The 56344-nt window shown below is 63.3% G+C and carries 53 protein-coding genes (2 of these 53 cut by a window edge); 39 read left to right on the forward strand and 14 right to left on the reverse strand.

Features of this window, described 5'->3' with window-relative positions; translation table 11 throughout:
• Positions 1–292, forward strand: the 3' portion of a protein-coding gene (locus QUV18_RS18555) for a LysR family transcriptional regulator (RefSeq protein ID WP_300895586.1). The gene continues 605 nt to the left of window position 1, outside the view; only the last 292 of its 897 coding nucleotides appear in the window; its start codon lies beyond the left edge, outside the window; it ends in the stop codon at positions 290–292.
• 224 nt (positions 293–516) lie between these two features.
• Here QUV18_RS18555 and QUV18_RS18560 read toward each other — a convergent pair whose 3' ends face one another.
• The gene (locus QUV18_RS18560) at positions 517–1287 is read right to left on the reverse strand and encodes an IclR family transcriptional regulator (protein WP_300895587.1); all 771 of its coding nucleotides are present in this window, start codon (positions 1285–1287) and stop codon (positions 517–519) included.
• Positions 1288–1514: 227 nt separating this feature from the next.
• Between QUV18_RS18560 and QUV18_RS18565 the strand changes: the two genes are divergently transcribed.
• The 15 genes from QUV18_RS18565 to QUV18_RS18635 all read left to right on the forward strand — a co-directional run bounded on the left by QUV18_RS18565 (position 1515) and on the right by QUV18_RS18635 (position 16778).
• A complete protein-coding gene (locus QUV18_RS18565) occupies positions 1515–2279 on the forward strand; it encodes an ABC transporter ATP-binding protein (RefSeq protein ID WP_300895588.1) in 765 nt (254 codons plus the stop codon).
• The gene (locus QUV18_RS18570; protein WP_300895589.1) at positions 2272–2976 is read left to right on the forward strand and encodes an ABC transporter ATP-binding protein; all 705 of its coding nucleotides are present in this window, start codon (positions 2272–2274) and stop codon (positions 2974–2976) included. The genes QUV18_RS18565 and QUV18_RS18570 overlap by 8 nt, the downstream gene beginning before the upstream one ends.
• A 30-nt stretch (positions 2977–3006) precedes the next feature.
• Positions 3007–3891, forward strand: coding sequence for a branched-chain amino acid ABC transporter permease (locus QUV18_RS18575; protein ID WP_300895590.1), 885 nt, complete (start codon positions 3007–3009; stop codon positions 3889–3891).
• A complete protein-coding gene (locus QUV18_RS18580) occupies positions 3892–4872 on the forward strand; it encodes a branched-chain amino acid ABC transporter permease (RefSeq protein WP_300895591.1) in 981 nt (326 codons plus the stop codon).
• Positions 4869–6086, forward strand: a complete 1218-nt coding sequence (locus QUV18_RS18585) for an ABC transporter substrate-binding protein (protein ID WP_300895592.1) — start codon at positions 4869–4871, stop codon at positions 6084–6086. The genes QUV18_RS18580 and QUV18_RS18585 overlap by 4 nt, the downstream gene beginning before the upstream one ends.
• 14 nt (positions 6087–6100) lie before the next feature.
• Entirely contained in the window at positions 6101–6967 is an 867-nt protein-coding gene (locus QUV18_RS18590; RefSeq protein WP_300895593.1) for an alpha/beta hydrolase, read from the forward strand.
• An 11-nt stretch (positions 6968–6978) separates the two neighbouring features.
• Positions 6979–7341: a nuclear transport factor 2 family protein gene (locus QUV18_RS18595; protein WP_300895594.1), complete on the forward strand. Its 363-nt coding sequence runs from the start codon at positions 6979–6981 to the stop codon at positions 7339–7341.
• 251 nt (positions 7342–7592) lie between these two features.
• A complete protein-coding gene (locus QUV18_RS18600) occupies positions 7593–9080 on the forward strand; it encodes an aldehyde dehydrogenase (protein ID WP_300895595.1) in 1488 nt (495 codons plus the stop codon).
• A gap of 71 nt (positions 9081–9151) precedes the next feature.
• Positions 9152–10783 carry an NAD(P)/FAD-dependent oxidoreductase gene (locus QUV18_RS18605; protein ID WP_300895596.1) on the forward strand — a complete coding sequence of 544 codons (1632 nt, stop codon included), beginning with the start codon at positions 9152–9154 and terminating at the stop codon, positions 10781–10783.
• Between the two features lie 2 nt (positions 10784–10785).
• The gene (locus QUV18_RS18610) at positions 10786–11646 is read left to right on the forward strand and encodes an amidohydrolase family protein (RefSeq protein ID WP_300895597.1); all 861 of its coding nucleotides are present in this window, start codon (positions 10786–10788) and stop codon (positions 11644–11646) included.
• A gap of 312 nt (positions 11647–11958) precedes the next feature.
• Entirely contained in the window at positions 11959–12948 is a 990-nt protein-coding gene (locus QUV18_RS18615) for an ABC transporter substrate-binding protein (RefSeq protein ID WP_300895598.1), read from the forward strand.
• A 119-nt stretch (positions 12949–13067) separates the two neighbouring features.
• The gene (locus QUV18_RS18620) at positions 13068–13898 is read left to right on the forward strand and encodes a proline/glycine betaine ABC transporter permease (protein ID WP_300895599.1); all 831 of its coding nucleotides are present in this window, start codon (positions 13068–13070) and stop codon (positions 13896–13898) included.
• 3 nt (positions 13899–13901) lie between these two features.
• Positions 13902–14753 carry a betaine/proline/choline family ABC transporter ATP-binding protein gene (locus QUV18_RS18625; protein ID WP_300895600.1) on the forward strand — a complete coding sequence of 284 codons (852 nt, stop codon included), beginning with the start codon at positions 13902–13904 and terminating at the stop codon, positions 14751–14753.
• Positions 14754–14873: 120 nt separating this feature from the next.
• Positions 14874–15635 carry an SDR family NAD(P)-dependent oxidoreductase gene (locus QUV18_RS18630; RefSeq protein WP_300895601.1) on the forward strand — a complete coding sequence of 254 codons (762 nt, stop codon included), beginning with the start codon at positions 14874–14876 and terminating at the stop codon, positions 15633–15635.
• A gap of 21 nt (positions 15636–15656) precedes the next feature.
• Positions 15657–16778, forward strand: a complete 1122-nt coding sequence (locus QUV18_RS18635; protein WP_300895602.1) for a CoA transferase — start codon at positions 15657–15659, stop codon at positions 16776–16778.
• A gap of 55 nt (positions 16779–16833) precedes the next feature.
• Here the strand turns inward: QUV18_RS18635 and QUV18_RS18640 are convergent, their stop codons facing one another.
• Positions 16834–17610 (reverse strand): enoyl-CoA hydratase/isomerase family protein, encoded by a 777-nt coding sequence (locus QUV18_RS18640; protein ID WP_300895603.1) that lies wholly within the window; start codon positions 17608–17610, stop codon positions 16834–16836.
• Between the two features lie 43 nt (positions 17611–17653).
• Positions 17654–18460 (reverse strand): enoyl-CoA hydratase/isomerase family protein, encoded by an 807-nt coding sequence (locus QUV18_RS18645; protein WP_300895604.1) that lies wholly within the window; start codon positions 18458–18460, stop codon positions 17654–17656.
• 206 nt (positions 18461–18666) lie between these two features.
• Here QUV18_RS18645 and QUV18_RS18650 point away from each other — a divergent pair, with 206 nt between their 5' ends.
• Positions 18667–19143, forward strand: a complete 477-nt coding sequence (locus QUV18_RS18650; RefSeq protein ID WP_300895605.1) for a thioesterase family protein — start codon at positions 18667–18669, stop codon at positions 19141–19143.
• Positions 19144–19191: 48 nt separating this feature from the next.
• On the opposite strand, the gene QUV18_RS18655 is transcribed toward QUV18_RS18650, so the two are convergent.
• The 3 genes from QUV18_RS18655 to QUV18_RS18665 all read right to left on the reverse strand — a co-directional run bounded on the left by QUV18_RS18655 (position 19192) and on the right by QUV18_RS18665 (position 23373).
• Positions 19192–19929: an SDR family oxidoreductase gene (locus QUV18_RS18655; RefSeq protein ID WP_300895606.1), complete on the reverse strand. Its 738-nt coding sequence runs from the start codon at positions 19927–19929 to the stop codon at positions 19192–19194.
• A gap of 36 nt (positions 19930–19965) precedes the next feature.
• Positions 19966–21540, reverse strand: a complete 1575-nt coding sequence (locus QUV18_RS18660) for an AMP-binding protein (RefSeq protein WP_300895607.1) — start codon at positions 21538–21540, stop codon at positions 19966–19968.
• 192 nt (positions 21541–21732) lie between these two features.
• Positions 21733–23373, reverse strand: a complete 1641-nt coding sequence (locus QUV18_RS18665; RefSeq protein WP_300895608.1) for a class I adenylate-forming enzyme family protein — start codon at positions 23371–23373, stop codon at positions 21733–21735.
• Between the two features lie 660 nt (positions 23374–24033).
• Between QUV18_RS18665 and QUV18_RS18670 the strand changes: the two genes are divergently transcribed.
• Complete coding sequence (locus QUV18_RS18670) at positions 24034–24957, forward strand: LysR family transcriptional regulator (protein WP_300895609.1); 924 nt, start codon at positions 24034–24036, stop codon at positions 24955–24957.
• 131 nt (positions 24958–25088) lie between these two features.
• Here QUV18_RS18670 and QUV18_RS18675 read toward each other — a convergent pair whose 3' ends face one another.
• From QUV18_RS18675 to QUV18_RS18685, 3 genes are read right to left on the reverse strand one after another with little or no spacing between them, the layout of a single operon-like run.
• Entirely contained in the window at positions 25089–26312 is a 1224-nt protein-coding gene (locus tag QUV18_RS18675; RefSeq protein ID WP_300895610.1) for an ABC transporter substrate-binding protein, read from the reverse strand.
• A complete protein-coding gene (locus QUV18_RS18680) occupies positions 26302–27849 on the reverse strand; it encodes an ATP-binding protein (protein ID WP_300895611.1) in 1548 nt (515 codons plus the stop codon). Before QUV18_RS18680 ends, QUV18_RS18675 begins: the two co-directional genes overlap by 11 nt.
• Positions 27850–27866: 17 nt before the next feature.
• Positions 27867–28544 (reverse strand): response regulator transcription factor, encoded by a 678-nt coding sequence (locus QUV18_RS18685; RefSeq protein WP_300895612.1) that lies wholly within the window; start codon positions 28542–28544, stop codon positions 27867–27869.
• Between the two features lie 309 nt (positions 28545–28853).
• On the opposite strand from QUV18_RS18685, the gene QUV18_RS18690 reads away from it, so the two are divergent.
• From QUV18_RS18690 to QUV18_RS18720, 7 genes are read left to right on the forward strand one after another with little or no spacing between them, the layout of a single operon-like run.
• A complete protein-coding gene (locus QUV18_RS18690) occupies positions 28854–30179 on the forward strand; it encodes an ABC transporter substrate-binding protein (protein ID WP_300895613.1) in 1326 nt (441 codons plus the stop codon).
• A 24-nt stretch (positions 30180–30203) separates the two neighbouring features.
• Positions 30204–30932, forward strand: a complete 729-nt coding sequence (locus QUV18_RS18695; protein WP_300895614.1) for an ATP-binding cassette domain-containing protein — start codon at positions 30204–30206, stop codon at positions 30930–30932.
• Between the two features lie 21 nt (positions 30933–30953).
• Positions 30954–31658: an ATP-binding cassette domain-containing protein gene (locus tag QUV18_RS18700; RefSeq protein ID WP_300895615.1), complete on the forward strand. Its 705-nt coding sequence runs from the start codon at positions 30954–30956 to the stop codon at positions 31656–31658.
• Positions 31659–31668: 10 nt separating this feature from the next.
• Positions 31669–32550: a branched-chain amino acid ABC transporter permease gene (locus QUV18_RS18705; protein WP_300895616.1), complete on the forward strand. Its 882-nt coding sequence runs from the start codon at positions 31669–31671 to the stop codon at positions 32548–32550.
• Positions 32547–34205, forward strand: coding sequence for a branched-chain amino acid ABC transporter permease (locus QUV18_RS18710; protein ID WP_300895617.1), 1659 nt, complete (start codon positions 32547–32549; stop codon positions 34203–34205). Before QUV18_RS18705 ends, QUV18_RS18710 begins: the two co-directional genes overlap by 4 nt.
• 25 nt (positions 34206–34230) lie before the next feature.
• Positions 34231–34608: a hypothetical protein gene (locus QUV18_RS18715; RefSeq protein WP_300895618.1), complete on the forward strand. Its 378-nt coding sequence runs from the start codon at positions 34231–34233 to the stop codon at positions 34606–34608.
• 1 nt (position 34609) lies between these two features.
• The gene (locus tag QUV18_RS18720) at positions 34610–36931 is read left to right on the forward strand and encodes a N,N-dimethylformamidase beta subunit family domain-containing protein (RefSeq protein WP_300895619.1); all 2322 of its coding nucleotides are present in this window, start codon (positions 34610–34612) and stop codon (positions 36929–36931) included.
• Between the two features lie 168 nt (positions 36932–37099).
• Here the strand turns inward: QUV18_RS18720 and QUV18_RS18725 are convergent, their stop codons facing one another.
• Positions 37100–38029: a LysR substrate-binding domain-containing protein gene (locus QUV18_RS18725; protein WP_300895620.1), complete on the reverse strand. Its 930-nt coding sequence runs from the start codon at positions 38027–38029 to the stop codon at positions 37100–37102.
• 99 nt (positions 38030–38128) lie between these two features.
• Here QUV18_RS18725 and QUV18_RS18730 point away from each other — a divergent pair, with 99 nt between their 5' ends.
• From QUV18_RS18730 to QUV18_RS18775, 10 genes are all read left to right on the forward strand, one after another.
• Entirely contained in the window at positions 38129–39070 is a 942-nt protein-coding gene (locus QUV18_RS18730) for an SMP-30/gluconolactonase/LRE family protein (RefSeq protein WP_300895621.1), read from the forward strand.
• Between the two features lie 63 nt (positions 39071–39133).
• On the forward strand, positions 39134–40168 hold the full coding sequence (locus tag QUV18_RS18735; protein WP_300895622.1) for a TRAP transporter substrate-binding protein: 1035 nt from the start codon (positions 39134–39136) through the stop codon (positions 40166–40168).
• A gap of 106 nt (positions 40169–40274) precedes the next feature.
• Positions 40275–40805, forward strand: coding sequence for a TRAP transporter small permease (locus QUV18_RS18740; RefSeq protein WP_300895623.1), 531 nt, complete (start codon positions 40275–40277; stop codon positions 40803–40805).
• The gene (locus QUV18_RS18745) at positions 40802–42067 is read left to right on the forward strand and encodes a TRAP transporter large permease (protein WP_300895624.1); all 1266 of its coding nucleotides are present in this window, start codon (positions 40802–40804) and stop codon (positions 42065–42067) included. Before QUV18_RS18740 ends, QUV18_RS18745 begins: the two co-directional genes overlap by 4 nt.
• A 47-nt stretch (positions 42068–42114) precedes the next feature.
• Positions 42115–43806, forward strand: coding sequence for a thiamine pyrophosphate-binding protein (locus QUV18_RS18750; protein ID WP_300895625.1), 1692 nt, complete (start codon positions 42115–42117; stop codon positions 43804–43806).
• A gap of 16 nt (positions 43807–43822) precedes the next feature.
• Positions 43823–44590 (forward strand): SDR family NAD(P)-dependent oxidoreductase, encoded by a 768-nt coding sequence (locus QUV18_RS18755; protein WP_300895626.1) that lies wholly within the window; start codon positions 43823–43825, stop codon positions 44588–44590.
• Positions 44587–45474, forward strand: coding sequence for an NAD(P)-dependent oxidoreductase (locus tag QUV18_RS18760; protein ID WP_300895627.1), 888 nt, complete (start codon positions 44587–44589; stop codon positions 45472–45474). The genes QUV18_RS18755 and QUV18_RS18760 overlap by 4 nt, the downstream gene beginning before the upstream one ends.
• A 139-nt stretch (positions 45475–45613) precedes the next feature.
• The gene (locus QUV18_RS18765; RefSeq protein WP_300895628.1) at positions 45614–46570 is read left to right on the forward strand and encodes a tripartite tricarboxylate transporter substrate binding protein; all 957 of its coding nucleotides are present in this window, start codon (positions 45614–45616) and stop codon (positions 46568–46570) included.
• 50 nt (positions 46571–46620) lie between these two features.
• A complete protein-coding gene (locus tag QUV18_RS18770) occupies positions 46621–47115 on the forward strand; it encodes a tripartite tricarboxylate transporter TctB family protein (protein WP_300895629.1) in 495 nt (164 codons plus the stop codon).
• Positions 47116–47160: 45 nt separating this feature from the next.
• A complete protein-coding gene (locus QUV18_RS18775; RefSeq protein ID WP_300895630.1) occupies positions 47161–48636 on the forward strand; it encodes a tripartite tricarboxylate transporter permease in 1476 nt (491 codons plus the stop codon).
• A gap of 32 nt (positions 48637–48668) precedes the next feature.
• On the opposite strand, the gene QUV18_RS18780 is transcribed toward QUV18_RS18775, so the two are convergent.
• The 4 genes from QUV18_RS18780 to QUV18_RS18795 are packed head-to-tail and all read right to left on the reverse strand — an operon-like array spanning position 48669 to position 51663.
• Complete coding sequence (locus QUV18_RS18780) at positions 48669–49457, reverse strand: alpha/beta hydrolase (RefSeq protein WP_300895631.1); 789 nt, start codon at positions 49455–49457, stop codon at positions 48669–48671.
• Positions 49454–49645, reverse strand: a complete 192-nt coding sequence (locus QUV18_RS18785) for a 2-hydroxymuconate tautomerase (RefSeq protein ID WP_300895632.1) — start codon at positions 49643–49645, stop codon at positions 49454–49456. The genes QUV18_RS18780 and QUV18_RS18785 overlap by 4 nt, the downstream gene beginning before the upstream one ends.
• Before the next feature lie 24 nt (positions 49646–49669).
• Positions 49670–50815, reverse strand: a complete 1146-nt coding sequence (locus QUV18_RS18790; RefSeq protein WP_300895633.1) for an FAD-dependent monooxygenase — start codon at positions 50813–50815, stop codon at positions 49670–49672.
• Between the two features lie 56 nt (positions 50816–50871).
• Positions 50872–51663 carry an alpha/beta hydrolase gene (locus tag QUV18_RS18795; RefSeq protein WP_300895634.1) on the reverse strand — a complete coding sequence of 264 codons (792 nt, stop codon included), beginning with the start codon at positions 51661–51663 and terminating at the stop codon, positions 50872–50874.
• Between the two features lie 382 nt (positions 51664–52045).
• Here QUV18_RS18795 and QUV18_RS18800 point away from each other — a divergent pair, with 382 nt between their 5' ends.
• The 4 genes from QUV18_RS18800 to QUV18_RS18815 all read left to right on the forward strand — a co-directional run.
• Positions 52046–53293: a betaine/proline/choline family ABC transporter ATP-binding protein gene (locus QUV18_RS18800; RefSeq protein ID WP_300895635.1), complete on the forward strand. Its 1248-nt coding sequence runs from the start codon at positions 52046–52048 to the stop codon at positions 53291–53293.
• Complete coding sequence (locus QUV18_RS18805) at positions 53290–54204, forward strand: proline/glycine betaine ABC transporter permease (protein WP_300895636.1); 915 nt, start codon at positions 53290–53292, stop codon at positions 54202–54204. The genes QUV18_RS18800 and QUV18_RS18805 overlap by 4 nt, the downstream gene beginning before the upstream one ends.
• A gap of 51 nt (positions 54205–54255) precedes the next feature.
• A complete protein-coding gene (proX, locus tag QUV18_RS18810) occupies positions 54256–55299 on the forward strand; it encodes a glycine betaine/L-proline ABC transporter substrate-binding protein ProX (protein ID WP_300895637.1) in 1044 nt (347 codons plus the stop codon).
• A 131-nt stretch (positions 55300–55430) separates the two neighbouring features.
• Positions 55431–56344: the 5' portion of a LysR family transcriptional regulator gene (locus QUV18_RS18815; protein WP_300895638.1), read on the forward strand. 52 nt of this gene lie beyond the right edge of the window; the window shows 914 of its 966 coding nt (coding positions 1–914); it begins with the start codon at positions 55431–55433; its stop codon lies beyond the right edge, outside the window.

A 56344-nucleotide genomic window follows, 5' to 3' on the forward strand; every position in this document is an offset into this window, starting at 1 on the left:
ATTCCGGCGCGGCGAAGAGGAGATCCGGGTCCGTGTGAGCGGCGACAGGCAGGTGAACGACGGCGAGGCGCTTCGTCAATGGGCGATCGCGGGGGCGGGCGTGGTCCAGAAATCCAGCTTCGATATCGCCGGGGATATCCGCAACGGCCTGTTGGAAACCGCGCTCGAGGATTTCACGACCGCGGCGACCAACCTTTACGCCGTCGCGCCATCGCGTCAGCACAGTTCGACACGGGCCACGGCCTTCGTCGATTTCCTGCTTGAGCGGATGAGCCAGGCGGACAGAAGCTAGTTTCCTCCGGCCTCAACCTGTCAAAAGCTCGGGGTCCGGGTTGGCGGCGCGGCATCCACTCAACCGCGATTGCCGACCCGCACCGCGGCCATCCTCTTGCCCAAGGTTCTCGATATCGCGCGGAAAGGCGGGGAACCTGACGCGCATCGCCACCGCGAGACGAGCGGCGCAGTCAAGTCTTCCGTGGTCAGGCAGGGCAGGGGGCGGTTGGCCCGGCCGCCCGCTCACCGCTGTGACACTGCCGTGGCGCGGGCCATGGCGGCTGCCCCGGATTGAAAGCGCTCGACCGCGCCCTGGTCCATCATCTCGAGAATGCGTGCCTTGGGCCCCACCGTTGCCAGCGCGAAGCGCACCGTGTCGTCCTTGAAAAGGACAGGAACCGCGAAAGCGGCCAGTCCCTCTTCCACTTCGTCGATACAGGTCGCGAAGCCCTGGCGGCGCACGCTCTCGAATTCCTCGCGCACCTGTTCGGCGTCCGTGTGCGTGAATCGGGTCAGCGCGGGAAGGTCGCCTTGCAGAATGCCGTCTATGACCTCGGGCGGCTGGTGCGCCATGATGGCCTTGGCCGACGCGTTGGCATGGGCCATCATCGAACGGCCGGGCAGGACGTAGCCTCGCCACGGGCTGCCCGGTGATTCCATGAGAACCGAACGCACGGTTTCGCCGTCCAGGTACGCCACGTAACAGGTCTCGTCGAATTCGCGGCACAGCGTCCGAAGCATCTCGCCGGCGACCGTCTCGATCAACTCGGTTCCGGCCATCAGGACCGCAAGACGCCGCGCCCGGCTGCCCAGCGTGTACCGGGTGCTTCCGTCCGCGCGATCGACCAGCCCGGCCCCCTGCATCACCGCCAGCTGCCGGTGCAGGCTTGCTTTCGGCAGCCCGGCAAGAACGGCCAGGTCCTGAAGCGCAAGACCATCCGACCGCCCGGCCAGCAGCTCGAGCAGCATGAAGTACCGGTCGACCGGCGGGGTTCTGGCCTTGTCCTGGGGCATCTTCGTTCTCCGATATCCGACCGGTAACCACCCGATCCAGTCCATTCGTTCACACTGCACAAAACCCGTGCAGTTTGCAGGGCCTTTAAGAATTTTCGGCCCCGCCGCCGGTTTCAGCTTGACGACGCCCCTTCATGGCAAATTATAAAGGTTCAGTAAAGTTGAAAAAGTTCCGGAAAACGGAACATTTCGAAAAATGGGAAATTCCCGAAAAGGAGCGTCTTTCCTTGACGTCGTCACAGACAGCCTTCCTGCAAGCACGCGGCCTGACCCGCGAATTTCGCGGCTTCTACGCCGTGAAGGATCTCGATCTCGATATCCGGGCGGGCCAGGTCCATGCGCTGATCGGACCGAACGGCGCCGGCAAGACGACGGTCTTCAACCTGCTCACACGTGTCCTGGACTGCACTGAGGGCCAGATCCGCTTCGACGGGGAAGACATCACCCGGATGGCGACCCATCGTGTCGCAAGGCTGGGCCTTGTCCGCTCCTTCCAGATCTCCTCGGTCTTTCCCGCGCTCAGCGTTCTGGAAAACATCCGCGTCGCGCTGCAGCGGCCCAACGGGCTGGGCATGACGTGGTGGCGGTCCCGGTCGGCCCTCGACCGGCTCGACGAACGGGCCCATGCACTGTTGCTCGACGTGCAGCTTGGCGACTTCGCCCACAGCCGCGCCGGTGACCTGCCCTATGGCCGCAAGCGCGCACTGGAGATCGCGACGACCCTCGCGCTCGAACCCCGCATGCTGCTGCTCGACGAGCCGATGGCGGGCATGGGCACCGAGGATGTCGTCCACGTCACGGAACTGGTCCGCAGGGTCGCCAGAAGCCGGACCGTGCTGATGGTCGAACACAACCTCAAGGCCGTGGCCGAACTCAGTGACCGGATCACCGTTCTGGCCCGCGGCGAGAAACTGGCAGAGGGCACATATGACGAGATCCGCGCAGATGCCGAAGTCCGCCGTGCCTACCTGGGGGGAACGGCCCATGCCTGATCCCGTCCTCTCCGTCACCGACCTGCACGCCTGGTATGGCGAAAGCCACGTCCTGCACGGCGTCACCCTCGACCTGAAGGAGGGCGAAACGCTGGCCATCCTCGGCCGCAACGGGGCGGGCAAGACCTCGACCCTGCGCGCCATCATGGGCGTCATCCCCCGGCGCAGCGGATCGGTAAAGATCCACGGCAGGGAAACCATCCGCCAGAAATCCCACGCCATCGCCCGCCTCGGGCTCGCCTACGTCCCCGAGGAACGCGGCATCTTCGCCTCGCTGACAGCACAGGAAAACCTGCTCCTGCCCCCGGTCATCTCTCCTGGCGGGCTTGCCATCGAGGAAATCTACGAGCTTTTCCCGAACCTCGCGGAACGGCGCAACAGCCCCGGAACACGCCTGTCCGGCGGCGAACAGCAGATGCTGGCCATCGCCCGGGTGCTCCGGGCCGGCGGGCGCACGATCTTCCTGGACGAGCCGACCGAGGGGCTGGCCCCGGTCATCGTCGAGCGCATCGCCGAGGTCGTGGCGATGCTCAAGACCCGTGGCTACTCGATGCTCCTGGTCGAACAGAACCTCGCCTTCGCCCAGGCGGTCGCCGACCGCACCTGCGTCATGGAGCACGGGCACATCATCGAAACCTTCACCGCGGCCGATGCGGACAGCCACGCCGCCAGCCTGCAAAACCACCTCGGCGTCTGATCGCCGCCTCACCAGGGAAAGACCAGAGCCATGGAAATTTTCGGCTTCCCGCCACAGCTGATACTGGGCCAGGTCCTGATCGGGCTGATCAACGGCTCCTTCTACGCCCTGCTCAGCCTCGGCCTCGCCATTATCTTCGGCCTTCTGCGCGTGATCAACTTCGCGCATGGCGCGCTCTACATGATGGGGGCCTTCGCGGCCTGGATGACGCAGGCCTGGCTCGGGCTGAACTTCTGGGCCGCGCTGGTGATCGCCCCGCTGGCCGTCGGGCTGTTCGGTCTCGTGGTGGAACGCGCGTTCCTGCGCAGCATCTACCACCTCGATCACCTGTACGGCCTGCTTCTGACCTTCGGCATCGCGCTGTTGATCGAAGGCATGTACCGCTACTGGTTCGGCGCGGCGGGCAAACCCTTCACCACGCCCGACGTCTTTCGCGGGATATGGGATCTCGGCTTCGTGATCGTGCCCAAGTACCGCGGCTTCGTGGTGCTGGCCTCGCTCGTGACCTGCCTTGCGGTGTGGCTCCTGATCGAACGCACCCGGCTGGGCTCCTATCTCCGGGCGGCGACGGAGAATCCCGACCTCGTCAGTTGCTTCGGCATCAACGTGTCGCTGCTGACCGCCTCCGCCTACGTGCTCGGCGCGGCGCTGGCGGGCCTCTCCGGCGTGCTTGCCGCCCCCATCTACCAGGTCACGCCGCTCATGGGGACCAACCTCATCATCGTGGTCTTCGCCGTGGTCGTCACCGGCGGCATGGGCTCGTTGTCCGGTGCGATCATCACCGGCTACGGCATGGGCGTGATCGAGGGGCTGACCAAGGTCTTCTACCCCGCCGCCTCCTCGGTCGTGATCTTCGTGGTGATGGCCCTGATGCTGCTCCTGCGGCCCGCCGGACTCTTCGGCAAGGAGGCCTGAATGCTGCGCTCCCACGTCCTTCCGGTACTGGCGCTCCTGGTCCTGCTCTGCATCGCGCCACTGGTCTTCTATCCCATCTTCCTGATCAAGCTTCTGTGCTTTGCCCTCTTCGCCGCGGCCTTCCACCTGCTGCTGGGCTATGTGGGCCTCTTGTCCTTCGGCCATGCCGCCTTTTTCGGCACGGGCGCCTACATGTGTGCCCAGGCCCTCGCACGCTGGAACCTTGCGCCGGAACTGGCGCTGCTCTTCGCCGTCGCGGTGTCGGCCGCCCTCGGTGCCGTCATCGGCTTCCTCGCCGTCCGGCGGCAGGGGATCTACTTCGCGATGATCACCCTGGCGCTTGGCCAGATGGTCTATTTCATCTACCTGCAGGCCCCCTTCACCGGGGGCGAGGATGGCATCCGCGGCATAACACCCGGCCACTTCCTCGGTGTCGTGGACCTGTCCAACCCGCTGGCCCTCTACTTCACCGTACTGGCCGTGACCACGCTGGCCTTCGCGCTGGTCTGGCGGATCGTGCAGTCGCCCTTCGGGATGATCCTCGAAGCCATCCGCGAGAACGAACCGCGCGCCATCTCGCTGGGCTACAACCCGACGCTCTACAAGCTGGCCGCGTTCACCTTCTCCGCCGCGCTGGCAGGGCTCGCCGGCGGGCTCAAGGCGATGTCCTTCCAGATCGCGACCCTGGTCGACGTGACCTGGCAGATGTCGGGCGAGGTCGTTCTCATGACGCTGGTCGGCGGCATTGGCACCTTCCTCGGCCCCGTCGTGGGCGCATTCATCATCGGCGGGCTGGAACAGTACCTCGCCCAGTCGGCGCTGCCCGCCCCGGTGATCCTCGGCGCGGCCTTCATCCTTTGCGTCATGCTGTTCCGGAAGGGCGTGGCCGGAACAGCGAAGTCCCTGTTGCAGAACCGGGCACCGAAGCGTTCCACGCCGGACAATCCAGAAACCCAAGCAACCAACAGGATAGTAAAATGAAATTCAAGCCAATCATGACTGCGGCGCTCGTCGCAGGCACCGCGCTCTCCGCGCTTCCCGCAGCCGCGGGCCCCGACGCGATCAAGGTCGGCCTGCTCATGGACATGACCGGCAACTATTCCGACGTCGCCGGGCGCGGTTCGGTCACCGCCGCCGAGATGGCGGTCGAGGATTTCGGCGGCACGGTCCTCGGCAAGCCGATCGAGGTGGTCCATGCCGACATGCAGAACAAGGTCGACATCGCCACGTCCATCGCGCGCGAATGGTTCGACGTGGATGCGGTCGATGCAATCGTCGACAGCAACATGTCCTCCGCGGGCCTCGCCGTCAGCGAGATCGCGGTCGAAAAGGACCGGCTCATGATCATGAACATCTCGGGTTCGCCGCGCTTCACGAATGAAAGCTGCAACCCCAACACGATCCACTATGTCTACGACACCTACGCGCTGGCCACCTCGACCGGCAAGGCCGTGGTCCGCGGCGGCGGCGACAAGTGGTTCTTCGTCACCGTGGACTACACGTTCGGACACGACTTCCAGGCCCAGGCCGAAGACGCGGTCGCCAGCGAAGGCGGCGAGACGGTCGGCTCGGTCCTGGTGCCGCTGAACGCAAGCGACTATTCCTCGGCCCTGATCCAGGCGCAATCCTCCGACGCCAACGTCATCGCCTTCGCGACGGCCGGCGCGGACACGTCGAACGCCATCAAGCAGGCGGCGGAGTTCGGCATCGGGCAGGGCGACGACCGCCAGCTCGCCGGCCTGCTGGTCTATATCAACGAGGTCGACGCGCTGGGCCTGGAAACCGCCCAGGGCATGCTTCTGACCTCGGCCTTCTACTGGGATCTCGACGAAGAGACCCGCGCCTTCTCGGAACGCTACATGGAAAAGATGGGCAAGATGCCCAACATGTCCCAGGCCGGCGTCTACAGCTCCACGATGCATTACCTGAAAGCGGTCGAAGCGGCGGGCACCGAGAACTACGCCGAGGTGATGGCCAAGATGAAGGAGATGCCGATCAACGACTTCTTCGTGAAGGACGGCTACATCCGCGAAGACGGCCGGATGATGCGCGACATGTACCTGTTCCGCGTGAAATCGCCGGAAGAAAGCACCGGCGCGTGGGATTACTACGAAAAGGTCGCCACGATCGAGGCCGAAGATGCCTTCACGCCGGTATCGGAAAGCCGCTGCTACCTGTTGAAAGAAGAGAGCTGAGCGGAAGGTCCGGGATGAACGTCGAGAAAACACGCTTCTCCCGGGACGACATGGAGATGCAGTACAACCTGCGTCTCCTTCGTCCCGACTACATGACAGCCGTGGTGCCCGAATGGGAAAGGCGCAGCGAACGAACCCGCGCCACGCGGAACTGTACGCTCGATGTCCGCTACGGTGACGGGCCCGACGAAAGGATGGACATCTTTCCCGCCAGCGACCCGGACGCGCCGGTGCTGGTGTATTTCCACGGCGGCTACTGGCAGCGCGGAAACCGCTCGATCTACAGCTTCCTCAGCGAAGCCTTCGTCGACAGCGGGATCACCGTGGTTCTGCCGGGATACACGCTCTGCCCCGACACGAACATCAGCGGCATCGTCGGACAGGCCCGCCAGGCCGTGGCCCGAACCATCCTGGACACCGACCTGGTCCCGGGCAACCGCAGGCGGCTGGTGGTGGGCGGCCACTCCGCGGGCGGCCAGATCACGGGCATGATCATGGCGACGGATTTCTCTGCCGTCGACGTGGTCTTGCCGGTGGCGCCGGTCCGGCGCGGCCTGCCCATGTCGGCCCTGTTCGACCTCAGGCCGCTCATGCCGACAACCCTGAACGATGCCCTGCGCATCGACGATGCCGAGGCCGCGGCGATGAGCCCGATAGATCATGCCCCGGTCAGCGACGCCCCGCAGCTGGTGATCATCGGCGATGCCGAAACGGAGGAGTTTCATCGCCAGGCCAACAATTACAAGGCGCTCTACGAGACGGCCGAACGCCCGATCGACCGGTTCAACAGTGCCGGCGACGATCACTTCGACCTGCTCAACAGCCTTGCCGATCCGACAAGCGCACTTTTCACGCGCTGTCGCGACTTCATTCTCAGTTGAAAGGAATTCCCATGTCCGAAGACGACTTCACCGAAGACATGCTGAACGACATGCTGTCGGCGTTCAACGAGCACGACCTGGATCGTGTCATGTCCTACTTCGCCGAGGACGCGGTGATGATCGCGCCCGCCGGCAACAACCAGGCCGGCACCCCGATCAAGGGGCGCGAGGCCATCGCCTCGGCCTTTTCGAACCGGTTCTCGCAGCAGCCGGACGTCGCGTGGAACGAGGCCGTCAGCTTTCTGTCCGGCAACCGGGCCTATACCTCGTGGCGCGTCCAGACCCCTTCGGCGGGGATCGACATCAAGGGATGCGACGTCTGGACGTTCAGAAACGGAAAGGTTGTCGAGAAGGACGTCTACTACAAGGGATAAGAAGGTCCTTTCGGACTTTCCTCCCTTATGACCCCGCGAATCCGGAAAAAGATCGAGGGCACGGGAAAGGCTCCCGTGCCCTTCGACCGTTTTGTGGGCCGGGGACGCTGCGGTGCCCTGGTACTCCAAAGGCCCGCAGGGCATCATAACTTTTGGGGCGTTTTGAACCAACTCAATTGAATGTTTCTTATACCTTCCCCGCTGCTAGCATTCCTCCGAACCTCAAGATCGAAAGTTTGGAGAAGCCCGTAATGCTGAACGAAGCCGTGACGTCGCAAATTGACAGGCTGCAGAAATCCCTGCCGGACAAGGCGTTCATCGGTGGCGCATGGGTTTCGGCGCGGTCGGGCAAGACCCTGCCTTGTATCTTCCCCGGCACCGGCGAAACGATCGGCACCGTCGCCGATTGCGACGCCGCGGATGTCGATGACGCGGTCAGGAGCGCCCGCGCCGCCTTCGAGGCCGGCACATGGTCGCGCATGGCCCCGCAGGACCGGCGCCGCATCATGCTCCGGTTCTCCGAGCTGATCCTCGAAAACCGCGATGACCTCGCCCTGCTGGAAACCCTGAACGTGGGCAAACCGCTGGTGAACGCCACCAATGGCGACATTCCCTCCGCCGCCGGTTGCGTCGCCTGGTTCGGCGAGGCGATCGACAAGATCTACGGCGAGGTCGGCCCCACCGACGACTCGATGCTCGCCATCGCCGTGCGCGAACCCGTCGGCGTCGTGGGTGCCGTGGTGCCGTGGAACTTTCCGCTCTCCATGGCCGCGTGGAAATTCGCCCCGGCGCTCGCCGCCGGCAACTCGGTCATCCTCAAACCGGCCGAACAGTCCCCCTACACCGCATTGCGCATCGCCGAACTGGCCGTCGAAGCGGGCATTCCAGAAGGCGTCTTCAACGTCCTCTCCGGCTATGGCGAAACGGCAGGGCAGGCCCTCGGCCGGCACATGGATGTCGATTGCCTCGCCTTCACGGGCTCGACCGCCGTGGGCCGGATGTTCCAGGTCTATGCCGGCGAAAGCAACGGCAAGCGCGTCAGCCTCGAACTGGGCGGCAAGTCGCCCCAGGTGGTCCTCGCCGATGCCGATCTCGATGCAGCGGCCGCGGGCGTCGCGGCGGGCATCTTCTCCAACGCGGGCCAGGTCTGCAACGCGGGCTCCCGCGTCGTGGTCCAGGACGGCATCAAGGACAAGCTTCTCGAAAAGGTGGTCGAGAAAGCCCGCGAGATCATCGTGGGCGACCCGTTCGACGCCGCCACCAAGATGGGCCCGCTGGTCAGTGCCGAACAGTACGAGCGCGTCCTGAGCTACATGGAAACGGGCCTCGAACAGGGCGCGACCATCGCCACCGGCGGCGGGAAACTCAACGAGGAAACCGGCGGCTACTACGTGGCGCCCACGATCTTCGACAACGTCAACAACGACATGCGCATCGCCCGGGAAGAGATCTTCGGGCCGGTCCTCTCTGTGATCTCGGTCAAGGATGCCGAAGAGGCCGTGAAGGTCGCCAACGACACAGATTTCGGCCTCGCCGCCTCCGTCTGGACGAACGACATCCGCCAGGCTCAGCGCGTCTCCAAGGCGCTGCGCGCCGGCGTCGTCTGGGTGAACTGCTTCGACAAGGGCAACATGTCGATGCCCTTCGGCGGGTTCAAGCATTCCGGCCACGGGCGCGACAAGTCGCTGCACGCGATCGACAAGTACACCGATTGGAAAGCCACGTGGTTCGCCTCCTGATTGCCGCATCAATGGTCGTACGGCAGCGGCAACCCCGGTCCCGGCCGAAGCTCCCATGAGAAAAGCCCCAGATGCATGATGCCATAATCGTTGGTGCCGGACATAACGGCCTGGTCTGTGCCACCTACCTCGCCAAGGCGGGGCTGAAGGTGCTGGTGCTCGAACGCCGCGAGATCCTCGGCGGCGCCTGCGTCACGGAAGAGCTCTGGCCCGGCTACAAGGTCTCGACCGGCGCCTACAACATGTCGCTGCTCCAGCCCAGGATCATGGCCGACCTTGACCTGCTCTCGCACGGGCTCGAAGTGATCGAACTGACACCCACCTTCGCCCCCTTCGAGGATGGCCGCTCCATCGTCTTCTGGGGCGATACCGACCGGCTCTGCGCCGAGCTCGCCACCCTCTCCGAGAAGGACGCGCGCGCATACCCGGAATACCTCGAGGAAATTCGCAGGGTCGCCGAGCCGGTCAAATCCCTGCTCTGGGAAACCCCCGTCGACCCGACAGACCTCAGCCTGTCCGGCCTCCGCCGCACGGCGGGCTTCCTGCTCCGCTACCGCCGCCACCTGGCCGATCTCTACGGGCTCTACGACATCCTCACGATGAGCGCCTACGACTACCTGTCGAAATGGTTCGAAAGCGACGAGGTGATCGCGGCGCTGGGCTATTACGTGGCCGGCAGCGGCACCAACCGCACCATGACCATGCCGGGCACGGCCTTCACCCTCCTGCGCCCGGCGCTGCGCGACCATTCCACGCCCGTCGGCCCCGGCGGCCACGTGCGCGGCGGCATGGGCGGCATCACCACGGCCATGGCCCGCGCCGCCACCGAAGCCGGCGTCGAGATCCGCGCCGCCTGCGAGGTGACAGGGATCACCCGCAACGGCAACCGCGCCTCCGGCGTCACCCTCGCCAGCGGCGAGACGGTAAAGGGCAGGGCGGTCGTCTCCAACCTCGACGCCAAGTCCACGGCGCTGGGCCTTCTCCCCGCCGATGCCCTGCCCGAAGACTATGCCGCCGACATCCGCAACATCCGCACCAGGTCCTCGATCTTCAAGATCCACCTCGCCGTCAGCGACCTGCCGCGGTTCAAGGCATTCTCCGCCTCCGAGCGCGGCTTTGCCTACCCTTCGATGATCCGCCTCGGCTCCTCCGTCGACTACCTGGAACGGGCCTATGACGACCACAAGTCCGGCCGCCCCTCCGACGATCCGTTCCTCACCATCTCCATCCCCAGCGTCATCGACCCCGGCGTCGCCCCCGAGGGCGCACATCTCGTCCAGATCATGGGCGGCCACGCCCCCTGCACGACCGACACCATGTCACTGGAAGAGATGCGCGAGGACATCCTCGACAAGTCGCTCCGCACCATCGCCCGCTACGCTCCGGGCTTCGGCCGCGACGCCATCCTGCACCACGAGGTGCTCACCCCGCGCGACCTCGAAACCCGCTTCGGGCTGCCCGATGGCCACGTGCACCACGGCGACCTGACCGCCGACCAGGTCTTCTTCCGCAGGCCGTCCCCCCATTTCGCCGACTACCGCACACCCGTTCCCGGCCTCTACCTCTGCGGCTCCGCCGTGCATCCCGGCGGCGGCGTCACCGGCGTGCCCGGCCACAATGCCGCCCGTGAAATATTGCGGGATTTCAAGAAGTTCGGCGCCGTTTTCAAACGCCTCGACCGCAGAACCGGAGGCTTGTCCTGACCATGGCCCGCCGGCTGATAGACTATTCCAGCAAGCCGCCGCTGCCCGAGCTCACCATCCGGCACGGCCACCTGTCGAACTACGAACGCGTCTACTCCAACGCCGCCGACGGCGGCGAGGCGCCCGACCTCGCCCGCTACCTCCAGACCTACGAGGACATCGGCGCATCTAAGGTCGTGGTCAAGGCACGCGACCTCGAAACCACCTTCGGCACGGTCATCAGCAATGACGACGTCGCCGCCTTCTGCCGCGACTCCGGCGACCGCTTCATCGGCTTCGCCGGCGTCGACCCCCACAAGGGCATGGCCGCCATCCGCGAACTCGAACGCGCCGTCAGGGAGCTCGGCCTCCGCGGCCTGAACATCCAGTGTTTCGAACACAAGCTCGCGATCAACGACAAGCTGCTCTACCCCCTCTACGCCAAGTGCATCGAGCTCGACATCCCGGTGAACATCCACTGCGGCATCAACTTCTCGACCCAAAGCAACATGGCCTATGGCCAGCCCATGCTGCTGGACGAGGTGATGGTCCATTTCCCCGACCTGCGCGTCTGCGCCTCGCCCCCGGGCTGGCCCTGGATCACCGAGCTGCTGGGCGTCGCGTGGAAGCACAAGAACGTCCATATCGGCATCGTCTACATGCGCCCCAGGGTGCTGGGCATCCCCGACTCGGGCTATGGCCCCCTGCTTCAATACGGCAGGACCCTCCTGAAGGACCGGATCATTTTCGGCTCCGGCTACCCGAGCCTCTCCATCGAACGCGCCATCGCGGAGATCGAGCAGCTCGACCTCGGAGAGGACCTCACCAACGCCTGGCTGCACGACAACTGCGCCCGGTTCCTGCGCCTCGACTCCGCCCCCTAAGACCCCGGCGAAAGGACAGGCCAGGGCTCCCTGCCGAAGGCCGGGCACGTCCGCCTTGCCCCGGCCATAACCCCATCACCAATCCGTGACCGCTCTCTGCGCCCGCCCATCGCGGCCGGGCCGGGCCCGTTGCCGGCGACCCCCGCGACCGCGGGCGGAAAACCCATGTTTTCACGGCCTCCGCACGCCCAACCTATAATTATCGGTGCAGAACAACGCACTCAAATCCTATAACCGGAATGACCCTGCCCGTTGTTATGGTGCTCGAACAAGCGCACGAAAATGCGCGGAGACCCAAACAGGAGAGGTTAAATGAAACAGAGTTTCAAACTGGCCGCGGCGATGACGGCCTTCGTGTCTGCGGGGCCCGCGCTGGCTGCGGATTGCGGCACCAGCGACGGCATTTCCATCGTCGAACTGAACTGGCCCTCGGGCGCGTTCCTGGCGCAGATGCACAAGATCATCCTTTCGGAAGGCTATGGCTGCGACGTCTCGCTCGTCCCCGGCGACACCGCCTCCAGCACCGCAAGCATGTCCGCCCGCGGCGAACCCAATATCAACCCCGAGCTCTGGGTCGATAACGTGCGCGATTTCTGGGACAAGGTCACCGAATCCGGCACCGTCTACGAGGCCGGCAAGCCCTTCGCACAGGGCGGCCGCGAAGGCTTCTACATCCCCACCTACGTGGCCGAAGCCAACCCCGAGCTCAAATCCTTCGAAGACCTCGCCGAGTATGCCGAGCTGTTCAGCGACCCCTCCGACCCCTCGAAGGGCGTGATCTATAACTGCCAGCCGGGCTGGTCCTGCGAAGTGCTGGTCGGCAACATGTACCGCGCCTTCGGCCTCGAGGAGGAGTTCAACCTCTTCTCACCGGGTTCCTCGGCCGCGTTGGAAGCGACCATCGAACGCTCCTACCGCCGCGAACAGCCCATCGTCACCTACTACTGGGAGCCGACACCCCTGCTGGGCAAGTTCCCGATGGTCTCGCTCGAGATGCCGGACTACGTCGAGGGCAACTGCAACAATGACGAGAACTGCGAGAACCCCGCCAAGAGCGGCTTCCCGCCGGGCAACGTCATCACCGCCGTCACCTCGGACGTGAAAGAGGAAGCCCCCGAAGCGGCGGCCTATCTCGACGCGGCCTCGATCGACAACTCGATCATCAACGAGGTGCTCGCCTGGGGCGAGGAAAACAACGCCACCGCCGAAGAGACCGCGATCCACTTCCTCCAGGAGAATCCGGACGTCTGGAAAGCCTGGGTGCCCGACGAAACGGCTGAGAAGATCCAGTCGGGCCTCTGAGGTTGACCTGAAGGCGTGCCGTTATTCTCCCGAGCGGCACGCCGACTTCTTTGGAACGATATCACGAAGGAACTCGGGGCAGAATGTTTCCAGACGTACTAGATGAACGAAGCGTCCGCATGTACGTGGACAACGCGGCGGACTGGATGGTCATCCACTGGGGCGCCAGCCTCGAAGCCGCCTTCCAGCCCCTCCTGCATCTCCTGATCGCGATCGAAGGTTTCCTGCTCTGGATGCCCTGGTACGTGATCATTTTCTTGATCGCGGGGCTTGCCTTCCTGGCAACGCGGAACTGGAAGCTTCCGATCGGTGTGTCCATCCTCATGTTCATGATCGGCGCGGCCGGCTACTGGGAAGAAAGCAACCAGACCATCGCCCTGATGCTCGCCTCGACCATCACCGCGCTGGTCGTGGGGGTGCCGGTCGGCGTCGCCATGGCGCTGTCGCGGCCCGTCCGCTCGATCATGCGTCCGCTGCTCGACGTCATGCAGACCCTGCCGCCCTTCGTCTACCTGATCCCCGGCGTCATGCTGCTGGGCCCTGGCAAGGTGCCCGCCCTGCTGGCCACGGTGATCTACGCGGTGCCGCCCGTGATCCGCCTGACCGACGTGGGCATCCGCAACGTCGATTCCGACGTGGTCGAGGCCGTCTCGGCCTACGGCGCCAGCGGCTGGCAGAAGCTGTGGCATGCCCAGCTTCCCCTCGCGCTGCCCACCATCATGGCCGGGATCAACCAGACGATGATGATGGCGCTGTCGATGGTTGTGATCGCCTCGATGATCGGCGCCGGCGGACTGGGCTACCAGGTCCTGCAGGGGATCGGACGGCTCGAAGTCAGCCGCGGCCTCTTCGCCGGCCTCGCGATCGTCGCCCTCGCGATCATCTTCGACCGCATCGCGCAAAGCTATGGACGGCGGCTCCAATCGCAACTCCACATGGATGAAGGTTGAAGCATGACCCCGAAGATCGTGTGTCGGAACGTGTACAAGTGCTTCGGGCCCAACAGCGCCGAAGCCATCAGGATGGCCCGGGACGGCCAGAGCCAGTCCGAGATCCTCAAACAGACGAAATCTGTCCTCGCCCTCAACGACATCTCGCTCGAGATCGGCGCGGGCGAAACCTTCGTCATCATGGGGCTGTCGGGCTCGGGGAAATCCACCCTGATCCGGCATTTCAACCGCCTCGTCGATCCGACCACCGGCCAGGTGATCGTCGACGACACCGACATCACCACCATGGACAGGAAGGAACTCCGGACCTTCCGGCGCCACAAGATCAGCATGGTGTTCCAGAATTTCGGCCTTCTGCCGCACCGCACGGTCCTCAAGAACGTGGGCTACGGCCTCCTGATGCAGGGCAGGACGAGGAAGGAACAGGACGAGGCCGCCGCCCACTGGATCAGCCGCGTCGGCCTGTCCGGCTACGAGCATCACTACCCCGCACAGCTCTCGGGCGGCATGAAACAGCGGGTGGGTCTCGCCCGCGCGCTCGCCAGCGATTCCGAGATCCTGCTGATGGACGAAGCCTTCAGCGCGCTCGACCCGCTGATCCGCACCGAGATGCAGGAGCAGCTGATCGAGCTTCAGGCGCAGCTCAACAAGACGATCGTCTTCATCACCCACGACCCCGACGAGGCCATGCTGCTCGGAAACCACATCGCCATCCTGCGCGACGGCACGGTCCAACAGATCGGCACGCCGAACGACATCCTTGAAAATTCCGTCAACGACTACGTCCGCAAGTTCGTCCAGAACGTGAACCTCAACCGCCTGCGAGAGGCGCGGCCCGCCTCCATCCCGGCATGACGCGCGCCGGGGCGCATGTGCGCGGGCGCAGTCCGTCCTGATCGAACCTGCGCGAAACACCGCATAAGAAACCAGCCCCGGCGCATCGCCGCCTGGGGACCATATCCGGAGGGCAAAATTATGAGATTGAAGGGAAAAACCGCGCTCGTCACCGGCGCCGGCGGGCCGATGGGATCGGCCATCGCGAAACGCTTCGCGCAAGAGGGGGCCTCGCTCATCCTCACCGACATCTCCCAGCGCCGCCTGCAGGAAAGCGTCGCCGAAACCGAGGCCGCCCTCACCGAAGGCGCCCGGCTCTACAGCGAACGCGGCAGCGTGCTCGTCCGGGAAGAGGCCGCCTCCGTCGTCGAGAACGGCACCCGGGAAGCGGGCGAGATCGACATCCTCATGAACATCGTCGGCGGCGTCCGCAGCGCCCAGCTCTTCGAGCCCTTCCTCACCATGTCCGAACAGCGCTGGGACGAGACGATGGCCCTGAACCTCAAGGGCAATTTCCACCTCGTCCAGCTCGTCGCCCCCGGCATGCTCGAACGCAAGTACGGCCGTATCGTCAACATCGCCTCGATCATCTTCGCCGGCGCCGAGGGCCAGGTCGACTACGGCGCCGCCAAGGCCGCCGTCGCCTCCATGACCCGCAGCCTCGCCCTCGAATTCGCCCCGCACGTCACCGTCAACTGCATGTCCCCCGCCACCATCAAGACCTCGGTGATCGAACGCCTCTCCGAAGAGGAAAAGCGCCAGTGGCGCGAGAAGACCGTCCTCAAGCGCTTCGGCGAGCGGGAAGAGATCGCCTCGGCCGCGCTCTTCCTCGCCAGCGACGACTCCTCCTACATGACGGGCGAAATCATGTCCGTCGCCGGCGGCGTCTGGCCCGCCCTTTGAAGGCCCGTGAAGGAGACCCCGATGGCCAACCCGGAAGACGCCCCCCTGCTCGACGGCATCCGCGTCGTCGAGATGGGCCAGTACATCCCGGCCCCCTATGCCGGGCTGATGCTCTCCGAGCTCGGCGCCGACGTCATCAAGATCGAGCCGCCCGCCGGCGACCCAATGCGCCACCTCGGCACCGCCCGCATCGACGGGACGGCCCCCGGCTACCACGCCATGAACGGCGGCAAGCGGGTCACCTTCCTCGACCTCAAGACCGACGCGCACCGCCAGATTGCCCTCGACCTGATCGCGCAGGCCGACGTGCTCATCGAATCCTACCGCCCCGGCGTGCTCGACCGTCTCGGGCTGGGCCGCGACGTGCTCACGCGAACCAACCCCGCACTCGTCCATTGCAGCATCTCGGGCTTCGGCCAGACCGGCCCCTATGCCGCCAAGGCCGGGCACGACCTCAACTACATGGCCGCCGCCGGCGCGCTCCATGTATCGGGCACGCCCGAAACCCCGGTGATCGCCCGCACGCCGATTTCCGACTATGCCTCCGCCATGCAGGGCGCCACCACCATCCTCGCTGCCCTCCTGCGGCGCGGGCGCACGGGCCTCGGCGCCCATATCGATGTCAGCATGACCGACACGGCCCTGTCCTGGCAAAGCCATATCCTCGCCGCCGCCATGGCGGGCGAGCGTCCCGAACGGGGCCGCGATTTCGAAGATGGCGGCCTCGCCGCCTACAACATCTACCGCACGAGCGATGACCGCTTCATCGGCCTCGGCGCCGAAGAACCCAAGTTCTGGAAGAATTTCTGCCACGCCATCGGCCGCGAGGACTGGCTCGAACGGTTCCGCGAACCCATGCCCCAGCTCGACCTCTCGGCCGACCTCGCAGCGCTTTTCCAGGCGAAACCCGCCGCCGAATGGGCGGCCCTTCTCGAACCGGCGGATTGCTGTTTCCAGCTCCTGCTGACCTTCGAAGAGGCGCTCGAATGGCCCCAGTTCGTCGAGCGTCGGATCTTCCACCGCACCAGCGACGGCGCGGTTCACGTCCTCTTCCCCGCCTGGATCGACAACCGGCCGCCCAGGGCAAGAGAGGCCTACCGCCAGTGCGACCCCGACGAGATAGGCAAGGCCTGGACAGACTGACCAGATGAAAACGGGCGCGCCGAAAGACGCGCCCGTAAACCATGCGGCAAACCGGTCAGAACTCGACGTCGCTGTTCTTCACATCCGTCACCAGCCGCTGAAGCCGGTAGATATGCTCGCCCACCGCCAGCCCCGTGTCGTGGTCGAGGTTCTCGGTGCAGAGGTACGATTCCATTTCCGTCCGGATGGCAGAGGCGGGGTGCTCCGCGATCCCCGCCGCGATTTCTTCCGCGAACCGCATCACGTCCTCGTCGGGCACCACGTGGTTGATCAGGTGCACCGCCTCGGCCCGTTTCGCGTCGATCGGCTTGCCGGTCAGCACCATTTCAAGCGCAACGTTGCGGGGCAGGTGCTTCTGGATAAGGGTCAGGCCACTGGTCCCGCCCATTCCGAAGCTTATTTCGGGAAAACCGAACTTGGCCGAGGCACCGGCAATCCGGATATCGCTGTGATGCAGCAGGTACATCAACCCCCGGCCAAGGCACCAGCCATTGACGGCGGCGATCACGGGCTTGCGCCGGCGAAATGCCATCGCGGCCCGGTCATCGCCCGGATAACCCATTTCCTTCTCGTTATGGTGCTCGGGAAAGAAATGCCGCTCGAGCCGTTCCGCGGGCGGGGCGAGGCGCTGCTCGAACTTCATGTCGTCGCCTGCCGAAAACGCCTTCTCTCCGGCGCCGGAGATCACGCCGACCTTCACCTCCGGGTCACTCTCGAACCGCTTCAGCGCCTTCAGGAATTCCCGGTGCATCGGCGGGTCGAAAACATTCACCTTGCCGTTCTCGATCCGGAAATACCCGATATGGCCTTTGGTTTCGTAGATCAGCGGCATCTCGTCCTCCCGCGCTCCCGGTTGTCACATCTCGCGGCGCGTCTCAAAGCGGCACGTCCTTCGGAAACACCGGGTCGCGCTTTTCCTTGAACGAGGCGACGCCTTCGCGCACCTCGGGGCCCATGAAACCGATATACTCCAGCGCCAGCGAGGTATCGAAGATCGGCCCCGCCTGCCGCAGCCAGTTGTTGAGCGAATACTTGGTCCACCGCACGGCGCTCTGCGCCCCGTCGGCCAGCCGGATCGCCACGCCAAGGGATTTCTCCTCGAGCTCCTCGTCCTCGACGGCCATCGACAGAAGCCCGATCCGCTCGGCCTCTTCGCCGGCAAGCTGGTCGCAGGTCAGCAGATAGTACTTGGCCTTCGCCATGCCGCACAGCAGGGGCCAGATGATGGCCGCGTGATCGCCGGCGGCAACGCCGAGCCGCGTGTGCCCGTCGATCAGCTTGCAGGTCTTCGTGGCGATCGAGACGTCGGCCAGAAGGCCCACGACGATCCCGGCCCCGGCGGCGGCCCCGCGCATCGCGCTGACGACGGGCTTGCTGCAGTTGAGGATGTTGTAGACAAGGTCGCGCGCTTCCTTCCAGCTTCCCAGCAGAACCTGGTAATCATCGGCCACCGCCTCGACGGCGTCAAAGCTGCCCCCGGCCGAGAACACCTTGCCCGCGCCGGTCACCAGCACCGAATGCACGCTCGGATCCTCGTCGATATCCCGCCAGATCGTGACAAGCTCGCGGGCCATCACCTCGTCAACCGTGTTCATCTTGCCGTTGGTCATGGTGACGCGAAGCACGTGCGGGTGCGGGCGGTCGCAGACAAGGCGCTGGTATTTGTCGAAACGGTCGGTCAATGCGGTACTCCTTGGGCTTTTGCCGACGTTTATGCCAAGCCGGGCGGGCAGGGGGCCAATAGAGTTTGGAACCCTGATCGCATAGCGTCGGTTATGGGTGGCACCCATCACCCCGGCGCGCACCCGACTTTCCCATTAGAGATTGGCCGGCGCCCGGGCGGCGCTCCAGTATGGCCGGCGAAACGACAGCAAGGCAGGTTCCGCGCATGGCTCCACCCCCCACGATCCTCGAACTCACCGTCACGCCGGACATGATCGATTATAACGGGCACCTGACCGAGCCCGTCTATTACCGCATCTTCACCGACGCGATGACGAAGTTTCTCGAGGATATCGAAATCGGCAGCACGCACCGCCTGCAAACCGGCCGCACGGTCTATTCGGTCGAGGGCCGCATCCTCTTTTTCCGGGAGGTCAAGGAAGGGGCCGCGTTGTCGGTGACCGGCCGCATCCTCGCCTTCGACGGCAAACGCCTGCACACCTGTTTCGAGATGTCCCATGCGGGTGCGCGCATTTCGGCCTACGAGAACGTCTCGCTCTATGTGGAACAGAAGCCTGACAGTGCTCCGTCGGTCGCCACCTTCGACGCGGCCACGCAGGCGCGGCTCGAACGCCTGAGGGCCGATCACGACGAAGAATGGCCCGCCTTCATCGGCAGGCCGACCGGATTGTCGCGGCGCTGAGGCGCCGGCCCGGCCCGCGCGGCAAGATCGCCGCGCAAGCCGTTGATTTCAAATCATTGTCAGCCCGCCACTCACGCTCAGCGTCTGGCCGGTGATGTAAGCAGCCTCGTCGCTCAGGAAGAAGGTGATCGCCGCCGCCTGGTCCGAAGGCTCGGCCGCGCGCCTGAGCGGGATTCCCTTGATGATTTTCTCGACCATCTGTGGATTGTTTTCCATTTCATGTTCGAAAAGTGGTGTTTTCGTCGGTCCGGGCGCCACGCAGTTCACCGTGATCCCGTTGCGCGCATTCTCTCGTGCCAGGCTCTTCGACAGGGCAATCACCGCCCCCTTCGCCCCGGAATAGACAGCTTGCCCCGCCGTCCCGACCCTCGCGGCGTCGGAGGCGACAAAGACCATCCGGCCCGCCTTCCGCTCGGCCATCTTCCTGAGCACCGGCTGCGCCAGGTAAAGCAGCGACATGAAATTGATGTTCATCACCTTCTGCCAATACTCCACGTTCTCCGTCTCGAACCGCGACGCCGCCGTCCAGCCGGTCACGTTCACGAAGCCATGGATGCCGCCATGCCCGGCCTCCGCCTCCTCCACCAGCGTCTCCATCGCCGCCATGTCCGTCTGGTCCGCCGGCTTCGCGATGAACCGCTCGCCCAGTTCCGCGCCCAGCCCGCTCAGCGCCTCCTCGTTCAGGTCGGTGCCCACCACCCTGTAACCGTCCTCAACCAGCCGCCGGCACACGCTCGCGCCGATACCGCCCGACGCCCCTGCCACGAGTACGAGTTTCTCTTCCATGGTGTCGACCTTCCTTCCGTTATGCCCGGCCACCGGTCACCCGATGACCTGTCGCTTGATCTTGATCCCTTCCGACTCCCGGTCCCAGACACCGGGCGCCCTGATGCCCTCCTCGCGCAGCCGCAGCTTCTGGATCTTGTGCGTCTCCGTATAGGGCATCTTCTCCATGAACCGGATGTAGCGAGGCACCATGAAATGCGGCATCCGCGGCACCAGGAACTCCAGCAGGTCCCGCTGCGTCAGGCGCGAGTCCGCGTCGATCTCGACGATCAAAAGCACCTCCTGCTCGCCCATGTCGCTTTCGGTCGCCACGGCCGCGGCATTTCTGACCTCCGGATGCGCCAGCGCCTCGTTCTCCACTTCGGCCGACGAGATGTTCTCGCCGCGGCGCCGGATCGCCTCCTTGGTGCGGTCCACGAAATAGTAATTCCCCTCCTCGTCGCGGTAGAGCGTATCGCCCGTGTGAAACCACCCGTTCCGCCAGACCTTCGCGGTGGCCTCCGGCATCGCCCAGTAACCCGGCGAAATCACGTGCGGCATGTCGCACCGCACGACCAGCTCGCCGACCTGCCCATGCGGCAGCTCGAAATCGTGCTCGTCGACGATCTTCACCTCGAAATTGCCCCACTCGTTCTCGACCCGCCCGCAATAGCCATGGGCGAATGTCTGGTCGGTGATCAGCGGCGACATCACCGCCGGGCCCATCTCCGTCATGTCGAGCTGGGTATAAAGGCTGACGCCGAACCGCTCCGAGAATTCCGCGGCGTAGGAGGGCAGGGGCTGCTGAATGACCGTCCGCAGCGGGTTGTCGCTGTCATCGTCGCGCCGCGGCTGGTTCATCAGGAACTTCGCCACCGCCCCCAGGATGAAGCAACAGGTCGCCTCCAGCCGGCGCACCTCCTGCCAGAAGGTCGAGGTCGAGAAATCCTTCATGAGCGCCATCGACGCCCCGAACCCCAGAACCGCATGCGGCACCAGAGCCCCGCCAAGATGGTAATAGGGCAGGTTGATCAGGAACCGGTCATCCTCCTGGAAGAAGCGCAACGCGCGCTTGCCCATCACCGCGGTATGAAGATGCGGGGAAATCACGCCTTTCGACGGGCCCGTCGTGCCGGACGTGTAAAAGATGCCATGTGGCTCCCACGGCTGGATCGGCGGCTGCGGTTCCGAGAACCCGGCTTCGTCGCCCCAAAGCGTCTCTTCCGGCAGGTACTCCAGCGGAAGGTCGCCCTCCGGCTCGCCACCCACGACGACGACCCGCTCGAGCTGGCCAAGCTCGATGACCGCCAGCCGGTCCAGAAGCTCGGCATGGCAGATGATCGTCTTCGCCTCGGAATTCCGGACGATATGTTCCAGCGTTCCGCCCCGAAGCGACAGGTTGATCGGAACGAAGATCCCGCCCATGTAGCTCAGCCCGAAATGCACCCGCACGATCGTGCTCGTGCTCGGCAGCCACACCAGGACCGGCTCGCCCCGCCGGATACCCAGCGCCTGAAGTGCCGCCGCCGTTCGCCGCCCGACCGTGCGCGCCTCGGCATAGGTCCAGGCCTCGTCGCCCTCGAACAGGATCAGGGGCTTGTCGCCCCTGCGCCCGGCCTGGTCATCCAGCATTGCCGGCAGAACGCACACTTCACGTGGCGGAACATTTGCATTCTCAATTGCCATGCGCTTCACCTCGATGGTTCGGGGCCGGAGCCTTCGCCGGCCTGATGAAACTGGTCTGTCGGGGCCCGCGGGAACTCCACGGGGCGGCGTGCCCCGGCCAGGACCGAGCGTCCGAAGGGGAATCTTCCGCCATCCGCCTCACACCCATTTCCCCGTCACGCGGTCGAAACAGCCGGCCCGCGGATCGCCGCTCTCGTCCTGCAGCTTGCGCTTGGCGACCTTCGACGAACCGGTCCGGGGCAGGGCATCGCGAAACTCGTAGAAACGCGGCACCTTGAAGGCCGCCAGTTCCCGCTCACAATGCGCGATGATCCGGTCCAGCAGGCGCGTGGCTCCGCTCTTGCCCTCGCTCAGCACGATACAGGCCTTCACCTCTTCCCCGCGCATCTCGTCGGGCACCGGTACGATGGCCGCCTCGTCAATGCCCGGAAACGCGTTCAGAACGGTCTCGAGCTCGCGGGCCGCGATGTTCTCGCCGCTCCGCCTGACCATGTCCTTCTGCCGGCCGATGATCCGGTAGAACCCGTTCTCGTCCTTCACGAACAGGTCGCCGGTATGAAACCACCCGTCGATCAGCGCCGCCTGCGTTGCCCCGGGGTTGCGGTAATATCCCTGCATGATGCCCCGGCCCGACACCAGCAGCTCTCCGGGCTCGCCCGCGGGCACGTCCTCGCCCGCGCCGTTCACCACCCGGCACCGCCGGAACGGCCCCGGGATCCCGCAGAAGCCCGAGCCCACCATCTCGTCGCCCTCGAGCGGCATGAAGATCGCCGGGCCCAGCTCCGTCATGCCGAAGGCCTCGCGTGCCCGGATGCCGAACCGTTCCTCGATCAGCGCATGAAGGTTCTTCGGGACGCCGTAGATATTGGCGCGTACAACGCTGTTCAGCCGGTCATCGGCCCGCGGTGGCTGCTTGTAGGCGATCCATGGGAACAGGCAGAAATTGATATCGTATTCGCGCAGCCACCCCACGAAGCGCGACGCGCTCTGCTTCCTCGCCACGAAAAGCGTGCCCCGGTGCAGCAGCGTCATCAGCAAAAGCCACTGCGGATCCATGTAATAGAACGGTGTCGAGGCCAGCAGCCTGTCATAGCTCTGGCCGTCCCGGAACGCGTTCGAGATGCCGGCGACCATCCAGTATTCATGGGTCAGCATGCACCCCTTGGGAAAGCCCGTGGTGCCCGACGTGTACTGGATGTTCATCAGGTCCTGCGACGTGGGCGCATCCTTCGGGATGAAACGCTCGGCCTTGCCGCTGATCATCTCCTCAAGGTCATGGCCATACCCCGCCCCGCCCAGACCGATGACCGCCGCGTCGGGGATCGCCACGCCGTGATGCGCCCTGGCCCCCTCGAAGGCCGCCTCGTGATCGCGGTGAAGCACGATGAACGCCGCCTCGCTGTCGCCCAGAACGTAGCCCAGCTCCCGCTCTCGGTAGCCGGTGTTCACCGGGATCATCACCGCCCCGATCTTGGCCAGCGCGAACCACGTCAGCGGAAAGGCCGGGATGTTCGGCAGCATCACGGCAACATGGCTGCCCTTGCCGATGCCTATGCCCTCCAGCCTCTGCGCCAGGTGGTTCACACGCTGGCGCATCCCCTCGTAGGTTTCCGTCTCCCCGGCCTCGAAGAAGTTCCACACGATGCGGTCCCCGCCCTCGGCCGCCGCTGCATCGATAAGCTCGCCCAGGTTCGATGGCAGGGGGCGCGCCTCGATATCCGCCAGTCTCGACGTGACATCCTGCAGGTATGAGCTTGTAGAATTCAGTTTCTTGTCCACACGTTTCGTCTTTCTGTTCCGGGGCGCCGGAACAAATTGGCTTTTCCGATTTTGCAGTGAAGGCTTGCGTTCTGCGGCGGCGTGACTGCCCGAAAGTGGCGGGCGCCGGTCGGTGGCGTCTACCTCAGCGGATCTCTCCCGCGCCGCAGGGCGCCCGGTCCCGACAGCCGCATGTCCCTGCCGTCTTCTGGAAGGTCGACCCGAAGGCGCATGGCCCTCCCGACCCCGTCAGCAAGGATGTGCCACCAATTCACCGTGCGCTGTGCCATGTGAGTTCGTTCCCGTTGCTGACTCCCCGCTGGCGGGTTGTCTTGAAGCTTAGTCGCTGGCTCGAGAACAAGGCCAATAGCCTTTCGTCCAGAACCTTGTGGGAAAATGTTATGTCTCTCAGGTCGCGCCCCGGACGCGGTTCCCGAAGCTTGCCGGGGCAGGGGCCCGGCACGATGCCGGGCGTGTTAACGCACGTGCCTTCCGGCCTGCCGGTAAATCGCACCGACAAAATACCGACGTAATACCGACGTGATACCGACGCTCCGAAAAGGCCCCGTTTCGGCTGGAACATGTCCGTTAACCGGTCCGGACCGCCGGCAGATTGGGGGTGTTCCTTCCCGGCCTTTGCGTCCATTCTGGACGCGTCCAAGACAAGTCACCGAGGAACGAATGCCGAGGATCAACGTCCGCCATCTCCAGGTTTTCAAGGTAATTATGGAGATCGGCACGGTCTCGGGCGCGGCCCGGGTCCTCAATGTTTCGCAGCCGGCCTTGACCAAGACACTCAAGACGCTGGAAGGCCGGATGGGGGTCACGCTCTTCGAACGGATCAAGGGCCGCCTCCACCCCACCCCCGACAGCCACACCCTCCTCCCCGAAGTCGAACGCCTCTTCGGCGTCCTCAACTCCGTCGAACACCTCGCCGACGAGATCAAGAATGGTCAGGTCGGCCGTCTCACCCTCGCCGCCTCCCCGACCTTGTCGTCCACGGTTCTGTGCGAGGCCGTGGCGAAATTTTCCTTGGAACAACCGCGGGTTGCGGTGCAGATCAAGTCGCTGTCCACGCGGGCCGTGATCGAGGAACTGTCCAACAATCAGGCCGATGTGGGACTGGTCGACGTGCCTATCGGAAACGACCTGTTCGAGACCATTCCCCTATGCGAAGCCGAAGTGGCCTGCGTTGTCCGGGATGACGACCCGCTTGCCGAACGCACCTCGCTGGGGCCGAAGGAACTTGTCGACAGGAAGCTGATCTGCTTCGCCGACGACACCTATTCCGGCATGATGCTGCGGAAATCTTTTCGGGACGCCAAGCAGCCCTTTCCCCAGTCAATCGCGATCAACCAATCGATGGTGGGATGTTCTCTCGTCCGCCAGGGTGCCGGAATTTCGATCATAGACCCGTTTCCGCTTCTCACGAACCCCATCCCCGGTATCCGCCTGATCCCTTTCCGGCCGGAAATTCTCATAAGGCCAAGCATGATCCTTCCCCCAGAGCGGCCACAGTCGATCCTCAGCGAGATGTTCCTAGAAACACTCAAGTCGTCGGTGGACGAGGCTGTCCTGAGATATCCTTTGCTGCGTCCAACGTGACAAAGTATTGAAAAGTAAAATGAAAACTTTGCATCTTTTTCACACATGACTGCCGGAAGAAGGGCGTCGCAATCGGATTTGCAGCACCTCGAACGAATTGCATTTTGCCATTTCGGCAGGTTTTTGGTGGATCAGCCGACCGACGCGTTATTGAGCCACGGTGGCAACTCGAACTGGCTGTCAGCGTAGGGCTCTGGTGCAATCAATGCGCGCTCCTGGTCTGGTCCCTGGATCTGGTAGAAGAGATGCGGCAACCCCAGCGAAGGGTCGCGAACGGCATCGGGGTAGGGAACAACGGACTGCCATTTGGGGTGATACCGAATTGTCCCCGCGACGCTCCGATAAGTGTAATTCAACAGGCACTGTGCGACTTGCCTGTTGACCTGCGCTTCGCCCGGACCCCCGGTACGTCCAGCTATGGCCGCGGCTATCGCGTAGTGGTGCAGTGAAGTGTAGGGCTGACATCCGACTTCCGGCGTCGAGTTCGCTCCGAACCTTTCGGTATACATGCGCGAAAAATTCTTTCCGATCTCGTCGCGTGGAAGACCGATCACTGTGCCGACGATCGCGCCCTTGCCCTTGTCACCGACGATTTCGCTGAATGTCCTGTGCATCGCCCCGTACTGCAGGTAGAGCAGGCACGGCAAAGGGTTTTCCATGAACTTTAGATGAAACCTTGCCAGGTCGCCGGAATAGAATTGCGTCGTGGCGAGGACCGCGGGGTCGTGAGCTCGGATGTCGTCGAGTATTTCGTCCCAGTTCTCGGTGCTCGACTTGACCACGATCGGGCGCTTGACGAGGTCCCAGCCAAACTGGCCGGTCGCCGATGCCATCGCGTTGGCGATAACCACGCTATACGGCTTGTTCCCCGAGATGATGGCAATGCGTGAGTTGCGCGGTTCCCACTGACCGGTTTCGCGCAGCCATGACAGGAACTTGATGAAGCCCTGACCATACCAGTATTCCGCCGGGTCTCCCATGAAACATCCGAAATACCTGTCTGGGTCGCTCATGACGGTGTCATGGTGCTGGAGCAGCGTGTTATGGTGGATGTAGATAATTCCGGCATCCGCAATGACTTCGTATTCGGAATTCTGCGAGCCGATGTTGTATCCATTTATGATCGCGTGAACATTGTGGTGGCCGATCAGATGACGAGCCGCGCGCACGACTTCCGGCGCGCTTTGGGAGCCGGTATCCTCGAAGAACAGCTCGATCTTTCTTCCGAGAATGCCTGAACGCTGATTGATCTCGTCTGCGGCCATCAGCATGCCATTGCGGAACTCCCGTGCATCGGCGGCCGACGGGCCGGAAAGCGGGATCATGCTTCCTATCGGGATCGTGTCATCCGTCATCGGTGCGGCCGGAGATTTCTGGGACGAGTTCGGGTTCATAAAGAAGGTTGTGCATCGTCACGCGCAGGCTGGGGGGGCTGACCGGCTTTATTAGGACCGGAAAGCCCTGCTGCCTGATGCTCTTGATCAGGTCCGGGTTGGTGTCCGCCGTTACCACGATTGCCGGACAGGGCTTCTCCAGCGTATCGTTGATTTCAATGACGAGATCGGTTCCCTGAACCGCGCCCTGTAACCTGTAGTCGGTAATGATCAGATCAGGTTCGTTTTCCAAGTCGGCAATGGACGGTTGCAGGTTATCGTACCTGTCGAGAACAATGACGGTCATGCCCCATCTTTCGAGAAGCGAGACGAGCGCATCCCTCAAGATATCGTCGTCTTCTATGACGAGTGCGGTCAAGCCGCTGAATTCTCCGCCAACACGTTCGTTTATGTCCGGCTCGCCCATGTCGGAGTGCCAAACACTGCCGATAGGAACGTCAATCGAGAAAGTCGACCCTTTGCCCGGTGTGCTCGTAACGGATATCCTGTGATCCAGAACATCTGCCATGCGCTTGGCGATGTTCAGGCCAAGCCCTAGCGAATGTTTCCGGTAGGAATGCTTGGTAGAAATGCGGAAGAACTCTTTGAAGATGTCTTCGTAATGCGTTTCAGGAATACCTGGTCCGGTATCCGTAACCTGGATGCGGAGGTTCCGACCTTTGCGGCGACATCCCACGAGAACACGGCCGGTGTCGGTGTAACGCACTGCATTGGCGACGAAATTGCTGACAATTCTCTCAAGGAGCGCGCGGTCGCTACTCAGCGCGACGTTTGAGGGCATTACTCGGAAATCGAGTCCTTTTTCCGTCGCGAGATGCTCGAACTGGATCTGCATGCGTTCAAGGATCATGGAGACCTGGAATGTCGAGATCTTCGGTTCCACGCGGCCAGCGTCCAACTGGCCGATGTTCAGCAGCGCGCCAAGCAGATCTTCCATGATGGACACGGAAACGTCCATGTTGTGAAGCAGTTGCTCGCGCTCTTCGTCGGATTGCGCCTCGATGCAGTTGTATATCAGGATTTTCAGGGAGGCGAGCGGCTGGCGCAGGTCATGGTTGGCTGCCCGCAAGAACCTCGATTTCACGCGCTCTGACTCGGCGGATTTGTCTCGTTCCTTTTCAAGGGAGCGCTCGCTGCGAATGATCTCGGTGAAGTCGCTGAGAACGGTGATGGTACCACCACCGGGCATGGGAGTATGGCGCAGCTGGTGGATAGAGCCATCGGAGAAAAGCAAGCGATTTCTCTCGTTGTTCTCGAAATTCGCGATCTGCTGTTCAATCCATGTTTGCGCAGGCGTTGTGACGATCAGGTCGGAGCAGCGCAGAATTTCGCCAAGAAACTCTTCTCGGCTAAATCCCGCCAGACTTTCCGGCGAGGCTTTACCGAAACGTTTAGAGAATGCTTTGTTGCAGAATTGCAGGGCGCCGGTATTTGACCACACGGCAACCCCGAAGTCCAAGGCTTCGACGCCCTTCGCCAGTGCGCTAGCCGGCTCCATTACAAGTTTGCATCCCTCTAAGCCTCTGCCTTCAGTTTCGCGAGGTTCTCCGTCGCATAATGGATCACTGCCTCGCGGGTGTTCATGTTCAGTTTTCTCATCGCATTGCCCAAGTGCACGCGGACAGTCTGACGGCTTATTCCAAGATTTTCAGAAATATCCTGCAACGAAAGACCCGACCCGAGGCAACACAGGATTTGTTTCTCCCTATCGGTCAGGCCCTCGATCGGACTGGGATTGGACGGCTCCTCAGCAACGAGCGGCCCGGGGGTCACGCTTGCCAGAATTTCCCTTGGGAACGTCACCTCTCCGGAGATGATGCGTGTGAGGGCAGTCTTGATCTGTTTTGCGTTCGCGGACTTCGGAATGTAGCCAACCACGCCATGACTGATGGCGCGAAGTACGTAGTCCGGGTCTTCGTGTATGGAAATGACGACGAAGGGAATCTCGGGGAACTTGGAGCGGAGCAGCTTGAGGCCGTCGAACTCGTTGAATCCGGGCATGATGAGATCAACCAGTACCAGGCCGATATCGGGCCGGGCTTCCAGCGTTTCGAGGGCATCGTGAAAGCTTTCCGCCTCAATGGTTTCGAAGTCTTCATCGAGGCTTTTTGCGACTTGTTTCAACGACCCGCGCACCACCCAATGATCATCCGCGATAAGGATTGTCATCGGAGGTCTCGCCTGCTTTTCCATGCCGTTAGATTTCCTTCGATGTTCCACTGAGGCGCCGACCAGTTATCAGCGCAACCATTTACCGCCAAACCATCTAGACGACACCGGAACTCAATGCAACGGAGTCCGGTGATGTGACGAAAGGCCATAAGCCTAATTTTTGCACATTTCGGGGCAAATCTTTTGAGGGGCTCTAGATTTTGAAAATAATAGATAGACACATGGCCCTGAGTCAATCTAGACATTATTGAAAACTATCTAGACAAAAACACTAGTCAAGATCGGTGGCGATGACGCGTGCCGATGGCGATATCCAACAAGGAGCATAACATGACCAATTCGAAGACCGGTCTCCCCATGGGTGGTATGACCCGACGCACTGCCGTTAAGACGCTGGCGCTCGGCGGTGCCTCTACGGCGGCCCTGGGCCTGTCGGCGCCCGCTTTGATCGCCGCGAACAATGACAAGATACTCATCGGCGTTCCCTCTTCGCTCTCGACGCCCTACGGCGTTGCCGACGACACCGACCATCTGAACGGCACCAAGCTGGCGCTGGAAGAGATCAACGCCGCCGGTGGCGTGAACGGTCGTGAGCTGGATATCTTCGTCCCCGACGTGGACAAGCTGTCTCCTGAAAGCTGCCGACAGGCGATTGCGGCGTGTATCGACAAGCAAGTGCACGCGATTTCGAACTCGTTCCTTTTCGCGCCGATCCCGGCGATGGATGAATCCGCCAAGTACAAATGCCCGTACCTGAACGGCAACACACAGCGGAACGCCACCGAGCAGTTCCGCTCCAACCCCGAGAAATACAGCCATATTCTTCAGACCGACCCCTCGGAGGTGAACTATGGCTGGACCTATCCGTTGTGGCTGAAAGCCATGGAGGAGAAGCAGGGCTGGACGCCGAAGAACCGCAAGGTTCACATCGTTTCCGAGCAGGTCGGTTACAACCAGACGATCCTGAGCGCGGCGCGGGAATCTCTGGCCAAGTCCGATTTCGAGCTGACGGAAAACACCGATATCCAGTACCCGGTGAACGACTGGAGCCCGGTCATTCGGCGCCTGAAGGAAGTCGATGCAGGCGCCATCTTCATCAATCACTGGGTCGCGGCCGAATATGCCTCGTTCTGCAAGCAATTTCAGGCCGACCCCGTTCCGGGCGCTTTGGTCTACCTGCAGTACGGTCCGTCCCAGCCCGAGTTCCTTGAATTGGGCGGACGCGCCACCGAAGGTTTCTGCTGGTCCACGGTGCTGGGCGTCTATGGCGACCAGACGGGCCAGGATTTCCGTGCCAAGTACCTTGCCAAGTTCCCGGAATACGAAGGGAACATGGGGCTGGTCTACACCGGCAACGGCTATGACATCGTTCAGTACCTTGCCGCGGCATGGGTCGCGACAGGCGACCATACCGACTTCAAGGCCAATGTCGACTGGATCCGCACGAACCCGTACCGGGGCGTTTGCGGCATGATGGACATGAACAACGAGTTCCAGGAAGCGCTGCACTATCCCGATAACGGTTTCGGCAACCAGTCGGCGGCGCTCGATGGCGGCATGAGCCAGCTCTACGTGCAGGTACAGGACCGCGAGCACAAGATCATCTGGCCCAACGAAATCGCCGAATCCTCGCTGCGCCCGGCGCCGTGGTGGTGAACGAATGAGCTGGAGTAAGCTGGAATGACTGCGCCGTCGGAAACCCCGTTGTTCTCTTGCGAGAACCTTGCCCTCGACCTGGGAGGGCGTGAGATTCTTCGTGATATCGGGTTCGACCTGAAGCCTGGCGAAGTGCTGGGCATTATCGGGCCGAACGGTGCCGGGAAGACCAGCTTGCTCGAGATCCTGTCCGGGCGGTACAGGCCCAAGTCCGGGCGCGTGCGTTTCGAAGGGCAGGACATTACCGACCTGCGTCTTTTTCAGCGCGCGCGCCTCGGAATAGGGCGCACGTATCAGACACCGATCGTCTGCGACGACCTGACCGTCGGAGAGACGTTCAAGGCGTCGCGGCAGGCGTACAAGCCTTACCTCACGCGTTTCGATGCGGAATACGGTGCGTCGCTCGTACATTTTACCGCGCCATATGACAAACCCACGACCTCGCTCAAGACTTTCGAAAGGCGCAAGCTGCTCCTGGCAAACCTGCTGATGCGGTTTCCGAAACTGCTGTTGATGGACGAACCGGCAGCAGGGCTCATCAATGCCGAAATTGACGAGATCGATCAAATTCTGCGGATGCTTTCCAAGGAAATGAACATCGCCGTGATCATCGTCGAGCACCGGATGGAACTGCTCGATTCAATTGCCGACCGTATCATCGTGATGGATGCCGGTGAGGTGATCGCGCAGGGCGAACTGGATGACGTGGTCAACAGCCCGGCGGTTCGTGCCGCCTATTTCGAAGCGGCCTGAAGCGTAAACCGGGGAACACCGATGACGGAAGTATTGAAAGTTGAGGGCCTTTCGGCCGGGTATGGCCCATTGCGCGTGATTCACGATCTCGACCTGGTCATAAAGCCGGGAGAACGGGTCGGGATCGTCGGGTTGAACGGCCACGGGAAAACGACCCTGTTCTACGCGATTGCAGGTCTGACCGGCTGGCAGCGCGGCTCGATCCTTCTGAACGGAGAGCAAATCGGCAGAACCCGCAGCCAGGGTCCAGGGCGCTATACGCACCAGATCGTGCGCAAGGGTCTGGCGATCATTCCTCAGGGTGACGAGATTTTCAACGGCCTCACGGTAGAAGAACATCTTGATAGCGGTGCCTTCACACCAGAAGCATGGCGCACACGCAAGCAACGCAAAGAGGCGGTGCTCGACCTGTTCGAACCGCTGCGCAAGCTGATGAAGACCCCGGTTGGCCGGCTCTCGGGGGGCGAACGGCGCATGGTCTCTATCGGCCGCGGCCTGATGACTGACGCCAAGCTTTACCTCGCGGACGAGCCGTCGCTCGGACTGGCGCCGAAGATCGGGATCGGCGTGATGGAAGCCCTTCTGGCCATCGACCTGAAGGAAAGCGCCATGTTCATCGCAGAGCAGAACGTTTCGCTTCTCGAGGGCCGCGTCGATCGCATCATTGGCATGCATGCAGGCAAGCTCAAAGGCGAGGCGTCTTCGGGTTTCTCATTCTCATCGTAGCGAGGCAACAATGGATCTTACATTTCTCATTACCAACGCTGTCATTGTCGCCTGCATCTACGGGCTCATTGCCGTCGCGGTTTCGATAACGTGGTCGTCTCTGGGGCTTATCAACCTTGGATACGGGTTCGTCTTCTCATTCGCGGGATACGGCGCCTACCTCGTCTCGGAACGCATTTCCGAGCATCCGGTGCTGGTGATTGCGGCGGCAATCCTGTCAGGCGCACTCGCGGGCATACTGATATGCCTCGTCGTATTCATACCATTGCACGACAAGCAGAATTTCACGACGAGGGGCATGATCGCCACATTGGCCATCAGCCTGATCGGATCACAATCCCTGCTCATGTATTTCGGCCCGCGCGCCAAGGCGCTGCCAGAGCTGTTCGGGTTCTGGAAAGTCGAAATCGGCGGCCTCGTCCTGACATCCGACAAGATCGGTATCGTCGTCTGTTCCGTCATCATGCTGGTGGGGGTGGTGCTGTGGATGCGCTCAAGCCGAAGGGGGCTGGAAATCCGGGCCATGATGATGAACCCGCATGCGGCTTCGATCGTCGGGATCGGCATCCGCTCTACCGGGATCTACGTCATGGCGATGACGGGCGCGATGGCCGGCCTTGCCGCGGCGCTTCTTTCGCAAACATACTACGTTTCCCCCTTCGGCGGCCTGACGCCGCTGATCAAGGGCGTAAGTATCGCACTTTGTGGTGGGCTGGGCTCGGTACAGGGGGCGGTGATCGCGGCAATCATCCTGGGGTTTACGGAGGCCGCGACGTCACGGTTTCTCGGCGGACAGTACGTTCTGATCACGCAATTCCTTGTCATCATCTCGATCCTGATCATCCGGCCGCGAGGCATTTCGGGGCTTCTGGACAAGGCGCGTGAACAATGAGCGAAGCGAACGAGAATAAAGAGTACACCTGGATCAACCCGCTTGGTGTATGGGGCGCCAAGGGTGGCAACTACGAGGTGACGTCAAATCAAGTCAGCGATCCGTCAGACGTCTGGCGCAAGAATACCGGCTACAAGGTGCCGACAGCCAAGGTTGGCCGCCTGAAGCACTATCACATCTGGGACAATCACAACGAAAAGCTCTGGAAGAGACTGCGATGGTGGCCGACGCGTCGGCACTTGCTGCACGTCAAGGGCATCTACAACCGAAAGACCCTGAACGCGGAAAAGAAGATCCTCGATCGCCGTCCGATCTACTGGATCATCTGCATGGTGATCCTGTTCATAGGACCGCTCCTGTTCCCGTCTTCGATGCAGTCGAGCCTTCTGACCGCCGGCGCGACCTTCGGCATTTTCGCGGCCATCAATGTCTGTTGGACGCTGATCATCGGCACGGCCAGTATCTTCTCGCTGGCGACCTATGCGGTGGTCGGGGTTGCCGCCTTCCTGACCAGTTGGTTGTCGATCAATTTCGGATTGCCGTGGTTTTCGCTGCCCCTTATCGGTGCCGCGATCGGCTTTGGCATGGGCGGGCTCATCGCGTTGCCGGCCCTTCGGCTCGATGGTTTCTATTATGCGCTTCTCACGCTTGGTCTGAACGAACTCTGCCGGGTGTATTTCACGACGTCGCAGGAGTTCGGTTCTGCCTCGGGCGGGTTGTACGGCGCCGACAGTTACCTTTCGGAAAGTTGGTCCCCGGCGGTTCAGAGCCACGCCTCCTATTACATTGCCCTGATGATCCTCATCGGAGCGCTGGTCCTGTTCCGGTTCGTGAACGGCAAGCGCCTTGGGCGTATCCTGCGCATGGCCCCCGAGAAGAGGGAAGCTTTCGCCGAGGCGTGCGGCGTGGATTACAAGCGCGCGAGGATCCAGATCTTCATCCTGACCTCGGCTGCGCTGGGCCTGATCGGAGGGCTGTATACGGCCCACTTCCGCGGGGTTGCTTTCTCGATTTTCAGTTTCGACACCGTCCTTCTGGGGCTTGCCATGCTGACCATCGGTGGGATCGGCAAGGCCGAAGGCGCCATTCTCGGTACGCTGGTCGTCGTCTTCCTGGACAGGGTCATGATCGAATGGGGCCCGATGCGTCACTTCCTGATCGGCGCGCTCATGCTTGCCTCCGTGTTGTGGCTCAACAACGGGTATTTCGGCATCAAGCAACAGTTCAATGCGTGGCGCGACAAGAAGCGGGGGGAATGGCGTTCCACCCGAACCGAAAAGGGCGGGGAAGCCCTGCCGGAAGAAGCGACGGAGATCGACGACAAGGATGACCTTTATTTCCGCCGCTATGACAAGATGCAGCGCGATTACCTCAAGACCCTGATCACGCCCGAGATCATAGCCGAGCACATGGCCAAGCCCCTGGGTCAACACTCCGAAGCGCTGGAACGTGTCCTGCTCTATTTCCGCCGGGCCAAGATGGAGGACAAATACGCCCTGCATCGCGTGGGACCGGACGGGCCTTTCAAGATCATAGCGTTTTCCGGCGTCCGCGGTGTCTCGCCGCGGGTGGTGGAGGACAAGGAATACCCAACGGAAGAAGCAGGCTACCACGGCGTGTTCATGCGCCGCGTACACGACCTGCTTGAATCCTGAAAACACGGGATCAGGAGGCAAGTATATGACCCAGCCCGACGAACCCTCGAAAGATGTCCCGCTGGTCGCGGATTCGGAAAAGCATTTCTATGAATACTTCAATGCCAAGCAACGGGAATACGTCAAACAGGTCCTGAACGACGACCTGATCGAGGAATACCGCCGCAAGCCTCTTGGTCATCACAGCGAACCCCTCGAACGAACCTTGGCCTATTTCCGCCGGCTGCCGATCAGCGAGCAATACGCGTTGAAGCAGTCAAAGGACGGGACATACAGGATGATTTCCATGTCCGGCCAACGCGGGGTGCCTCCGACTTACGTCAGCGACGAGGTGTTCCAGACATTGCACGACGGGTACTTCGGTATCTTCATGCGCCAAATCAAAGACATGACGGAAAAGTAACATGGCAGAACAGAAAATCTTCGGCTACGGCAACAAGATCTCCGTGAAGCAGGGCGACGAGATCACCTTCCACGTGAACTGCGATGGTGCGTCAACGGCCGAGGCCCAGCTCGTGCAACTGATCCACGGCGATGCGCATGAGGCCGGTCCGGGCCACGTCGAGAGGGAAATTGACAATCCGGTTAATGGGGCGTGGGAGGTGAAGAAGCAGTTCACCCAACTGGGCAACTTCTATTCTGTGGAAGATCCATCCTCCTGTCTGGCCATGGAAAAGGCGTTCTCCATGACCTGCTTCATTTGGCCGACCATGCCGAAAAAGGGCACGAGGCAGACGATCATGGGCCGGTGGGATACCCGCAACAACACAGGCTATGCCCTTGGTATCAGTCCCCAGGGCTACCTTGAATTCTGGGTCGGTGATGGCGAAGAAGTGGATTACATCACTGCCGAGATGCCTTTGCTCAACAAGGTCTGGTACGCGGTTGGGGTCGCGTACGACCCCTCGACCAATACGGCCACCCTGCACCAGACAGGCGTGCTGAACCGCTACAATTCCCTCGTGGGGCCGGTCGTGCCCTACGAGCTGGACAGCCACATCCAAACCAAGTTGCGGTTTCATCCGGATAACAAGCCCGGTGTTCCCTTCCTGATTGGCGGGGCCCGTGACAGTCATGTGCTTCGGGGCGATTTCATAAATGACCTCTTTGCCGGCAAGCTTGACCGCCCTGCGGTGCTGAGCGGGGCCATGAGCCATGCCGAGTTCACGGAGTGCGCGAAAGGCACCAGGCCCGCGCAAGCCGACCTCGTCGCCTATTGGGATACAACCGAAGGGCTGAGTGAAAACGGCGTCGGGCAAACCCTGATCGATACAGGTCCGAATGGCCTCGACGCGGAGGGGCATAACCACCCGGTCCGATGCATGACCGGATGGAACTGGACCGGCAAGGCCGATTGCTTCCGCCTGGCCCCCGAACAATACGGCGGGATCGAGTTTCACCCGGATACGGTCACCGACTGCAAATGGGAGGTGACCAACAGGATGACCGTGCCCGAGGACCTCCCGTCCGGTGTATACGCGATCCGCCTCCGCGTCGGTCCGGGAGAGGGGATTTCGGAGGAGTACATCGTTTTCTTCGTGCGCCCCAGAACGCCCCGGGCAAAGCTTGCCTTTCTTGTGCCGACCGCAAGCTACCTCGCCTATGGCAATGAAAGCCTGTCATTCGATGCCCATATCATCCAGCCGATGACCGGGCAGCCGCCGGTCGTGACCGACCTCGATATCGAAACTTACGAGCATCGGGAATTCGGTCTGTCGACCTACGATACATACGAGGACGGGGCGGGGGTTTGTTATTCGTCCTACCTGCGGCCCGTGATCAACATGCGGCCGAAATACCGGATGTCTTCGATGAACATCACGTGGCAGTTCCCGGCCGACCTGTCCATCGTCGCCTGGATCGACAAGATGGGCTATGATTGCGATTTCATCACCGACGAGGATGTGCACCGGGAAGGTATCGATTGCCTGCGCCCCTACAAGTGCGTCATCACCGGCACGCACCCCGAATACGTCTCGGAGCGGATGCTGGACGCCCAGGAAGACTGGGTGCAGGAAGGTGGCCGCCTCATCTACATGGGCGGCAACGGTTACTACTGGTGCGTCGGCTTCTCGGAAGATCACCCCGAATGCATGGAAGTGCGCAAACTTGATTCCGGTATGCGTGCATGGGCCGCGCGCCCGGGAGAGCATTATCTGCAGACGACGGGCGAGAAATCCGGGCTGTGGAAGAACCGTGGCCGGGCCCCTCAGAAGCTTCTGGGCGTGGGCTTCATCGCCGAAGGATTTGAAACCGCCATGCCGTTCCGCAAGATGCCGGACAGCTACCACAGGACAGTAAGCTGGATCACCGAGGGCATCGAGGGCGAACTAATCGGCGATTGCGGCCTGGCATATGGCGGCGCGGCAGGTGTCGAGCTCGACAAGTATGATCTTACCCTCGGGACGCCGCCACACACGAAGATCATTGCTTCTTCAGGCGGCCATTCGGACAATTACGTGCTGGTCACGGAAGAATTGCTTTACGCCTATGCCGGTCTGGTGGGTTCGCTTGACTATCGCATCCGGGCAGACGTGACATATTACACGTCGTGGAATCACGGAGCGGTCTTTTCGACCGGATCGATCGGCTATGGACAGGCGCTTCCGGCGAATGACTTCGATAACTCAGCGTCGAAGATGCTGAAGAACGTGGTCGATGCCTTTATCAAGGAAGGCGCGTTGCCTGGCAGTCAGTGGACGCTCGAAGAAAAACAGTGGCGGTAGGATGCCAGGCGTTCAGCACGATTTTCGCAGGGCTCGGGAGGCCCCGGTTCAGCAGGTCCATCACCAGAAAGGCGAGGGCGAAGCTGCCACGCGGAGGCGGGCACGGTATCGCACATCAAGGCAATCGGTAATCCCGTTCGTCCGGTCACTACAGTGGTACGATTCTGATCAGGGCTTTCTTACAAAAAGTTTCTGTGCCTGCGGCGTGGCGAAGAAGCGCTTGCACTGGTCGGTAAACGCTTTCGTGCGGCGGCTGATCCGGTTTCCCGACCGGGTCGCCAGCACGAGGTTCGGGCTATTGCCCGTCTCCTCCAGCGGACGGCAGGTCACGCTCAGGCCGCTATAGGTCGTGTCATAGGGTGGCCGGATGTTAAGGATCGCGACCCCGAGTTCCGCCGCCGCGGCACAGCGCACCATCTCGAAGGATTCCAGCTTCTGGATCGGCCCGGAGGTCACGCCCGCCTGCTCGAACAGCGACCGCACGTAGTTCCGCGATTGCGGAAGGTTAAGCAGCAGCAGCGACCGGTCGCTCAGGTCGCGTAGTGAAATCACCTCCTTCTTCGCCAGCGGATCTTTCCCGGACAGCACGGCATGCGGCGGCGCATTTGCCAGCGTTTCAAAACTGAACTCCGGCCACAGCCCGGCGTCATAGGTGATCAGCGCGTCGACCAGCCCGTTACGCAGGCTGTGCTGGATCGACATCATGTCTCCCTCGTTGAGATGAACCGTCAACTCGGGATACTTGACGCGCAAGTCGCGTATCACCAGCGGCGCGATACTGGGCGAAATCGAGGTGAACGCCCCCACGCGAAGTTCGCCCCTTAGGTCCGGCCCAGACCCGCGCAGATCCTCGGCATAGGCCGCTGCCTCGTCCAGCAGCTGGATCGTCTTCGACACCGCCCGCTGGCCCGCCTCGGTCGTGGTCAGCCCCTTCGACCGGCGGCGCACGAAGAGCTGGATGTTGAACTCCTCCTCGAAGGCGTCGATCGCCGACAGGATCGATGATGTGGAAATGCTCATCTCCGCCGCCGCCTTGCTGATCGAGCCATGGCGGGACGCGGCGATGACATAGGTCAACTGGCGCAGCGATATCTTCATTTTTTATATCTAGCTTTCTCATTAAATACATTATGCTGGCGCGAGACGGTCAGCTAGTCTTTTCCGGAACCGACATGCATTTCCGGGGAGGAGAGAGGCATGGCCCTTGAGCGGCAACCCGCTGGCGGCGCTCCGTCGCGGCCCATATCGCGGGACCAATCGCTGAACTGCCTGTGGCAGGGCCCGGCCCGGCTGGGGGAATCCCCGCTCTGGGACACGCGCCGCAATCGCCTCTTCTGGATCGACTGCCTGGGGCAAAAGCTCTGGTCGGCCAACGCCGACGGCGGCGATCCGCGCTCCTGGAACCTGCCCGACGTGATCGGCTCCATCGGGCTGTGCGAGGATGGCCGCCTCGTCGTCGGGTTCGCCCGCGGCTTCGCGCTGGTCACGGCGGGGCAGGGCGGGGCCGAGGTGGAATGGATCGGCAACCCCGACCCCGACAATCCGGGCACCCGGCTCAACGATGGCAAGGTCGACCGGCAAGGGCGGTTCTGGTGCGGCACGATGAACATGGATTTCATGGCCACCAATGCCGCCCTGTTCCGGCTCGACCCAGACAGGACGTGGGACCGCATCGACGACGGATTCACCGTCTCCAACGGCATTGCCTTCTCGCCCGACGGGGCGCGGATGTACTTCTCCGACAGCCGCGTCGACCGCTCCTACCAGTACGATCTCGACAAGGCGACTGGACGGCTCTCGAACCGCAGGGCCTTCCTCGACACCACGGCATACGAGGGCCGGGTCGACGGTGCGACGGTGGATGCCGAGGGCTGTTACTGGGCCGCGCTCTTTAGCGGCGCCGCCATCGCCCGCTTCGACCCCGACGGCACCCTGATGCAGAAGATCGAACTGCCGGTAAGCTGCCCCACGATGTGCAGTTTCGGCGGCCCCGATCTCGACATTCTCTACGTGACCTCGGCGACCTTCGTACTGGAGGAAGACGAGCTGGCGCGGCAGCCGCTGGCCGGCGCGCTTTTCGCCATAGAGGGCCTCGGCGCCCAGGGGCTGGAGGAGCCCCGCTTCGCAATTCCGGGATAACAACCCGGCAGAACGCCGGGGCAGCCCGGCACGTCGCAAGCCGACCAAGGGAGGAAGAAGAAAATGAAGAACCTGTTTCAATGCCTGGCCCTCGCCCTCGCGATGGCCTTCGCGGGGCTCGGTGCATCCGCCCCGGCCAAGGCCGAACCGCGGGTCACCCTGACCTTTGCGCATTGCTGCCCGGCCGAGCACACCTACGGCGTCTACGCCCATACCTTCGCCGACCGGGTGGCCGAGAATTCCGGCGGCGAGATCAAGATCGAGGTGCTCGACGGCGGCGTCATGGGCACCGAACAGGCCATCGCACAGAAGGTGCAGCTCGGCACGGTGCAGATGGGCGGCATTACTTCCAACAATGTGGCCCAGCTGGCGCCCTCGCTCAACGTGCTGGTGCTGCCCTATCTCAGTTCCGGCCCAGAAGACCTGACCGGCGAGGGCGGCCTCCTGCGCGCCGGCGCCTTCCGCGACGAGCTCAACGAGCGCGTGAAGGCCGAAAGCGGCACCCTGCGCATCGTCGGCGGTTTCACCAACGCGTTCCGCAGCCTCTTCGCCAAGGACCAGTGCATCGACAGCATCGACGACCTGGAAGGCCTCAAGATCCGCGCGCCCAAAAACCCGGTGATGACGGCGATGTGGGAAAGCTGGGGCGTCTCGACCTATCCCATCGCCTGGGGCGAAACGTTCGGCGCGGTCGCCACGGGCGTTGTCGACAGCTTCGACAGCCCGACCGACGTGGTCCTGAACATGGGCTTCCACGAACACATCAAGTACATCACCGAGGCAACCTACCTGCCGCTCGCAGCCGTAGTGATCGTCAACGAACCGGCCTTTCAGGCGCTCTCGCCGGAGGATCAGGAGATCATCCTGACATCCGCGGATGAGACCGACGTGCTCCATGCCGAGCATGTGAAGCAGAACCAGGCCAAGGTCCGGGAGGCCCTGACCAACGACCACGGCGTGACCTTCTGCGAATTGCAGGATCCCGAGGTCTGGGCCGAACGCGCCCGCGGCGCCTGGCCCCAGCTTTACGACCTTGTCGGCGGGGGCAAGGAATGGGTCGACATGACACTGACCTACAAGGAAACCGGCAGATTCTAGGCCCCGGTCGCACAGAAGGCGCGCGCCCCCGTGGCCACACGGCGGCGCGCCCGACACCCGATCCCCGGCACTCCGGACTTTACGACTTCCCCCCGCGAGGACTGACATGCAGACTGGACTGATCAAGGCACTCGACAGGTTCGAACTTGTCTTTTCCAACCTGTCTCTGGCCCTGCTGGTGGTCGTGCTCGCCCTGCAGGTGATCTTCCGCTACGTCTTCCAGATCGGCCTGACCTGGAGCGAGGAGATCTCGCGCTTCGCCTTCGTCTGGTTCGTCTACATTTCCGCCAGCCTCGCGGCACAGCGCGGCACCCATATCCGCGTCACCCTCTTCGTCAACTTGATCCCCGGCGGGCGCAACATCGCCCTCCTGCTGGCCGACGCGATCTGGATCGCGTTCAACCTCTTCGTCGTCGCCGCGGGCGTGATGCTTATCCAGCGCACGCTGGCCTACCCGGTCTATTCCACCGCGCTCTTCCTGCCGCTCGCCTGGCTCTACAGCGTCGTGCCGCTGGCCCATGCGCTGATGATCCTGCGCATCCTCCAGCGGCAGTGGGGCTACTGGCGCCACGGCATCCCCGTCATCGCCTCCGAGGCCGCGGCCCACGCCGCCCGCACCGAAGGGCAGGGCGCATGATCTTCGTCGCCGTCTTCCTGCTCTGCCTCGTCCTCGGCGTGCCGATCTTCGCCACTTTGGGCGTGCCCTCGCTGATCGAGCTGCTGAGTTCCCCGATACCGCTGGAGTCGCTGGCCCACAGCCTCTTCGACGGGGTCGACAAGTTCCCGCTGCTGGCGATCCCAAACTTCGTGCTGGCCGGTGCGATCATGGCCCGCGCCGGCATCACCCGCGACATCATCGAGGTGATGCGCGCCGTGGTTGGGCAGGCTTATGGCGGCCTAGCCATCGTCACCATCCTGTCCTGCATGTTCTTCGCCGCCATCTCCGGTTCCGGCCCCGGCACGGTGGCGGCCATCGGTACCCTGCTGATCCCGGCCATGAAGGAAGACGGCTACCCGGCCGATTTCTCCGCCGCCGTGGCCACGTCGGGGGGTACGCTCGGCATCCTGCTGCCGCCCTCCAACCCGATGATCGTCTACGGCGTCCTCGCCTCGGTCTCGATCGGCGACCTGTTCCTCGCGGGGCTGCTGCCGGGGCTGCTGATGGGGGCGCTGCTGGTCACGACCACCTGGTTCCTCTCCCGCCGCCACGGCTATCGCGGCAGCCAGGCCCGGTTCGACCGCCGCGCCTTCGCCCTGGCCCTCTGGCGCGGCAAGTTCTCCCTCGCCACGCCCTTCATTGTGCTGGGCGGCATCTATGGCGGCGTCTTCACTCCGGTCGAGGCCTCGGTCGTCGCCGTCGGCTACGCCCTGCTCGTCGGCCTCCTGGTCAAGCGCAGCATCGGCCTGCGCGCCACCTGGGAAGCGCTGGGCGAGGCCAGCACCGTCTGCGGCGGGCTGGTCCTGATCATGGGCACGGCGATCTTCTTCGGCGAGTTCCTCGCCCTCAACATGATCCCGCAGAAGATCGCGGCCGCCCTCCTGAACATCACCACCGACCCCACGCTCATGCTGCTGCTGATCGCGCTGATCCTGATCGTGCTGGGCACCTTCATGGAAACCCTCTCGACGGTGATCATCCTCACCCCGATCCTGCTGCCGCTGATCCTCAAGCTGGGCATCGACCCGATCCATTTCGGCATCCTGCTCGTCGTCACCTCCGAGATCGGCTTCCTGACGCCGCCGCTCGGGGTCAACCTGTTTGTCGCCTGTGGCATCTCGAACCTGACCATCGAGGAGGTTTCCCGCCGCGTGCTGCCGTTCATCGCCACGATCATCGTGGGGCTGCTGATCCTGATCTTCTTCCCGCAGATCAGCCTGCTCCTGCCAGCCCTCAAGTAACCAAAGGAAACCGGCGCCCCCGGCGCCGGACAAGGAGACAAGACAACATGCTCACCAACGAAGGTGTCATCAACACGTTCCTCGAAGCAGGCATCACCCGCGGCTTCACCCTGCCGGGCCTCGGGATCACGTGGTCGCTGCCCGCGTTCCACGACCGCAAGGACGAGTTCGAGGTCGTGCTGGCCCGCAGCGAGCAAAGCGCCAGCGTGATGGCCCAGGTCGCGGGCAAGATGACAGGCAAGCCGGGCCTGCTGATGGCGCAGGGGCCGTTCTCGACCTCCACCGGCGCCTTCGGTATCCTCGAAGGGTACTTCTCCTCTTCGCCCATGGTCGTGCTGACCGACACCTCCTGCTATGACGGCTTCGCCCAGCACGGCGTCTACCAGACCATGACGGGCGATTACGGCGCGGCCGACGCCTTCGCCGTGCTCAAGACCATGACCAAATACGCCACCTACGCCACCACGCCGACCGAGGCGGTCTACGGCGCGCAACTGGCGGTCAAGCACGCCTCGACCCCGAGGCAGGGGCCGGCGGCGGTGGTGATGCGCACCAACGTCATCAAGCAGGAACTGCCGGAAACCTCCCGCGCCCGGCTCTACCCGGTCGACGGGCACCTGAAATACACCGCCCCGCGCGTCGACATCGACGCCGTCGACCGCATCGCCGCCCTGCTGGCCGACGCGAAACAGCCCGTCATGATCGTCGGCAACGGCGTCTACGGCAGCCGCTGCGGCCCGGCGCTTCAGGCGCTGGCCGAGCGCAACGGCATCGCCATCGCCTCCAGCTACCACGGCAAGGGCACCATCGACGAGGGCTGCGACATCGCCGTCGGCATGATGGGCACCTGGGGCTCCGCCGCCGCCAACCGCGCGGTTCAGGCCGCCGATCTCGTGCTGGTCATGGGCTGCTCGCTTGGGCCGGAATACACTCGCTTCCGCGACGAGAAAATGATCCGCCCCGGCGACCAGACCATCATCCAGGTCGACCAGGACCCGCTCAACGCCGGCTGGGTCGTGCCCGTCGACATGGCGGTCACCGCCGACGTAGCCGAGGTCGCCGCGCTCCTCTCTGACACCGCCCCCCACGACACCGCCCTCGTCGAACGTCGCAAGGCGGCCATCGCGAAGATCAAGCAGGAAAACGACTACGGCGTCCTGCCCACCTACCAGACCCGCCCCGGCACCATGCATTACGCCGACATCATGCGCGGGTTGCAGGGCTTCCTCGGGGCCGACGACCTCATCACCATGGATGCCGGCACCAACCGCATCTGGGCCACCTGCCGGCTGCCCCTGCGCCATCCCAACCAGCTTGTCGCGCCGGGCGGGATCGGCGGCATGGGCTGGTCCACCCCGGCGGCCACCGGCGCCAAGATCACCGCCCCCGAAAAGCGCGTGACCGGCGTGATCGGCGATGGCGGCTTCATGATGACGATGGATGCCATCGCCACCGCCGCCGAACAGGGGCTCGACGTGGTCTACGTCGTGGCCAACAACGCCGGCCTCGGCATGGTGCGCGACAATCTCGGCAACCAGAAGATCGCGGTCGACTTCCTCGACCACGATTTCGCCAAGGTGGCCGAAGGGCTGGGCGGCAAGGGCCTGACCGTGACCGAGGGAGACCAGATGGGCGACGCCCTGCGCGAGGCTCATGCCATGGGCGGGCCGGTGGTGATCGACGCCAAGGTCGACCCGGCGGCCAGCCACCGCGACTGTTCCGACTATGCCGAGCTCTGAGCGAAAGGCCCCGCCGATGAGACGTTTCGAAAACCGCACCATCCTCGTCTCCGCCGCCGCCGACGGCCTGGGCCTCGCCATCGCCGAACGGCTCGCGGCCGAGGGCGGCACCGTCGTCGCCCTCGACCGCAGCGACGAGGCGATGACCGCCGCCCGCACCCGCCCCGAGGCCGCCGGCATCCGATTCGAGAAGACGGACCTGATGGACCTCGCCGACATCACCGACACCATCGCCCGGCTCGAGGCCGACGGGTTGCGCTTCGACACGCTGGTCAACAACGCCGGCGGCTCGCTGCACACCCCGCGCCCCTTCCTCGAGGAAACCGACGACCACTGGAAACTGGTGATGGACCTCAACGTCGCCGCCACCGTGCGGCTGACCCGGGCGATCCTGCCGCATATGCTGGAAAAGCGCTTCGGGCGCATCGTCAACCTCGGCTCCAAGGCCGGCCGCTACGGCAGCCTCTTCACCGGGGCGAACTACGTGGCCGCCAAGGGCGCGGTCCAGTCGATGACCCTGCAATTGGCGCAGGAATTCGGCCCCTCCGGCATCACCTGCAACGCGGTCTGCCCCGGCGCGATCCTGACCCCCCGGGTCGAGCGGCTGCTCTCCGAGCGCATGACACAGGCCGAGCGCGAGGCGGCGATTGCCCAGATCCCCATGCGCCGCAACGGCCGGGTCGAGGACGTGGCCAGTGCCGTGGCCTTCTTCGCCGCCGACGAGGCCGGCTTCATCACCGGTCAGATGCTCGACGTGAACGGCGGGCAGGGGATGTGCTCGTGACCGACGCATCCCTCGGCCCGGTCCTGATCACCGGGGGCGGCGGCTTCCTTGGCCGCGCGCTCACCGCCCGGCTGCTTGACGCCGGCGAAACGGTGGTCACCCTCGACCTCTCCCCCGCCACGGGCGGCGACCCGCGCGCCACCCATCTCGGCGCCGACATCCGCGAGGGCGCGGCGCTGCTGCAACTTGCCCGCACCCACGAGATCCGCGCCATCGTCCACCTCGCCGCCCTGGTGATCCCCGACTGCCGCAGCAACCCCCGGCTCGGCGCCGAGGTCAACGTCATCGGCCATCTCAACATGCTCGAACTCGCCCGCAGCCTCGGCATCCGCCGCTTCCTCTACACCAGTTCCATCGCCGCGCGCCCCCGGCCGCCCTTCGACGCCCCCGTCAACCTCTACGGCGTCTGGAAACGCGCCTGCGAGGATGCCGCCAAGGTTTGGTTCCTCGACCACGGCCTGCCCTCCGTCGGCCTGCGCCCGAACGTGGTCTACGGCCCCGGCCGCGAAAGCGGCGAGACGGCGGCCATCACCCTCGCCATCAAGGCCGCCGCAAAAGGTCAGCCCTACGCCATGCCCTTCACCAGCCGCATGTGCTTCCAGCATGTCGACGAGGTGACCGACATCATGGAACGCTGCCTGCGCGTGATCCCCGCCGAACCTGTCGTCAGCGACCTGACCACCGAGATCACCGGCACCGACGACGTCATCGCCGCGATCCGCGCCTGCGCGCCGGATGCCCGCATCACCCCGTCCGACACGGGGCGGCCCTCGCCGCCCGAGCTCGACAACCGCCCGCTGGTCGACCTTATCGGCGACTGGCGGAAAATCACCCTGGCAGAAGGAGTACGCAAAACGTTCGAACACTACCGAAAGACTGCCTGAGGGCGGACATCACGACCTGTCACGCGCCGAGGCGCGACGGGCGCGCAGCGCGACCTTCCCAAGGGGTTCTACTGCGTCGCCCGGTTTTGCGTTACGACGGGGGCAGGGCCGCATCATTGACAAGGTTCAGGAGGAAACCATGACTTTCAGGAAATTCGCAACCGGAACATTCGCAGCCGGCGTCATCGCCGCCGCGCTGCTCCACGCCGGCACCGCGGCGGCACAGTCGGTTACCATCGTCGTGCCGTTCTCGGCCGGCGGCGGCACCGACATCACCACCCGCTCCATGCAAGAGGAGATGGCCAATTCCCTTGGCGCCAACGTGGTGGTCAAGAACACCGCCGGGGCAGGGGGCACCATCGGCGTGGCCGAGGCCGCCCGCGCCCGGCCCGACGGGCGCACCATCGCCATGGCCCCGGTCGGCCCGCTGACCACCCAGACCCACCTGCGCAAGCTGCCCTACTCGGTCGACAGCTTCGAATATATCTGCCTCGCCTACTCGGCCCCCACCGCCATCGCGGTCGGCAAGGACTCCGAGTTCGAAACGCTGGAAGACCTCGTGGCCCACGCCAAGGAAAACCCCGGCGACCTCACCTTCGCCGTCCAGGCCATCGGCTCCATCCCCCACGTCGCGGGGCTGGCCCTGGCCGACGCGGCGGGGATCGAGATGACCTTCCTGCCGGTCGACGGCGACGGCCCGGCGCTCAAGGCGCTGCTCGACGGCACGGCCGACCTCTTCATCCCCCACGTCTCGTTCCTCTCCAGCAACGCCGACCAGCTCCGCTCGCTGGCGATCCTCAAGGACGGGCGACTCGACACCATGCCCGACGAGGTGACGGCGATGGAACAGGGCTATGACCTCGACATCCCGATTTGGGGCGGTCTGGTCGCGCCCAAGGGCACGCCGGCGGAACAGGTCACGGCGCTCGAGACGGCCTGCGAGGCGGCGATCTCCTCGGCGCCGTTCCAGGAACGGATGGACCAGCTTCAGCAGCCCACGGCCTACATGAACGGCGCCGATTTCGAGGCCTTCGTGAAAAAGCAGTTCGACCGCAACCGCGGATTGCTGGAAAAGGCGGGCCTCTTGGCCGAATGATTGCGAGGGGCGCCCCCCGGGCGCGGCGTGCGCGGTAACAGGAGATGCAGATGAAGACGCATGACACCGACCCGACACACCCGCCCGGCGGGCGCGCCATCGCGATCGGCGTGGCCCTGGCGATCCTCGCCCTGGCCGCGCTGCTGTTCTCGCAGACCTTCGCGGAAATCAGCGCCTTCGCCCGGGCCAGCCAGGGGCGGGGGCCGTTCTTCTACCCGCGCTTCATCCTCGCCGCCGTGGCGCTGCTGGGCCTGCTGATGGTCCTGCGCCCGGTTCCCACGGACGAACCCATGCCCTCGGGCGCGGGGCTGCGCCGCGCGACGGGGCTGGTCCTCGCCGTCGCGGTCTATGCGCTGGGCCTGTCGCTGGCGGGCTTCCTGATCTCCAGCCTGCTCTTCGCCTGCCTTGCGCCGCTCTTCCTGGGCTACCGGCGGCTTGCCGTCACAGCCCTCGTCGCGGCGGTCTTCTGCCTCTCGGTCTGGTACCTGTTCGAGAACGCCTTCCTCATCATCCTGCCGCGCTCGCCGTGGTTCGACGGGTTCTGAACCCATGCCCGCAGACACCGTACCCCAAGACGAAGGACCAAACGCATGGAGCTGATCCTCGGAACCCTGGGCGAGATCGCAACGCCGCTCGCGCTGCTCTGCATGGTGGCGGGCACGGTGGTGGGCGTCCTCGTCGGCGTCCTGCCGGGCCTCGGTTCGGTGGTGGGGCTGACCATGGTGCTGCCCTTCACCTTCTCCATGCCGCAGGTGCCGGCGCTGGCGCTCATGCTCGGGGTCTATTGCGGCTCGGTCTATGGCGGCTCGATCACCGCCATCATCCTCAACACGCCCGGCACGCCGCAATCGGCGGCCACCGCGATGGAAGGCTTCCCCATGGCCCGGCGCGGTGATGCCGACATCGCCATCGGCTGGGTGACCGCCGCCTCGACGCTGGGCGGGCTGTTCTCCGTCCTCGTCCTGATGCTGGCGGGGTCGTGGCTCGCGGCCTTCTCGCTCAATTTCACCCCGATCGAGTATTTCGCCCTCGGTGTCTTCGCCCTGACCTGCATCGCCGGGGTCTCGGCGGGGGCGATGGTGCCGGGCCTGCTGTCGGGCGCCTGCGGCCTGCTGGTCGCCACCATCGGCGCCGACCCGGTCACCGGCGACCTGCGCTTCACCTTCGACAGTTTCGAACTCAGCGCCGGCATCACCCTGATCCCGGTCATCGTCGGCCTCTTCGCCTATTCGGAGATGTTCCTGCGCGCGGCCCGCATCGACCCCTCCGCCGCCCGCGAAAAGAACCGCGTCGGCTTCCGCCTCCCGCCGCTGAAAGAATGGCGCAGCCGCCTCGGCATGCTGGCGCGCGGCTCGGTGATCGGCTGTTTCGTGGGCGCCCTGCCGGGCACCGGCGCGGCCACCGCGGCCTTCATCGCCTATTCCGAGGCGCGCCGCACCTCGAAACGCCGCGACAATTTCGGCAAGGGAGAGCCCGACGGCCTCGTCGCCTGTGAAAGTGCCAACAACGCCGTGACCGGCTCGGCGCTCGTCCCGACCCTGGCGCTGGGCGTGCCGGGCGATCCGGTCACTGCCGTCATGCTGGGCGCGCTCATAATCCAGGGCGTCACGCCGGGCCCCCAGCTTTTCACCCAGAACATCGAACTGGTCTACGCGATCTTCGCCCTGCTGATCGTCATCAACCTGATCATGTTCGCCACCGGCGCCCTCGGCGCGCCGCTCTTCACCCAGGTCCTGCGCATCCCCGAACCGCTGCTCATCGCCATGGTCCTGATTGTCTCGACCCTCGGCGCCTATGGCGTGCGCGGCAACATGCTCGACGTCTGGATCGCGCTGGGCGCGGGCGTCGCGGGGGTGTTCATGCGATTGGCCGGAATGCCGGTGGCCCCCTTCGTCATCGGCATGGTCCTCAGCCCGATGATCGAGCAATCCCTCCGCCAAGGCCTGGTGCTGACCCGTGGCAATTTCCTCGCCTTCTTCGAGCGCCCGATCGCCCTGGTGCTCTTCCTCGTGACCGCCGGCATGCTGCTCTGGCCCTTGTTCCGCCGCTGGCGCACGCGAGGGTGATCTTCGTTCTATGGCGCCTGACGCTGATGCTTCTAGCTTTTTGACTTCGCTGCAAAATCCGACAAGGCCTGCCCAACCCGCTGGGGAATCTCGGTCATCAGCCCGTTCTTCACTTCCGGAAAGATCTTTAGCTCCCCCTCGGGTAGCCGTTCAGTTATGAAATGCGCCGTCTCGGCCCCGGCCCCGCGCGCGAATTCACCGGTCAACACGAGGGTTGGCCTGGTGATTTCCGGCAAGAGCTTATCGACGCTTACCTCGCTATAAAGCTGGTAGAAGGCGATGAAGACATCATCATCGATCTTCTGAAGCTGATCGAGCCGCCGCTGAAGATAGCCGGGATGCGCCGTGACGAAGGCCTGCGTATACCACAGGGTCACGAGGTGGGGCACCGTTTCACCCACACCGTCGACCTTGAGGCGTTTCAACAGTTCCTTCGCCGCGACCTTGTCCGCCGCGGTACGCCCGGCAGGCATCGCCATCAGGCTGCACCAGGCCACCCGTTCGGGAAAGCGATGGGCATAAGCAGCGACAATGAAGGCGCCCAGGGAATGGCCGACAAGCGCGATGCGGTCCTGCCCCGTCGCGAGGCGGACCGCATCGAGATCGTCCACGAGTTTCCCCAGTGACAGCTCACCGTCCAGCGCCGGCCCTTGGCCGTGTCCCCGCAGATCGTAGGTGACACAGCTGAAGCGGTCCGCCAGCGCCGGCGTGACCTCCTTCCAGATGTCCCGTGTCGAGGCGTTGCCATGCACGAAAACGATCGCGGGCCCTTTTCCTGAGACGGTCAGGTGTTCCCGGTCAAGGCATCCGGCGCCGGTCATTTGGCCTTCTTGCTGACCAGCTGACCTGCAACGGCCCAGTTATGCGGCGCGACGTCCGAGATCACCACGTGAACGGATTCCGGCTTGCCGCCACAGCTTTCGATGAAGGCCTCCGTCAGGCTCTCTGCAAGACGGCTTTTCTGATCCTCGTCGCGGCCCTCGAACATTTCTACGCGAATGATCGGCATGATGGTTATCCTTCAGTTTTCTTTTCAAATGGACGGTTTGTGGTCGACGGCGACACGCAGGCTGTTGCGGAACCGGCTGCTTTTGGCAAGCAGGGGCAGGACAAGGCTGCGAAGCCACAAAAGGCTTTTCGGCCAATGCGTTCCGACCCGGCCGTAAAGGAAGGACATTCGCTGCGTCTTGTCGATATAGGGTCGTTCCAGCCGTTCCCATTCGGCCAGCGCCTTCGGAACGTCGGGATGTTTGCTGACCGCTCGGGCAAGCACCACCGAGTTCACGATCGCCACGCAGGCACCTTGCCCGAGGTTCGGCGCCATGCCATGTGCCGCATCCCCGACGATGCACACCTTGCCCTTCGACCACGTGGTGCAGATGACATTGTAGAAGGGCCGCCAGCGTTCCTTCGGATGCCGAGGCAGGCGTTCCAGGTACTTGCGGTAATTGGGATGGCTGTCGACCCATGCCTCGAGATTGAAGGGCTGCTGCATGCGTCCCGGCAGGTCACTCTCGGGGCAGCAGAGAAAGACATAGTGGTTGTCCTTGCTTGCGGCGGCCATGCCGATTCGTCGTCCGGCGTTCCACATCTCGATGCGCTGGGTGTTCAACTCGTCCCCCTCCTCGCGGGGGATGAGGTGACGGCCGCATCCGTCCTTCAGTTCGATTATTTTTTCAGCAAGCTTCAGGGAATCCCGCACCCGCGAAAAAACGCCGTCAGCGCCGACGACCAGGTCGACATACGGGCCCCACCCGTCTTCGAACTCGAGCCGGCCATCCGGATCGGCGCCAAGAACCTTGGACCCGGTGACGATCTCGACGCCACTATTCACAGCGCATTCGGCAAGGATTCGGTGCAGGTCGGTCCGCAGGATGACGATCAATTCGGGCAATTCGTCATCCCGGCCGACGATGTTCACCTCCTGCTGGCGGTGATCCTGAAGCAGCCGGGGCACTTCCGAACGGATGCCGGTCTCGGCAATCTCGTCGTAGACGCCCAACTCGCGCAGCGCATCGAGGACGTTTTTCCAAAGATAGATGCCGGCGCCGATCTCGCGCAGTTCGCTGCCGCGCTCATGCACGCGGACGCGCCAGCCTTGCTGCGCCAGGGCGGCCGCGGCCGCCAATCCTGCCAGGCCTGCTCCGGCGATTTCTGCTGTTCTTTGCTGGGGGGGCATTGCGTCACTGTCCTCAATAGCTGTCTTTAACTGGCATCACGTGTCAGGCTGCGCTGTCAGGCACGCGATTGGATGAAGCGATCCATGTGTTCGGCGACCTTTTCCGGCGCTTCCATCAGGATCGAATGCTTCAGCCCCTCGAGAATGACGAGCTCTGAATCCGGCAGGGTCTCGTGGATGAACTGGTTCAGGCGCGGATTGCAGCCGCCGTCCAGCTCACCCGTCAGGACAAGCGAGGGGGCTTTGACCTCGTGCAGCCACGGCGCCATTTCGGTTTCGGCGTAGATATGGAAAACATTCAGGAAAACCTCGGCGCTCATGCCCGTGATCTGGTCAAGCCGCGCCTGTACCTTGTCGGGGTTCCGCGCCGCGAAATCATCCGTGTACCAGCGGTCGACAAGGGTCGAGAGGATGTTGGGAATGCCATCGCGCTCCATCGCGGCCACCACGCTCTGCACCTTCCGGCTGTCCTCTTCCGTGCGGCCTGCCGCCGTCGACAAGAGACCGAGGCTGCGTACCCGCTCGGGGAAGCAGCGGGCATAGGCCGGGCCGATCATGCCGCCCAGGGAATGCCCCGCCAAATGCGCGCTCTCGATACCTAGTTTCTTCCGCAGAGCCTCGAGATCGGCGACAAGGGCGTCGAGCTGGAACGTCCCGTCCGGCAGGGGCGAGATGCCATGCCCGCGCAGGTCGTAGGTGATGCAGCGATAGCGGCCGTCGAGCGCGTTCACCACGCCGTCCCAGGTGGCATGTGAGGCACCGATCCCGTGAATAAGGAAAAGTGGTTCGCCCTCGCCCGTTTCCCAGTGAGCGCAATCAATCGGTGCCGGTAGGTCGCTAGCAATCATCAGATATGTCCTGTTCCAATCGTCTGGGGAGTACGGGCCGAAAGCAGAACCGGGGCCCGGATCAGACTTCAAAAAAGGGCAAAGCTAACCATCGGTCAAATCGATAATTGCAATCTGCGCCTCAATTTATGTGATGTAAGCCCGGGTGTGCCTTGGATCATTAAAGATGATCAAAACATGAATAATATCGATTTGATTTATTTAAAACTTTCCCTCTTGCTTGTCGGAAAGCTCGCCCACGGCCCTTTTCGTCGAAGCGACAACGCAAGATACGGAGATCGGAAACAGTGATGCACGCATTCTCCTCTGGCACGGCTATTGCGGTCGAGGCAGGATATGCGCCTTTGAAACGCACAAGCGGGAAAAGGGGGCGCGACCTGCCATGACGGAAAAGCTGAAGGTGGAAGGCCTGTACAAGGTGTACGGTGAACGCCCCGAAGAGGCGATGAGGCTGATCCGAGAAGGGGCCGACCCGGACACCATACGGGAACAGACCGGCCAGGTCGCGGCCGTCATCGACGCCTCGTTCAAGGTCGACGAAGGCGAGATTTTCACGATCATGGGGCTTTCCGGTTCCGGCAAGTCGACGCTCGTGCGCTGCCTCAACAGGTTGATCGAGCCGACCCGAGGCAAGATCATCCTCGACGGGCAGGACATCTTGCAACACTCGAAGTCCGAAATGCGTGCAACCCGGCGCCGCAAGATATCGATGGTCTTCCAGAACTTCGCGCTGTTGCCGCACAAGACCGTCTTCGACAATGTCCAACTCGGCCTCAGCCTACGTGGAGAATCACGGGAGCATTGCGAGAAAGCCGCGACTGACGCGCTGGCGCAAGTCGGGCTTTCGGGCTGGAGCGACCGGTATCCCGACGACCTGAGCGGCGGGATGAAACAACGGGTGGGGCTGGCCCGGGCGCTGGCGAGCGATCCGGATATCCTGCTGATGGACGAGCCCTTCAGTGCGCTGGATCCACTCATCCGCGACGAACTGCAACGTGAGTTGCTGAAGCTGCAGCGCGAGATCAAGAAAACGATCATTTTCATTACCCACGATTTCCAGGAGGCGGTTAAGCTGAGCGACCACCTCGCCGTCATGCGTGATGGCCGCTTCGTCCAGGTCGGCACCCCGCAGGACATCGTGTTCCGCCCGTTTGATACCTACGTTAAAAACTTCTCCCGCGAGATGGACCGGGGCAGGGTGCTTACTGCAGCTATGCTCGCCGACGCCTTCGAGACGGTGCGCGTGGCTCCCACGGCGCGGGCTGCCGATGCCGCCGCGGCCCTTGATGCCGCCGGGCGGCCCTTCGCTCTGGTCGAAACGCCGAGCGGCGCGGTCCAGGGCTACGTCGGTCGCTCCGACCTTTCGCGCACCGGCGGCACCGTTTCGGACGCGATGAACGACCTCTCGGCCAAGTTGGCATCAGACGAGATCGTCGGCAATGCCTATGACCGGTTCCAGCCGAACCGACCGGTGGCCGTTGTCACCCCCGATCAGCGCGTGACAGGGCTGGTGACGGCCGATGACGTGCTCGGCTTCCTTGCCGGCAAGACCATGCCCGACCTCCGCCTTGTTGCGGAACGGGCTCCGGTACACGCGCCTACACCCGCCTACCAGGAGGCCAACCCATGATGGACCGTGTCCCGCAGGAATACGTCTTTCCGCTGGATGACTACATCCAGACCGGCGTGCACTGGGTGGTGGACGAGTGGCGCCCCTTCTTCCAGGCACTCCGCTGGCCGATCGCCAAGGTGCTCGATGTCACGCTGGACAGCCTCGTATTCATGCCCTTCTGGGGCGTCGTCGCGGTTCTTCTGGTCCTCGGCTGGCGGCTCGCCGATATCCGGGCGGGCATCACCGCCGCCCTGTCCTTCACGGTGATCGCGTTCCTCGGCCTTTGGGACGAGGCAATGATCTCGCTGTCGATCCTCATCACCTCGGTGGTGTTCTGCGTCATCGTGGGCGTCCCTCTGGGCATCCTCGCAGGGCGAAGCAACATGTTCTGGGCCTTCCTGCGGCCTATCCTCGACACGATGCAGACCACGCCCTCTTTCGTCTATCTCGTGCCCGTGGTCATGCTTTTCGGGATCGGCACCGTACCCGGGGTCATCGCCACCATCATCTTCTCCATGCCGCCAATCATCCGGCTGACCAACCTCGGCCTGCGCCAGGTGCCCGCCGACGCCATCGAGGCAGGTGAGGCATTCGGCGCGACCGAGTGGCAGACCCTGGTCCGGATACGCATGCCGATGGCGATGCCCTCGATCATGGCTGGATTGAATCAGACCCTTCTGATGGCGTTGGTGATGAGCGTGATCATCTCGATGATCGGCGCCGAGGGTCTCGGCCTGACCGTGCTGCGCGGGATCGGCGCGCTCGATGTCGGGCTGGCGGGTATCGGTGGCCTGTCGATCGTGCTGATCGCGATTTCGCTCGACCGGATCACGCAGGGCCTCGGACAGCCACGGAAATCCGCCGGCGACCAAAAGGGTTTCATCGGCCGCATCGGACGCGCGGCGCAACTCCGTAGGTCCGCGGCCTGAAAACGATAATCAAAGTCCAGACACTCGCACAAACCAACAGGAGAAAGATCAATGACGCGACACAACCGGAAAAGCTATGCACGCGCGCTTGCAGCGGGGGTCTCGGCCCTTCTGGCAGTCACGGCGCCTGGCTTCGCCCAGGACGCCCTTCCGGGCGAAGGGCAGACATTGCAACCGGCCCGGCCCAACTGGGATTCGTTCTGGTTCGGCCAGAAGATCGTGGATCTCGGCCTCGAAGAGCTGGGCTATGAGGTCAAGAACCCGATGACGCTGGGGTCGAGCGCCATCTTCACCTCGATCGCGCGCAACGACATCCAGTATTCCGTTGACACGATCCTGCCCAATCACTCGGCCTTCTACGAGGAGACGAAGGATGACGTGATGCCCGTCGGCCCGATCATGGATCCGGGCACCGTGCAGGGCTACATGGTCGACAAGAAGACTGCCGAGGAATACGATATTCGCTACCTCGAGGATCTCAAGGATCCCGAGATTGCCGCCTTGTTTGATCAGGATGGTGACGGCAAGGCCGATATGGTGGGCCCTTCCGTTGGGTGGACAGGCTCTTCCGCGGTTGCCATGAAACACATGGCCGACTTGGGGCTGGAAGACACGGTGCGCGTCGTTCAGGGCGAATACACCGCGTTGGCGGCGGACGCGGTCGGCCGCTACTCATCTGGCGATCCCATCTTCCTCTACACGTGGTATCCCAACCCGACCACCATGAAGCTGAAGCCCGGCGAAGATCTCGTCTGGCTGGAACTGAAGGATGTGTCGCTCCCAGATGACCAGATGAAAAAATACCAACCCCTCGCCGATGTCGATGGCTGCCGGTCCAACCCGTGCGACGTGGGTTGGCTGCCCACGGTCTATTATATTGCGGTCAACAAGGAATGGGCGGCGGAGAATCCGGCGGCTCTTGAGTTCTTCAACCAGATTGAAATGACGCTCGTGGACCGTGCCGAGCAGAACGTGAAGATGCTGAACGGCGAAGGCCGCGAGGAAGACATCGCGCGCCATGCCGAGGAATGGATCGCGGCCCACCGCGAGGAATTCGACACGTGGCTCGCGGCAGCACGGGCAGCCGCCGAGTAGAGCAGATCGCAAATCGCAGGTGAGGGCGCGTCCGGTCGGAGGCGCCCTCCGTCTTTGCGTCTTGATTCGCTCCACCACCCATCACTAGAATCGATCCAACCAATCTTGCATCGACAGGACGTGCGGATGCCATGAGCCTATCACGAGACATAAACTGGAACCTGCTCTACACCTTCGTCGTCATCGCCGAGATGCAAAGCCTGTCGCGTGCGGCGCGCGTTCTGGGCCGCGGTCAGCCTGCGGTCAGTGCGGCACTGAAGAACCTCGAGGCCCAGGTTGGGGTCCGGCTGATCGACCGCGGCGCCCATTTCTTCCGGTTGACCAGCTCGGGCAAGCTGCTGTACCGCGAAGCAGTGGAGATTTGCGGCGCGATAGACAGAATTTCCCTTCTGCTGTCGGATACTGAGGACACGCTGACGGGCAAGGTTCGCCTGACATCCGCCAGCCAAATGACCAGCCCCATCATCAACGACTCGCTCAGGGCATTTCACCTCCGTCACCCCAATGCGACGATTTCGTCAACAGTGATGAACAGCCCCGAACTGCTGCTTGCCCTGACCAACAAGCTCATCCACTTTGGCATTGCGCCCATCTTCGACAAGAATCCCGACTTCAATTACGTGCATATCTTCAAGGAGTACTGCGCCTTCTACTGCGGGGCCGGGCATCCACTCTTCGGGCGGTCGGATCTTGCCGTGTCGGACCTGAAAGACCAGAACGCCATCGTGTACCAGACGGCGCTCCTGTCCGACGCACTTCATTCGATTACCGAGCTGACGAACGAGGTCGGGTTCGCGCAGCCCTATGTCGGGGTCGCCAACACGTTGGACGAGTTGCGGCGCATGGTGGTCTCGGGCATCGGAATCGGTGCAATCCCTGTCCAGATCGCTGCCCGTGACGTGCGCGACGGACGGCTCTGGCGGTTGCCGCCCTACGACGATGTCATGCCGATCGACGTGTATCTCGTCTCTAACCCGCGCGTTCGGCCCAGCCAGACCGAGCTGGCCTTTCTCGAAGTTTTGAATGAACAGATCGACAATATGCT

Source organism: Roseovarius sp. (assembly GCF_030373445.1).
GTDB lineage: Bacteria > Pseudomonadota > Alphaproteobacteria > Rhodobacterales > Rhodobacteraceae > Roseovarius.

What these genes read in the sequence shown, in the direction of transcription:
- QUV18_RS18775 (WP_300895630.1), top strand. Translation starts at nt 47,161, where the DNA reads ATGGAGCTGATCCTCGGAACCCTGGGCGAGATCGCAACGCCGCTCGCG.
- QUV18_RS18580 (WP_300895591.1), top strand. Translation starts at nt 3,892, where the DNA reads ATGCTGCGCTCCCACGTCCTTCCGGTACTGGCGCTCCTGGTCCTGCTC.
- proX (WP_300895637.1), top strand. Translation starts at nt 54,256, where the DNA reads ATGACGCGACACAACCGGAAAAGCTATGCACGCGCGCTTGCAGCGGGG.
- QUV18_RS18630 (WP_300895601.1), top strand. Translation starts at nt 14,874, where the DNA reads ATGAGATTGAAGGGAAAAACCGCGCTCGTCACCGGCGCCGGCGGGCCG.
- QUV18_RS18590 (WP_300895593.1), top strand. Translation starts at nt 6,101, where the DNA reads ATGAACGTCGAGAAAACACGCTTCTCCCGGGACGACATGGAGATGCAG.
- QUV18_RS18605 (WP_300895596.1), top strand. Translation starts at nt 9,152, where the DNA reads ATGCATGATGCCATAATCGTTGGTGCCGGACATAACGGCCTGGTCTGT.
- QUV18_RS18695 (WP_300895614.1), top strand. Translation starts at nt 30,204, where the DNA reads ATGACTGCGCCGTCGGAAACCCCGTTGTTCTCTTGCGAGAACCTTGCC.
- QUV18_RS18655 (WP_300895606.1), bottom strand. Translation starts at nt 19,929, where the DNA reads ATGGAAGAGAAACTCGTACTCGTGGCAGGGGCGTCGGGCGGTATCGGC.
- QUV18_RS18735 (WP_300895622.1), top strand. Translation starts at nt 39,134, where the DNA reads ATGAAGAACCTGTTTCAATGCCTGGCCCTCGCCCTCGCGATGGCCTTC.
- QUV18_RS18575 (WP_300895590.1), top strand. Translation starts at nt 3,007, where the DNA reads ATGGAAATTTTCGGCTTCCCGCCACAGCTGATACTGGGCCAGGTCCTG.
- QUV18_RS18790 (WP_300895633.1), bottom strand. Translation starts at nt 50,815, where the DNA reads ATGCCCCCCCAGCAAAGAACAGCAGAAATCGCCGGAGCAGGCCTGGCA.
- QUV18_RS18795 (WP_300895634.1), bottom strand. Translation starts at nt 51,663, where the DNA reads ATGATTGCTAGCGACCTACCGGCACCGATTGATTGCGCTCACTGGGAA.
- QUV18_RS18620 (WP_300895599.1), top strand. Translation starts at nt 13,068, where the DNA reads ATGTACGTGGACAACGCGGCGGACTGGATGGTCATCCACTGGGGCGCC.
- QUV18_RS18685 (WP_300895612.1), bottom strand. Translation starts at nt 28,544, where the DNA reads ATGGAAAAGCAGGCGAGACCTCCGATGACAATCCTTATCGCGGATGAT.
- QUV18_RS18600 (WP_300895595.1), top strand. Translation starts at nt 7,593, where the DNA reads ATGCTGAACGAAGCCGTGACGTCGCAAATTGACAGGCTGCAGAAATCC.
- QUV18_RS18740 (WP_300895623.1), top strand. Translation starts at nt 40,275, where the DNA reads ATGCAGACTGGACTGATCAAGGCACTCGACAGGTTCGAACTTGTCTTT.
- QUV18_RS18745 (WP_300895624.1), top strand. Translation starts at nt 40,802, where the DNA reads ATGATCTTCGTCGCCGTCTTCCTGCTCTGCCTCGTCCTCGGCGTGCCG.
- QUV18_RS18595 (WP_300895594.1), top strand. Translation starts at nt 6,979, where the DNA reads ATGTCCGAAGACGACTTCACCGAAGACATGCTGAACGACATGCTGTCG.
- QUV18_RS18755 (WP_300895626.1), top strand. Translation starts at nt 43,823, where the DNA reads ATGAGACGTTTCGAAAACCGCACCATCCTCGTCTCCGCCGCCGCCGAC.
- QUV18_RS18660 (WP_300895607.1), bottom strand. Translation starts at nt 21,540, where the DNA reads ATGCTGGATGACCAGGCCGGGCGCAGGGGCGACAAGCCCCTGATCCTG.
- QUV18_RS18610 (WP_300895597.1), top strand. Translation starts at nt 10,786, where the DNA reads ATGGCCCGCCGGCTGATAGACTATTCCAGCAAGCCGCCGCTGCCCGAG.
- QUV18_RS18635 (WP_300895602.1), top strand. Translation starts at nt 15,657, where the DNA reads ATGGCCAACCCGGAAGACGCCCCCCTGCTCGACGGCATCCGCGTCGTC.
- QUV18_RS18625 (WP_300895600.1), top strand. Translation starts at nt 13,902, where the DNA reads ATGACCCCGAAGATCGTGTGTCGGAACGTGTACAAGTGCTTCGGGCCC.
- QUV18_RS18715 (WP_300895618.1), top strand. Translation starts at nt 34,231, where the DNA reads ATGACCCAGCCCGACGAACCCTCGAAAGATGTCCCGCTGGTCGCGGAT.
- QUV18_RS18765 (WP_300895628.1), top strand. Translation starts at nt 45,614, where the DNA reads ATGACTTTCAGGAAATTCGCAACCGGAACATTCGCAGCCGGCGTCATC.
- QUV18_RS18640 (WP_300895603.1), bottom strand. Translation starts at nt 17,610, where the DNA reads ATGCCGCTGATCTACGAAACCAAAGGCCATATCGGGTATTTCCGGATC.
- QUV18_RS18690 (WP_300895613.1), top strand. Translation starts at nt 28,854, where the DNA reads ATGACCAATTCGAAGACCGGTCTCCCCATGGGTGGTATGACCCGACGC.
- QUV18_RS18805 (WP_300895636.1), top strand. Translation starts at nt 53,290, where the DNA reads ATGATGGACCGTGTCCCGCAGGAATACGTCTTTCCGCTGGATGACTAC.
- QUV18_RS18780 (WP_300895631.1), bottom strand. Translation starts at nt 49,457, where the DNA reads ATGACCGGCGCCGGATGCCTTGACCGGGAACACCTGACCGTCTCAGGA.
- QUV18_RS18800 (WP_300895635.1), top strand. Translation starts at nt 52,046, where the DNA reads ATGACGGAAAAGCTGAAGGTGGAAGGCCTGTACAAGGTGTACGGTGAA.
- QUV18_RS18650 (WP_300895605.1), top strand. Translation starts at nt 18,667, where the DNA reads ATGGCTCCACCCCCCACGATCCTCGAACTCACCGTCACGCCGGACATG.
- QUV18_RS18750 (WP_300895625.1), top strand. Translation starts at nt 42,115, where the DNA reads ATGCTCACCAACGAAGGTGTCATCAACACGTTCCTCGAAGCAGGCATC.
- QUV18_RS18560 (WP_300895587.1), bottom strand. Translation starts at nt 1,287, where the DNA reads ATGCCCCAGGACAAGGCCAGAACCCCGCCGGTCGACCGGTACTTCATG.
- QUV18_RS18720 (WP_300895619.1), top strand. Translation starts at nt 34,610, where the DNA reads ATGGCAGAACAGAAAATCTTCGGCTACGGCAACAAGATCTCCGTGAAG.
- QUV18_RS18680 (WP_300895611.1), bottom strand. Translation starts at nt 27,849, where the DNA reads ATGGAGCCGGCTAGCGCACTGGCGAAGGGCGTCGAAGCCTTGGACTTC.
- QUV18_RS18670 (WP_300895609.1), top strand. Translation starts at nt 24,034, where the DNA reads ATGCCGAGGATCAACGTCCGCCATCTCCAGGTTTTCAAGGTAATTATG.
- QUV18_RS18785 (WP_300895632.1), bottom strand. Translation starts at nt 49,645, where the DNA reads ATGCCGATCATTCGCGTAGAAATGTTCGAGGGCCGCGACGAGGATCAG.
- QUV18_RS18585 (WP_300895592.1), top strand. Translation starts at nt 4,869, where the DNA reads ATGAAATTCAAGCCAATCATGACTGCGGCGCTCGTCGCAGGCACCGCG.
- QUV18_RS18570 (WP_300895589.1), top strand. Translation starts at nt 2,272, where the DNA reads ATGCCTGATCCCGTCCTCTCCGTCACCGACCTGCACGCCTGGTATGGC.
- QUV18_RS18730 (WP_300895621.1), top strand. Translation starts at nt 38,129, where the DNA reads ATGGCCCTTGAGCGGCAACCCGCTGGCGGCGCTCCGTCGCGGCCCATA.
- QUV18_RS18615 (WP_300895598.1), top strand. Translation starts at nt 11,959, where the DNA reads ATGAAACAGAGTTTCAAACTGGCCGCGGCGATGACGGCCTTCGTGTCT.
- QUV18_RS18675 (WP_300895610.1), bottom strand. Translation starts at nt 26,312, where the DNA reads ATGACGGATGACACGATCCCGATAGGAAGCATGATCCCGCTTTCCGGC.
- QUV18_RS18770 (WP_300895629.1), top strand. Translation starts at nt 46,621, where the DNA reads ATGAAGACGCATGACACCGACCCGACACACCCGCCCGGCGGGCGCGCC.
- QUV18_RS18725 (WP_300895620.1), bottom strand. Translation starts at nt 38,029, where the DNA reads ATGAAGATATCGCTGCGCCAGTTGACCTATGTCATCGCCGCGTCCCGC.
- QUV18_RS18700 (WP_300895615.1), top strand. Translation starts at nt 30,954, where the DNA reads ATGACGGAAGTATTGAAAGTTGAGGGCCTTTCGGCCGGGTATGGCCCA.
- QUV18_RS18710 (WP_300895617.1), top strand. Translation starts at nt 32,547, where the DNA reads ATGAGCGAAGCGAACGAGAATAAAGAGTACACCTGGATCAACCCGCTT.
- QUV18_RS18705 (WP_300895616.1), top strand. Translation starts at nt 31,669, where the DNA reads ATGGATCTTACATTTCTCATTACCAACGCTGTCATTGTCGCCTGCATC.